Raw genomic sequence first — 57,671 nt, 5'->3', positions numbered from 1 at the left:
CCAGCTGGAGATTATCAACCTGGAACCCATCCTTCTGGATCTCCTCGGCGCAGTGGATTTGAGCTATTTCGTAATGGCCCGCCGGGAAAATGAGCCCGGACCCTATGATATTGGCCTGGTGGAGGGCGCCATCACCTGCGGTGAGGAGATTGAGAGGTTGAAAAAAGCCCGCCAGGAGTGTCACCTGCTGGTGGCCCTGGGTTCCTGCGCCTGCTACGGTGGCCTGCCCTCCATTAAAAACTGGCAGCCACAGCGGGTGGTAGAAAACCGGGTCTACGATAACCTGGCGGCCATTCACTCCACCACTGCCTACGGCATCGATTACTATGTACCGGTCGATGCCTACCTCAAAGGATGCCCGGTGAGCCGCGAGGAACTGCTGGATTTTATTAAAAGCACCCTGCTGGGCGTCCGGCCCTATTTAAGGCCCCACAGCGTGTGCGTTGAATGCAAGCTTCATGAAAACGTCTGCCTCTTTGTCACCGAGAAGGCAATCTGCCTGGGACCCGTCACTACCGCCGGTTGTGGCGCCCTTTGCCCTTCCCGGGGTAAGCCTTGCGACGGCTGCCGCGGCCCGGCCAATGACGCCAACGCCGTTTCCCTGGCGCGGACCATGGCTGCTTACGGCCTGCATTCCCAGGATATCGTCCGTTACTTCCGCAAGTTCGCCGGCATGACCTCAGAATTCAGTAAAGGGGCGGAAGCTGTATGACGGAAAAAGCCATTCAGGTCGACTACATTGCCCGGGTTGAGGGTGAAGGGGCTTTAAAGATTAAAGTCAAGGACGGCAATATCAGCGAATTGCAGCTCAGGATCTTCGAACCGCCCCGCTTTTTCCAGGGATTCCTGGTAGGGCGGCGTTACGATGAAGTGCCAGGCATCGTCTCGCGCATCTGCGGCATTTGTCCCGCTTCCCACCAGATAACGGCCATTCAGGCCCTGGAAGACGCCCTGGGGATTGAGGTCAGCCAGCAGACCAGGGATTTGCGCCTGCTGCTGGCCTTGAGCCAGTGGATCCAGAGCCATACCCTGCACATCTATTTCCTGGCACTGCCGGATTTTTTGGGTTATGAAAGTGCCATCGCCATGGCTAAAGACCACCTGGCAACTGTGCAAAGGGCATTAGAACTCAAGCGCCTGGGCAATGACCTGACCATGCTGGTCGGCGGCCGGGAAGTCCATCCCGTGACGCCTGCCGTCGGCGGCTTTACCTCCGTTCCCGGCCGGCAGGAGCTGCAGGCCATCGGCGAGCGCCTGGCAGTGGCCCGGGCCGACGCCCTGGCCACCATTGACCTGGTGGCCTCCCTCTCCGTACCCTCCCTGGAACGGGATACCGAACATGTTGCTTTATCCAGTACCGGCGATTATGCCGTTAACGGCGGCCGCCTGGTTTCTACTAAGGGTTTAAACATTCCGGCCTGGCAGTACCGCAGCCATATCAAAGAACGCCACCTGGAGCACTCCAACGCCCTCCATTCATACATTGAAGGCCGCAGCAGTTTCCTGGTGGGCCCCCTGGCCCGGGTCAACCTCAACCTGGATAAGCTGACCCCCGCTGCGCGCAAAATAGCCAGGGAGATAGGGGTTTTCCCCACCAGTAATCCATTCTACAGCGCCCTGGCCAGATCCATCGAGCTCCTCCACAGCATCGACGCCTGCCTGGCGTTAATCGACGGGCTGGACCCGCGGCCGGATAACGTACCTTATACCGTCCAGGCGGGACAGGGCTTTGCCATCACCGAAGCGCCCCGGGGCGTCCTCTACCACAGTTACCGCCTCAATAACCAGGGGCTGATTGAAGAAGCGGATATCGTTACGCCCACTGCTCATAATGTGGCCAGTATGGAGGAAGACCTGCGGGTTTTTGCTCCCGGTGTCCTGGACTTGCCCCTGGAAGAAGCTACCCTGAAGTGTGAAATGGTAATCCGCAATTACGACCCCTGTATTTCCTGTTCCATCCACTTCTTGCGCCTGGAGATCGAGAGGGAATAAGGCATGAGGAGGGTGGTTATCGGCTGCGGCAATCCCCTGGCCGGCGATGACGGCGTGGGCCTCAAAGTAATTGAGGAACTGGAACGCCGGGAACTGCCGCCGGGTGTGAAAACCATCCCGGCCGGCCTCCCCGGTCTGAGTCTACTCGATTACTTACGTGGGGCCGAGCAGGCCATCATCGTCGATGCCGTCCATGCCGGCCAGGAACCTGGTACTGTAATCTGCTGCCAGGAAAAAGAAGTGGCCCGGTTCTCCTGGCGGAGCCTCTCTTTGCATAGTTTGGGCATTGGTGAAACCCTGGCCCTGGGTCGGCTGGCAGACCCAGGCGGCTTCCCGTCACAATTAATCCTGGTAGGTATTCAGGCCGGTTCAATAGTTCCCGGGGAGACTAGTTTGAGCCCTCCCGTCACCGCCGCTTTACCCCTGGCGATGAAAACCATATACCGGCTGCTCGGCGGTGGTGAAGATGCATGAACTGGCCCTGGCCAGGGAGGCAGTACGCCTGGTAGCCCGCGATGCAGCCCGGCGGGGTTGCCGGCAGGTTACAAAGGTAAAGCTCCGCTTTGGGGAACTAACAGCCGTCCTGCCGGAAGCCATGTCCATGGCCTTTACCTGCGCCAGCCGGGGCACCTTACTGGAAGGGGCGCAACTGGATATTACTACAGTCCCGGCTCGGGCCCGGTGCTCATGTTGTGGCGTGGAATTCCAACCAGAAGAATGGCTTCTACTCTGTCCCCGCTGCCATACCCCCGGCGCCCGGCTTTTATCCGGCCGGGAAATGGAAGTAGTATCCTACGAAGGGAAGTGAAAATATGGCTGACTTCAAAGTTATCCTGGCCCAGGACCTGCGCCAGGCCAATCGTGACCAGGCGGCTGCCAACCGGGCCCTCTTTCAAGCCAGCGGCGTGACCGTAGTAAACCTCATCAGCAGCGCCGGTGCCGGTAAAACCAGCATCCTGGAAGCAACCCTGGCCAATTTAGCGGGGGAGATAAAAATCGGGGTCATAGAAGGCGATATTGCTACCAGCCGCGACGCCGCCCGCATAGCCGCCTGGAAAGTACCGGTGGTGCAGATCAACACGGCCGGTGCCTGTCACCTGGATGCCGCCCTCATCGCCGCCGCCCTCCCGGAACTGCCCCTGGGGGAGCTGGATTTGCTTTTCATTGAAAACGTCGGCAACCTGGTCTGCCCGGCCGAGTTTGACCTGGGCGAGGACGTCAAGGTTGGAATATTGAGCGTTACCGAAGGCAGCGACAAACCTTTAAAATACCCTCTCGTCTTCCAGGAAGCCCGGCTCCTGCTCTTAAATAAAATCGATCTCCTTCCTTATACCGATTTCGATCCGGTCACATTCAGCCAGGACCTGAGGGCTTTAAACCCGGCCCTTACAATCATAACCCTCTCGGCGCGTACGGGAGAAGGTCTTGAGGAATGGTTTTTATGGCTCAAACAGCTAATAACCTCAAAAAAGCAACAAGCCTCCCCCTGCGGCGCTACCGCCTGACCCTCCAGGGTATCGTCCAGGGCGTCGGCTTCCGCCCCTTTGTTTACCGCCTGGCCCAGACCTGGGGTATCCGCGGGGAGGTCTATAACGCCAGCAGCGGTGTGTGTATTGATGCCGAAGGTGAAGCAGAAAGGCTGGCAAGTTTTATCCGCGAGATCCTGACCCGTCCGCCCCGCCTAGCCAGGATCTCCACCTGGCAACAGGAAGAATTACCCCCTAAAGGCTGGCAGGATTTTACTATTAAAACCAGTATAGCCGGGTTAGAACAAAAGGTAGTTGCATCGCCTGATATAGCCCTGTGCCCTGATTGCCGGCAGGAAGTGCTGGATCCGGCCGACCGCCATTATCGTTATCCTTTTACCAACTGCACCTCCTGCGGCCCCCGTTTTACCATTATTTATTCCCTGCCCTATGACCGCGACCGGACGGCCATGGCTTCTTTCCCGCTCTGTCCCAACTGTACGGCTGAATATAATAACCCTACCGACAGGCGTTTCCATGCCCAGCCCGTAGCCTGCCCGGCCTGCGGTCCCCGGGTGATCCTGTTGGATAATAAAGGGCAACCGGTAGACGGTGACTGGGTTGAGCAGGCAGCCTCCTTCCTGCACCGTGGCTGCATTCTGGCCATTAAAGGCCTGGGAGGATTCCACCTGGCCGTTGATGCCACCAGCAACGAAGCCGTGGCCGCCTTGCGCCACCGCAAAGGACGTCCTTTCAAGCCACTTGCCGTTATGGCCCGGGATGTGGCCACGGTCCAGAAATACTGTTACGTCAACCGGGAGGAAATCAACCTCCTTACTTCCACAGCGGCTCCAATCGTCCTCCTGCGGCGACGGCCGGGTACCGACCTGGCCCGGGAGGTAGCCCCGGGATTAAGTTCTCTAGGAGTTATGCTTCCCTATACCCCCCTGCACCTGCTCCTCCTCCAGGAAGGCCCGCCGCTCCTCGTCATGACCAGTGCCAATACCAGCGACCTGCCTCTTATCAAAGAAAATAGCAGGGCTTTGCAGGAACTGGCGGGAATAGCCGACTATTTCCTGATCCATGACCGGGAAATAGTTAACCGTTGTGACGATTCCGTAATAGCCTGGCGGCTGGGTGATACCCACTTCTACCGCCGTTCCCGCGGTTTCGTGCCCTCTGCCATACAGCTCGACTTACCGGATGGCCCCGATGTCCTGGGTGTGGGTAGCGACCTGAAAAATACTTTTTGCCTGCTCAAAGGAAGAGAGGCATTTTTAAGCCAGCATATCGGCGATATGGCCGCAGTGGAGACCCAGGCTGCCTGGCAGGAAGCCCTGGAGCGCCTGCAAATTTTATGTGCCTGCCGCCCGGGAATTGTTGCCTGCGACCTGCACCCATCCTATTTCTCCACTCGCCTTGCCCGCCGGCTGGACGCTAAAAGCATAAGTATCCAGCACCACCATGCCCACCTGGCCAGTTGCCTGGCTGAAAACGGCGTTACCGCTCCGGCTTTAGGGTTGATATGTGACGGTACCGGCTACGGCCCGGATGGTGCCATCTGGGGCGGAGAAATTTTGCTTGGGTCCTATGAAGGTTTTCAGCGCCTCTATCACCTGCGCTACACCCCCCTGCCCGGCGGCGACCAGGGTGCGCGCCATCCCTGGTATATGGCCGTAAGCTACCTGTACACCTATCTGGAACCCGGCGTAGGAGCGGCCGCGGCCCGGGAACTTTTTAGCCGGCAGGGACCGGCCCTGGATATGGTCCTTAAAATGCTTAGCAATAATTTCCATATCGTTCCCACTTCCAGCCTGGGCCGTCTATTTGATGCTGTCGCCGCCTTATGCGGCATCTGCATGGAAAACACCTACGACGGCCAGGCTGCCTGCGCCCTGGAGGAAGCTGCCCTGGCCGCCGGCGGAGAACAGGACGGCTGGCCACTCTATCCTTTTAACCTGACCGGTGCAGAAATGGACCCGGGAGCAATGATCAAAGCCATCTGGCATGACCTGCAAAAAGGCGTTGAAGTACCTGTTATTGCCGCCCGTTTTCACCATACCCTGGCAGAAATGCTTCTCCAGGCCATCCTGCGGGTTGCCGGCTTGACCGGCGTACGGGAGGTAGCCTTGAGCGGCGGGGTCTGGCATAATAGCCTTTTACTTGAAACAATGGTCCGCAATCTGGCCAAAAGAGGATTTACCGTCTATCGCCACCGGCTCGTGCCACCTAATGACGGCGGTTTAAGTCTTGGCCAGGCGGCAATTGCCAGGGCTACCTGGAAGGAGGCGAAAACAGGGTGTGTTTAGGGGTACCGGCACGCATCATCAGTATTGATGCTGATGGCGTACAGGCTACTGCGGAAACGCAGGGGGTCCAGTTAAAAGTCAACCTGGCCCTGGTGGACGGGTGCCGTCCCGGGGGTTATGTCCTGGTCCATGCCGGCCATGCCATCAGCGTTATTGATACTGAGGAAGCCAGGGCGCGCTTGGATCTATGGAAGGAGTTAATTGCATTCAAGAAGACGTCTGCCGTGAGTGCTAATACCTGTTCCGGTGAAGTATAAATGGGTGGTTATATAGGGGGAGCAACTTGAGGATGGAAACATGGAGCACTTATCAGCAGAAGGAGCTGGCAAACAGGCTTCTGTTAAGGGTAAAATCACTGGCGGCTGCCATAGCAGGCAAATATGGCCGCCGGCCGGTAATTATGGAGGTATGCGGGACACACACGGTAGCCCTGTCCCGTACAGGATTACGCAGCCTACTGGCGGGATGCATCGATCTGCGCAGCGGACCAGGTTGCCCCGTTTGCGTTACCGCCCCTGAAGAAATAGACTACATGCTTTTCCTGGCAAGACAACCGGGTGTCATTATTGCAACCTTTGGCGACATGGTGCGCGTCCCGGGCAGCATGGGTTCGCTGGAAAAGGCTAAAATAGAAGGTTACCAGATCCAGGTTTGCTACAGCCCCCGGGAAGCCGTAACCCTGGCGCGTTCAAATCCCGATCGGGAAATTATTTTCTTAGGAATAGGCTTTGAAACTACGGCCCCTGCCGTGGGGCTGGCAGTGAAAGAGGCCGCGGTCCTGAGACTCAAAAATTTTACCATTTACAGCGCTCACAAACTGGTGCCACCAGCCCTGGCTTCACTCGCCGGCGACCCGGAGTTAAAGCTGGATGGACTGCTTCTACCAGGGCACGTCAGCGCTATTGTGGGGCGATGGGCCTTTACCTTCCTGGCTAAAGAATACAACCTGCCAGCTGCTATTGCCGGTTTTGAAGCTCTTGACATCCTGGGAGCTTTATTGGAGCTTCTGGTCCAAATCCAAGAAGGAGAAGCACAAGTCATTAACGCCTACCCGCGGGTAGTCAGCGAAAAGGGTAATCCCAAAGCACAAGAAATTTTAAGGGAAGTTTTCTCCCTGGCTCCCTCTAACTGGCGCGGGCTAGGGTTGATCCCCCTCAGCGGCCTGAAATTGAATAATGCCTATCAGGCCTTTGATGCCACCCGTCGCTGGCCCCTGGCAATAAGGCCATCACCTCCGCCGGAGGGTTGTCGTTGCGGTAGCGTATTGAAAGGCCTATCCTTGCCAACACAGTGTCCCCTTTTTGGCCGGCACTGCACCCCTCTCCGTCCTGTAGGCCCCTGCATGGTATCTTCAGAGGGTTCTTGTGCCGCCTACTACCGTTATTCCAGGAAAGCAGGATAAAAAAGGTAAACCCTAATTAAGCCACCGGCTGTACCTTCTCCCTTCCCTCCCTGCTTCTACTCCGTTTTTGGGAGGCGAAATTACGCTATGACCAAATATAACAGTATGATAGAGACTATTTCCTTAGCTCACGGCGACGGTGGCGAGTTGACCCACCAGTTGATCAGCGATCTGTTTTTAAGATACTTCCATGATGAAGCCCTGCAGCCTTTAAACGACGCCGCCCTGCTCCCGTTCCCGGCCGGTCGCCTGGCCCTGACCACCGATTCCTTTGTCGTTAAGCCCCTCTTTTTTCCCGGCGGCAATATCGGTACCCTGGCCGTCAACGGTACGGTGAATGATCTGGCCGTCAGCGGCGCCCGCCCCCTTTACCTCACCGTAGGGCTGATTCTCGAAGAGGGGCTGCCCATATCGGTTCTGGAAGAGGTAATTGTCAATATTGCTACAGCCGCCCGGGAAGCCGGGATAGCAATAGTGACCGGTGATACCAAGGTGGTAGAACACGGCCACGGTGACCTTATCTATATCAATACCACAGGGATAGGCGTGGTGGATGACTGTATTAACCTGGACTACCGCCGCATCCGGCCAGGTGATGTAATTATCTGCAGCGGGTCGGTAGGCGACCACGGCCTGGCCGTCATTGCGGCCCGGGAGAATTTCGGCCTGGAAGGATTAAAGAGCGATTGCGCCGCCCTGCATACCTTAATCCTGCCCCTGCTTGAGAATTTCTCAAGTACCGTTAAATGGCTGCGCGACCCTACCCGGGGTGGGCTGGCCACGACGATGAAAGAACTAGCCCAGAGTGCTCAAGTTAATATTATCCTCAGTGAAGAAGCCATCCCCGTCCATGATAATGTCCGCGGGGGAGCGGAAATCCTGGGTTTGGATTACCTCTACCTTGCCAATGAAGGTAAATTCTGCGCCGTGGTCGATAAAATTGCCGTTGAAGATGTCCTGGCCTTTCTCCGCCGGCATTCCCTGGGCCGGGAGGCCGCCGTCATCGGGGAAATAAAAAAAGGAAGCGGCCGCGTCTTCCTACGCACCGCCCTGGGGGCTACCCGGGAACTTTATCTTCTTAGTGGCCTGCAGCTACCACGCATTTGTTGAACTACCTACAACTGAAGGACATACAATAACCATTAAGCTAATAGATGGGCAAAACGCATCTGGGGAGCTAGATATTCGCGCAAAGGCCGGGGATTGGCGATTTCCTTCACCGTCAACCGCCCGTTTTCGTACTCGGCCAGGGTCCACTGGCCGGTTTGGACGGCCAGGCGGGCGAGTTTCACCGTCAGGTCGCTACGGTAGCCCCAGCCCGGCGGGCAGGGAGAAAGGACCTGGATGTAGGCTGGGCCTTCCACCTGCATAGCCTTCTGCACCTTGCTCAGGTAGTCCTGGGGATAGCCGATGCTGGCCGTAGCCGCATAGGGGATATTATGGGCGGCGACAATACCCAGCATATCCTTTTTAGGCCGTTCTTCTCCCCGGCCCAAGCTACCGACGGGAGTTGTCGTGGTCCGCGCCCCTAAAGGAGTAGCCCCGCTACGCTGCACACCGGTATTCATGTAAGCTTCGTTGTCATAGCAGATGAAGAGAAAATTATCGCCCCGCTCCACGGCGCCGGATAAAGCCTGGAGCCCGATATCGACGGTGCCGCCGTCGCCGGCCAAGCCCACGACTTTGACCCCTTTTTTCCCCCGGCGCCTTAAACCGGCCACCACCCCAGAGACGGCCGCCGCCGTGCTGGGGAAGGTGACATTGACGCAGGGAACTTTGAAGGCCAGCTGGGGGTAAAAAGTGGTTACCCCCAGCAGGCAGCTGGGCGTGGTGACGATGACCGTTTCCGGTCCCAGGACCTTTAAGGCCAGGCGGACGGCAAGTATTCCCCCGCATCCGGCACAGGCGTAGGAACCCTGTACAAATTCGGCGTCTGGCAAATCTTTTATCTTGACCATATCCATTTACCCCCGCTCTTCGTTTTTATGGCAACCATTTCATTTCTGCCAGTAGCCGTTTAAAACCGCCCCCGTACCTTCATCCTGGCAACGCACCACCTCAAGGCACCGGTGGAAAATTCCTGCCAGTTCCTCCCGGCGGATATCACGTCCGCCCAGGCCGCCGGTAAAGCCGGTCACCAGGGGTTTCTCCCGCAGGTCGTAGAGAGCCGCTTTAATCTCCGTGGCCAGCACCCCTTCATAACCGAAAGAGCAATCGCGGTCGAGAACGGCCACCACCCCGGCACCGGAGAGGGCCGCCCGCAGGTCTTCTACTGGGAAGGGCCGGAAACTGCGCAGGCGCAGGAGGCCCACCGCTTCGCCCTGCCGGCGTAACTCGTCCACCACTTCCCGGGCCGTTCCCGCAGTAGCCCCCATGACAACAAGCACCACAGCAGCATCATGGCAATAATAAGGATCAACAAGGCCGCCGTAACTGCGCTGGAAGTGGGCCTGAAAATCCCGTTCCACTTCTTTAATTACTTCTTTGGCTTTCAGCATGGCCTGCTGCTGGTTATACTTAAAAGCAGGATACAGGTCCGGACCTGTACCGACACCAAAGACATAGGGACGCCGGGTATCCACGCTATACTCTGGCCGGTAGGGAGGCAGGAAACGATCAACGGTCTCCTGGTCCGGCACCTCCACAATCTCTTCCGTATGGGACAGGACATAGCCGTCCAAACAGACCATGACCGGCGCCAGCACCTCCGGGTGGGCGGCTATTTTATAGGCCTGCAGGCAGGTGTCCAGGGCTTCCTGGGCCGTTTCCACATATAGCTGGATCCAGCCCGTATCGCGGCAGGCAACAGCGTCCTGGTGATCGGCCCAGATGGTCCAGGGAGCCGCCAGGCCGCGGTTAGCCACGGCCATAACCAGGGGTACGCGGCAACCGCTCACGTAATGGAGCATTTCAAACATGTATGCCAGTCCCTGGGAAGAGGTTGCCGTAAAGACCCGTGTTCCCGTCACTGCCGCCCCGTAGCAGGCCGCCAGGGCGGCATGTTCGGATTCTACCCTTATATAGTCCGCTTCCATAGAACCATCGGCTATGTATTCTGCTATTTTTTCGACAATAGTTGATTGGGGCGTAATGGGGTAGGCGGCCACCACCTCCGTCCGGGCGAGTTTCACCGCCGCCGCCACCGCCTCGTTACCGTTCAGATAGGCGCGCATCGCTGATACCTTCTTCCACCAGGGCCAGGGCCTCCCGCGGGCACTCCGCCACACAGATGCCGCAACCCTTGCAAAAATCTAGATCCAGGCTCACTACCCTTTCGCCCCTGGTAAAACATCCCTCCGGGCAAAAAAGCCAGCATATAAGGCAGTTATTACAGCGTTCGGTATTCAAAACCGGCCGCACCAGGCGCCAGGATCCAGTAGTCGTACTCAATAAAGGTGTTGCCAGGTTGGGCCCCTTCCTTAAATCACTTTCAGCCAGCAATTAATACCGCCTCCCTCTTAACCGGTTACCAGATTCCTTCGGGGTTTGTCCCTTAACCGTCACAGGCTATTGCCTCCTTACTGCCCAGAACCTTTGCCAGGTCATACGCCCGCCGGGCCAGGGCAATATTTCTGGTAGCCAGATCCCGGGATAGAACGGCAGCAATAGCTTTTTCCACCGCTTCCAGGGAAAGGATGCCGGTCGTCCCAGCCAGGGCCGCCACCATGGCTGTATTAACTATGGGAGTATCCAGCACCTCAAGGGCCAGGCGGGTGGCGTCCAGGATATAGACCCTGGTTTCCGGCGACCGGGCCATTACCGGCTCCCGGCCGGTATTAATGAGGACAATCCCTCCTGGTTTCAGGCCGGTAAAGATATCCGTGCTTTCAAGCAAGGTAGCGTCCAGGACCACCACATAATCAGGGCTATAAATCTGGCTGCGGTCGCGAATGGGACGGTCATCAAGGCGCGTGAAGGCCGTTACCGGCGCTCCCCGCCGTTCCGTGCCGAAGGATGGGAAAGACTGGGCATACCATCCTCCATAAACTGCTGCTGCCAGGCCAAAGATACGCGCCGCCGTCACGGCACCCTGGCCGCCGCGACCATGCCAGCGAATCTGCAACATTTTTCTACCCCCCTACCCACTTATTTTACCACCAGGTATTATTAGTAGCAAGTAATATTTGTCGATAAAAAAGGACCACCTGAATAGATGGTCCTTACCTGCTCCAATTCCAATCTCTGGCAATTAGTTCCTTTAAACGCTGCTCATAAAAGCCGGCCAGTTCTTCGGCCACCTCCTGGGAAAAAGCTTCGCTGTAAACCCTGTAGTGGGGAGTTTCTCCATCGGGATATACCAGGGACCAGCCGTCTTTATGGCGTATCTGGACGCCGTCTAGTAACTCCACCCTCTCAGGCGGCTCTTCACCAATCAGGCTTCGCATAACCCGGCCTTTAGCTTCCCACGGACAGGGGACGACCCGGGTAACGGTATGGACGGGCGGCAAGCCGGACACCGCTTCCGCCAGGCTTTCATCCTGGCGGGCCAGCCAGTCCAGGATATAAAGAAGGGCTGCCAGGGCATCCAGCTGCAGGTGCTGCTGCGCCGGGACCCCTTCGCCGTCCACCCGGGCCATGGCCTCCTGGTAGATACCGGGATGGCTTTTCACCCGCTCTACCGTTCCTCCCATGCGCCCGGCGACCAGTTCCGCAGCCCGGGATACCGTCACCGGCAGGATGAGGCGTTTCTCCCGGTTGGCTTCCAGGTAAACCCGCGCCAGGAGGGCCTGCTGCTGGGATGGCGTTAAGCGACGCCCTTCGCCGGTAAAAAGGATTAACTCCTCGCCATTTTGATCGATTGCCGCTCCAAGTCCCGCCCCGTAGCCCTTGATTTCCGCCGCAAAAAAAGGCATATCTTCCTGGATGGCACCCCAGCCCTTGGCGGGGTCGAAATCCAGCCGGACCACATCGGCCCCGGCCCGCTGTAAAACCTCAGCGGCCAGGGCGGCTATTTCTCCCTGGCACCCCAGGGCCAGCCGTACCGGCCTTCTTTTTATCCCCCCCTCATCCAGGGTAGACAGCAGCCATTCGCTGTAAGCTTCCCGGAGGGCCGGGAAATATATGGTGGCTTCTATCTCTTTTACCTGGCGACCGTCTTCCCGCCAGTAGAGGTTTTCAATTTTCCGTACCGCTCCCGGGGCCAAATCGTGAGCGCGCTCATTGACAAGGTGCAACCAAACTTTATCCCGGTTGGCAGCATCCTGTTTAATATGGCAACCGCCGGCCAGCCTTAAACTGCGGACGGCAAAACGATGAACCGGGGTTGGTAACCGTCCCAGGTCGGCGACCCTGACCCCGGCAGCCATCATCCCTGCCGCCATGGCCTTGAAGAGCATTTCCCCGGCCCCGCCGGCAAAGGTGCTCAGGCCCACCATGGCGCCCGGTTTAAAACTAGCGCCGTAGGCCAGCCCCAGGCGGGTGACCTGGAAAGGAGTCAAATCTCCCTGCAGGTAACCCGGCGCCTGGCTGCCGACAAAGAGGGGCCGTCCCATCCCCTGTCCCCAGATAAGGCTTTCATGTACCACCGTTTCCTGGCTTAAAATCTTCTCAGGCCAGATCTTTACCTCCGGCCGTAATTCGGCCCCGGCGTCTACCCGGCTGCCGTCGCCGATAACCGCTCCTTCATAAACCCGCACCTGCCGCTGCAGGCTGGCCCGGCTGCAGACAACCGCCCCCCGCAGGCCGGCCCCCTTACCGATATAGACATTATCCCAGAGGATGGAGCGTTTGACGCTGGCTCCTTCATCAACCCGGGTGTACGGCCCCAGGACGGTATAGGGTCCCACGGTGGTCCCGGCGCCAATTCGGCAATAGCTTCCGAGCAGGACCGGGCCTTCGATCCTGGCCGAGGGATCGATCTCCACTCCTTCGCCGGCCACCACGCCTTTACCCCGATCTTCGCCAATCAACCTCACTTTAACTTTGCCCCTTAAAATATCTTCCTGGGCCTGTCTATATTGTACTATATTACCAATATCACACCAGTAGCCGGACAGGGTTACTCCAAAAAGAGGTTTTTTATCTTTCAACAAGCGGGGAAAGAGATCTTTGCTGAAGTCAAAGGGCTCTCCATCCGGCACCATTTCCAGGACTTCCGGTTCCAGGATATAAATCCCCGTGTTGACCCGGTCGCTGAAAACTTCGCCCCAGCTGGGCTTTTCCAGGAAGGAACGAATACTGCCGTCGGTATTGGTAATCACAACCCCGTATTCCAGGGGGTTATCCACTGTAGTTAGCACAAGGGTTGCCATGGCACCGCTTTCTTTATGCCGAACAATGGCCGGCCGCAGGTCGAAATCCGTCAGGGCGTCGCCGCTTACCACCACAAAGGTATCATCTAAAAAAGAAGCCGCGTTTTTAACGCTGCCGGCGGTACCCAGGGGCTTGTCTTCCACAAAATAATGGAGGTGCAGGCCGAAATCGCTGCCGTCACCGAAGTATTCCTGGATCAACCCCGGCAGGTACTGCAGGGTCACCCCTACTTCTTTGATGCCAAGTTCACGCAATAAGTCAACGCAGTATTCCATTACCGGGCGGTTTGCCACCGGCACCAGGGGTTTGGGCCGCTTGCAGGTCAGGGGTCTCAGCCGCGACCCCTCCCCCCCGGCCATGATGATTGCCTTCATATTTTACCTCCCCTGCAATCCACCTTTAGCACTATTTAGCATTTTGCCCCTCCTTTCCCAAAATAATTCCCGGCAGGTCATTATCATAAAAAAATAATACCGGTGAGTAGCATCGGTATTGCTAATAACGTAAGCAAAAAACCTCTTATTATCTAAGGTGAGGGATAAGTAACAAAATGGTACGCATTTTTAACTCAGGATGTTCGTATGCCTGTTAGAAGGGGAAGGCCTTCGAGTAGCTATGCAGCTTCAGACAGGTTAGCGGTAATAAAGCAAGGACCGTTATACTCTAAATGGAAAATTTTATTTTGTCCTGCTGGTGTTTACAGAAAACGAAACGGCAGAAAGAGATGGGAGCCAGCTAAATAATCTAGAGTTTTGAACACCGGACCGTTACTGGCAAGAGCGCCATGCCCGGTGTTCAAAACGACTTTTTAGCTGGCTGTTTAATCGATTACTATAATCTCCTGGGGGAAAGTATGGAGTAAATGGGCGCCGTCTTCCTTTATTATATAGTTATCACAACAGAAAGCATAGGTGTTTTCATTCATGACAATGGGATGGATGGCTATGTTCATTCCTGTTTGCAGGAGCATTTTTTCTTCAGGCCGATAGGCCGGCCTCTCCACCAGATCGTATCCCTGGCCGTGGGCTAGGAGCCGATTTTCCGGGGGGAATCCCTTTTCCGCCAGAAATTCATTGTAGGTAGCTAAAATATCTGCCGGACGGGCTCCAGGCTTACTTAAACTGGCGATCAGTTTCTGGCCTTCTAAAGCTAACTGCCAAAAATCGAGGAGCTGGCGGGTGGGTTCCCCCAAGCACCAGATCCTGGCGATTTCCCCGTACATTCCGCCAGGACCGTTGACTTCGATCATGATAAAGATGTTATCGCCTCTTTCAATTCTTCTGTTTTGGAACTGCACCCAGGTATGGCCAGCAAAGGAACCGATGGGCGCCGATGACAAAGAGAATAATTGTTCCTCGCTACCCTGCTCTTCTAAAAAGTAAACCATCCTCTGCCTTACTTCGTATTCATACATACCGGGACGCATAAGGACAGGCATGGCGGCACAGAGGCGGTCTTGGAGTTCGACGGCCTTGCGAATAAAATACCATTCGTCTTCGCTTTTAACGGCTTTGATGCCGTCGATTTCGTCGGTAAAATCAACGAACTCCACGTGGGGCAGCCTCTCTTTTAAGCCCGCCAAAAAGGGATAGGGCATGTTACCGGGGCTGACGATACCTATCCTTTTATCATTTCTTGCCTTAATTATCGCGGCTATCGTTTCCGGCTCCATAGAATCGGTATAGTTCAGCGTCCGCATATAGGGCACAGGGATCCTTTCCCTAACCCCCCGCAAGGCATAGGCGGGAGGGGCAGGGGGTAGGGGCGGGCTACCATGGCTAATGATTGTCATCTCGTCGTTGGCAGGGAAGAGTATGGTCATGGGGTAGCCGTGCTGGGCTGAAACGTCGGTAAACCAGCGCACATACCCTCCCAGCCATTTGTTGTTGTTTTGGACGACGATTATATCGATATCCTTATCCTTCATGGCGGTCCTAACGGCCTGCCAGCGCCTTTCCAGCTCGCGCGTCGGGAGGGAAAACCTCACGCGCTCGTGTTTTATCCCGTTATTCATGGGAAGCCCTCCTTAAGACTACTTAACCTAAAGGGGAAAATGGCAGCAACCGTATATAAAATTAATATTCCGGTTGCTGCCGAAAACTCGCTTATTTTATTCCGAATTTGCCCAGGACATCTTGCCCGATGGTATCTTTAAACTTGGGCAAAATATTTTTGGTCGCCTCTTTCCACTGGTTGATGTCGGCATCGGTCAACTCGATAACTTCCAGCTCTTTCTTTAACTCTGCCAGGAATTTAGTATCCTCGTTATCGTTAGCCTTCCGCTCGAAGGCTACGGTTTCCAGGGCTGCTTCGGTGAGTACCTTTTGGATGTCAGCCGGCAAGGAATCGTAGAATTTCTTATTGGCCCCTATTATCAGCGGGTTATAGACGTGCCGGGTTAGGGTCAAATAATCCTGGGCCTCGTAGAGTTTGCGGCGGTAAATGGTGGTCAAGGGGTTTTCCTGGCCGTCGGCCGCTCCTTGCTGCAGGGCGGTATAGAGTTCGCCCATGGAGGTAACGAGCGGCAGCGCCCCTAACTCCTTCATCATTTCGATAAAGCTGGGGCTGTCCATAACGCGGATTTTCATACCTTTAATATCCGGGGGCAACCTCACCGGCTTTTTAGATGTAGTAAGGTGCCGCCATCCCTGTTCCCAAAGGGCCAGGCCGTGGATGCCTTTTTCTTCCAGCAAGCTCAGCATATACTTGCCGGCTTCGCCGTCACAGGAGGCGCGGGCTTCTTCTGTAGTTTTAAACAAGTAAGGCATACCGTATATCTGCCAGCGCCGGTCGAACTGTTCGTAGATGGAAGGCAACAGGGCAGCAATGTGTATCGAGCCGGTTTGGAGCATTTCCATCGTTACCCGCTGGTCGTTGTTGGATAATTGACCATCGGGGTAATATTGAAACTGGATCCTACCAGGCGCCTTTTGTTCTACCAGCCGCATGAATTCCTTGAAACCCTGGTCCCAGGGCCCGCCGGAAGTATTGTCGCAACCTACCTTGATTTTTATCGGCTGGGCCGGGGTGCTTTGGGTCTCCGCACCTTTAGTTTCCGTAGATGTGCCGGACTTCCCGCAGCCTAAAACTGTAAACACCAGCATTATGCTCAGCAATATTACACCCAGCTTCCTCATCATCTCTTCCCCCTTTAATTTTTAAGTATCGGCTTTAACCAGGCGCACCATTGCTCCTTGCTCTCTTTAGGTGATACCCCCCCCCCTTAAATTAAATGTCGATTACGATGATTTCTTGGGGTGTCTTATGGAGGCGTTCTATCCCGTCTGCGGTTAAAAGGTAATTATCGCAACAGAAGGCATAAGTCTTCCGATCAGGGGTTAAAGCTATGGGATGGATGGCAAGATTCATATTGGGCTTAAAAGTCATTTTTTCCTCGGGATTAAAGCCCGGCCGTTCTACCAGGTCATAGCCTTGGCCGTGGGCCACTAAGCGTTTATCGGGAAGATAACCTTTACTGACGGCGAAGTCGTTAATGGCGTCCAGCACCGTCTTGGGGAGGACGCCCGGCTTGATCATGCTGGCGGCGAGCTTCTGCGCTTCCTTGGCGAATTCAAAGGCGTCGACTAGCTCTTTCGGCGGCTCGCCCAAAGACCAGGTCCGGGCGATTTCCGCATAGAAACCGGCGGGCCCGTTGACTTCTAACATGATTAAGACCTGATCGCCCTCTTTTATTTGCCTGTTCTGATAGAACTGGTGGAATTGCCCGGTGGAGGAACCGGGGGGGGCCGAGCCGATCATGATTAATTGCTCTTCACTCCCCAGGTCAAAACACATTTTAATAAGATCAGCCCGGATCTGCCATTCGTATCTGCCTGGGCGAATAAAGGTCGGCGCAGCGGCAAAGATGGCATCCTGTAAGGCTACTGCCTTACGGATATAGGAGATTTCCTCTTCGCTTTTTACCGCTTTGATCTCGTCGATGCTGTCGGTGAAATCTATAAATTCCACGTCGGGCAAATTGCCTTTAAGATACTCGATGAAGAAGGCGTCCATCAGCCCTAATCCGACGAGGCCGACCCTTTTATCGTTCCGCTTTTTCACCAGATCGACGGCGACCTGAGCATCATAGGGATTGGTGTAGTTCAGGGTTCGAAAATAGGGGCGGGCAAATCTTTGTTTGATACCCCGGATGGCCCAATCGGGCGGCGAAGGGGGGAGGGGTTCCCCACCGCTGACAATTAAGACCATTTCCTCATCGGCAGGGAAAAAAACTGTTTTGGGATAAGCGTTTTCCCCTGGAATATCAATGAGATACCTTATATAGCCGCCGAGCCATTTATTATTGTTTTGGGCAAAGAAGGAATCGATATTGTTCGCCTTCATGGCCTCCCTGATCAATTTCCAGCGACGTTCCATCTCTTTGGTGGAAACCCGGAACCTTATCCTTTCGTGTTTTACCTCGCCCATGGAAATTAACCTCCTATTAAAGCATATTACAGTTTATCTCTTTTGCATAATTTATGCCAAAGCCAATAAAAGAAAGGGCGAGGGGAATAAAATGCCCCATTAAGCAGCTGGGCTTTTAAAAACTATTGGCAAATTGCTTGTATATTATAGAAATTAGAAGAGATTTTGTTAATAATTGTACAAAGCGGCAAATTTCAATGTATATCATCAGGGGAGGTATAAGGTAAGGGACAGGGGATTGATTTTAAAAATTAGAATAAATACTTGTAAATTATTTTTGACCTTGCTATAATGATCTCGACAGTATTATTTAAAAATTATGGTTTCTTAGGAAGAAATGTTTTAAGCACCCCTTCCTCATGTAATGGGGACTATATTGGAGGGTTTTTGAAGCAATGAATCTAGATAACAACTTTTTTAAAAAAGTACTCGATTCTATGAGCGACGGCGTATTGGTTGTCAATAGAGACTTAGATATCATTTATGCCAATGCGTCCTACGCCAGGATATCCAACCTTACCCTCAAGGAGGTGATCGGACAAAAGCTAACCACCTTTGTCGAGAATCCTTTGCTCCCAAAGGTAATGAAAACAGGAACGCCTATCAATAGCATCCGCAAAAAGGTTATAGGTAATACCAATGCCTATGTTTCCATGTCCCCTTTAATTATCAACGGCGAGGTTATTGGCGGCATCTCCGTCTTTAAAACTCTAGAGGATGTCAACCAGACCTTAGCCGAATATTCCCGCAAGATCAAACAGATGCGCAACAGGATAGTGCATACTGATTTTAAGGCTACTTTCACGTTTAGAGATATTATCGGACAAAGTCCAAAAATAACAAAAGTGATACAAATGGCCAAGAATGCTGCCTTAAAGGATATAAGCATCCTCCTATTAGGGGAAAGCGGTACGGGGAAAGAGATATTTGCCCAAGCCATCCATAACGCTAGCTTGAGGAACCAAAATGCCTTTGTAAGCCTGAATTGCGCCTGCCTTCCGCCCCATCTCGTGGAATCGGAGCTCTTTGGTTATGAAAGCGGCTCATTTTCAGGAGCCTTAAAAAACGGCAAGCTCGGTTTATACGAAATAGCCGACGGCGGCACTCTTTTTTTAGACGAAATTGGCGATCTGGATTTAAATCTACAAGCCAAACTCCTTCGGGTTTTGGAAACAGGCCAATTCTTAAGGGTAGGTGGTACCCAGCCGATAACGGTTGACGTGCGAATCATCGCGGCCACCAACAGGAATCTGGAAAGGCTAATTGCCGAAGGAAAGTTTAGGGAAGACTTATATTATCGCTTGTGTGTAATTCCCATGGAGATACCTCCCTTAAGGGAAAGGCTGGAAGATATACCTTTGCTGGCCAATTACTTTCTAGAGAAAATAAGCAATAAGAAGATAACCTTTGACCCGAAAACTATAAAATTCTTCCAGAATTATTCTTGGCCAGGAAACGTGCGCGAACTCCGCAACACCATCCTGGCTATGGTGAACTTTACAGAGAGCAGCGTCCTGCTTCCCGAGCATCTCCCGCCGAAGCTCGTAAAAGAAAGAGCAGTCTCTTTAAATACCGTTAACGATAGCAGCGTCTATAATTTGCATCAAATTGAAATCAATATTATTCGGGAAAAGTTGCGCTTATACGGGAAAAGCGTAACCGCCAAAAGGAAGATCGCCAGCGAGCTGGGTATTTCCTTGGCCACATTATATAATAAAATTCGGAAATACGGTATCTAGCTTTTTGTGATGGATTTTTATTTTTTAGAAATGATTTGTAAATGTTATAAATAATTAGCTTATAACATCTACCTTCTCACATTCTCCTTCCCCCGTTTTTGAAGCTTTCCAAGCCTTTCACCCATTTATACTCCCTGCCCTTGAAGTTGTAATTGACTGGCTTGAAATTTGCATTGGGAAAGAAGGAAGAATTAAATTTGGAGGAGGTATCCTTTCTTTGTTAAAGCTAGTTGATAAGATTGCCCAGTACCTCGAAGAGATAATTTTAGTAATTTGCTTTAGTCTCATGCCCCTCCTGTGCTTCTTCCAGGTCCTCTGTCGCTTTGTAATCCATTTTCCTGCTCCGTGGACAGAGGAAAGCATGCGGGCCCTTTTTGTCTGGTCGACGTTTATAGGGGCTAGTGTGGGAGTAAAATACGGCTCTCATCTGGGAGTAACGGCCATCGTGGGTTTATTTCCGCCCAAATTCCGCTCCTCTTTCATGATCGTAATTAATTTATTATGCTGTCTTTTTTGCATCTTTTTGGTATACAGTGGTTTGGGAATGGTCCGCCATCAAATAACCACCGGGCAAATTCTGCCGGTTACAAAAATCCCCGTTGCCTGGACGACATCCTGTATGCCTGTAGGCTTTTCCCTTATGGCCTTTCGCTTTTTATATAATGCTGTCCAGATCTTTTATAAGGAATTCCGGCATTCGCAGCAGGAGCAGGGGGTGGTAGCATGACTACAGGAGCTATAATCTTATTAACCGTATTTTTTTCTACGCTGTTTTTAAATGTACCCATTGCCATATGCTTGGGACTATCCAGCGTAGTTGCCCTTTTGCTTACCAGCGATATCCCCCATATGGTCATCATGCAGTCTATGTTCGGCAATACCAATAACTTTACATTAATGGCCGTGCCCTTTTTCATTTTAGCTGGTAATTTAATGCAAAATGGTGGCGTATCGAAAAGATTGATCAATTTTTGTAAAATAATCGTCGGGGGCTTTCCCGGCGGCCTCGGTCATGTGGCCATTTTGGCCAGCATGATCTTCGCCGCCATTTCCGGTTCGGGGCCGGCTACCGTCGCCGCTTTGGGCCTTATTACCATACCCAACATGGCGCAAGCCGGTTATGATAAGAGTTATGCTTGCGCCCTCCAGGCCGCGGCCGGCGGTATCGGCGTCATTATTCCCCCGAGCATTCCCATGGTAGTATACGCCGCCCTGGCTTCTACTTCAGTGGCTGCGATGTTCGCCGGCGGCATCATTCCGGGTATTATTATCGGCATTTTATTGATGACTGTGAATTATTACCTTTCGAAAAAAAGGGGTTACGGCGGCGAGGTCATTGAAAGAAGCCCGAAGATTATCTGGAATTCTTTTAAAGAGGCCTTTTGGGCCCTCCTCATGCCAGTTATCATCCTCGGCGGGATTTACTCCGGCGTCTTTACTCCTACAGAGGCGGCCGGAGTTGCGGTTATCTACGGCTTTATTGTCGGGGCTTTTATCTATAAAGAACTCGATTTGCGGGGCATCAAAAAGATGTTGATTGATTCAGCTATTATGACCTCTGTATGTATGATTATTATGGCAATGGCTGCTCCCTTCGCTTGGGTAATTACCTCCGAACAAGTTGCCGTAAAAATAGCAGACTTCTTCTCTACCTTTACTAGTAAATATATTTTTCTATTAACCGTAAACCTTATTTTCTTACTTATCGGCTGTTTTATGTCAAGTTTGGCCGCCCTTATTATAGTTACCCCTCTTTTCCTACCTATCCTTCAAACATTGGATATAAATCTTATCCATTTTGGCGTGATGATGGTTATTAACTTAGAGCTCGGCATGATGACCCCGCCCTTTGGTGTAAATCTTTTTGTAGCCTGCGGTATAGGTAGGATAACGATAGAACAGATAGCTTTAAAAGTCTTACCCTTTGTCATTGCCACAATCATAGGCTTATTTATGATCGCTTATATCCCCCAGCTAATAACCTTTTTACCTTCCTTGCTGGGCTTAATGTAAAAGATCTTCTATGTCAATAGGGTAATTTAAATTTTAGTAGTAGTACAGTGACCCTCCCCCGATTTGTAGGACACAGAGTTAAGAGTGTATAAACAAAACAAGGAGGCGTTGTGTCCATGGGGGAGACCAGACGAAAATATGACGAAGAGTTCAATCGTAATGCCGTCGAGCTATGCCGCATCAGCGGCAAAACTGCCAGCCAGATTGCCCGGGACCTGGGGATCAACGGCAGCACTACCCGGTCGTACTAAACTTGGAACAGCAGCACATACTGCATCTTGTACAGCAATAGCTTTTCTTATAAAGTTAATCTCATCTTCACTTTTAATAGCTTTAATTTCATCTACAAAATCAGTTGCATCGACAAACTCTGTTCCTGGCAAATTTTCTTTTAAATATACATAATATGCTGCATTTATATGGCCTAAATTAACAAATCCAACAACTTTATCATTTCTCTTCTTTAAAATTTCTACCGTCACTTCAGCATCTAATGTGTTAGTATAATGTAAAGAACGAAAATATGGTTTAGATATACGTTCTTTAACTCCCCTTACAGCCCATGATGGTGGAGAAGGAGGTAATGGAGGTCCTCCACTTGTAATAATAATCATTTCATCATCTACAGGGAAAATAACCGTACAAGGATATGCATTTTCTGCTGGAATGTCTGTAAAGTAACGTACATAACCCCCTAACCATTGATTATCATTTTGTATAACTAATGAATTTATCCCTTTATCTAACATAATTGATCGTATTGCTTTCCAGCGCCTTTCTAATTCACGAGTTGGAATAGGAAATCTAATTCTCTTAGTTTCATTAAATTGATTTACATTCAATTTCATTTCCCTCCTCTTAAGAGATTGTTAGTATCTTAATTTTTATATTAAACTAGTTTCAGCACTTTTGTCTGTAAAATATTTTACATTCTTAGTGAGAATATTTCGTGTAAAACTTAATAATTGGTTGTATGTGTTCTATCTGTATTTATTGGCAGTTTTATAAGAAAGCCATTTTTATACTTTATAACCTTTCCTTGTTTAATAAGATGAGCAAATGTTTGGGATACTCTTACTCTTGTAGAGCCAACAATATCAGCTATAACTTGATGAGAAAGAGGAAGTTTAAGATAAATGCCTTCGGGATGGCTTTCTCCAAATTTATTACTTAAAGCAAACAATAAATCATTCACCCGATCTTTTACTTCACCAAAACTCTGTTCTCCTAATTGCCATATTGCTGACCGCATTTTAAAACACATATTATTAATTATAGCTTTCATTATTGCTGGTTGCTCATTAATAAGTAATAAAAGATCAGAAACCCTAAAAATTCTTACTTTAACTGGTGTAAGACAAGTTGCTGTTGTTGTATAAGGCGATCCATCTAAAACTGTTTCTCCAATAAAACATTTTGGTTCGTGTACGGATACTATTCTTTTGCGACCCTCTTCACTTGTTAGACTTATTTCTATGCGACCATGTAATAGCAGATAGACATACGTACCTTCTTCTCCTTGACAATAAAGAGTCGTTCCTTTTTCAAAATCTTTTAATACGCTACTTTTGCTTATATAATCTTCTATTACATCTTCATTAACCAAATTTGGTGACCACGGAGGCCAGTTATGTATGTTTTGCAATTCTACCACCTACTTATTAGAACGTTTTAGTTCGTTTAGATACTAGAGTGGGGCTTAAGTAATTTTGTTTCTCCAATCACTCCTTTTTCTCTTTTGTCTCTTTTAATCTATAGAAATTGCCGATATAGATTTATGCGACAAGGGTCAATTATAGTGGACGTCATCACCGGGTCTTGAAAAATTTCACCCCTCGGCTCAAACGAGAGAAGTGAGATTGTATCTTTTAGCTTATACTGTACAATTGGTGTTGAGATATTTTTAGACAATCTTTATTTTTGTTCTTCTGATATCTTACGTTCCATTATGGTGCCTCCTTCTTTTAATCTAGCAAACTTAAGACTATTTGTCCAAATTAGTTATGAGGCTAAAAAAGGCGTTTAAATCAACTCTGCTTTTGATAGGCTTCATGAGTTTTGCTAATTTCTTTATTTATCAACTGAAATTTACTGCAGATTACCCTAAAAAACTTCACATTTAACGAGAAAGAACAAGCCACTTAGTTAATATTGAATTAATTTTTGTTTCTCCAATCACTCCTTTGTTTCCTTAAGACAAAGTAATTACCATTCATATTAAATATAGGCTAGAAATGCTGGTCAATACTGTTGGTAAAAGAAGTAACCAGCATTGCCCGACTAAAAAAGCCTTATTTACCCATGCTCTAGGTATATCCCTTTCTGTATTGTTTCCGATGAAACCCCCGTCGGGAAAGGACACGATTATATTTCCCTGTTTGTGGATTTAGATAAGAGCTCCTTACTATTTGCCACCGCTGGCAGGAAAGGGAACCATTGACGCTTTTGGAGAAGATTTTATCCAATATAACTGTAATCCATGGTAATAAAAAAGGCCGCCCTTTCAGGCGCCCAGGTTTACTACCGTTATTTGAAGTTTTTACAGCATTTCTATCTCATACACCATATCATCCAGCAGGTATATACGAACCTGCTGGCCTTTTTTCAGATTGCTTGTGGTCACAGGGCTCCCTGCTTTATGTATATATACATCCCCAGCAACATCATAGGTTTTCTGCAGCCAGGGAGTGCCGGTCGGCTGCAGGGTGAGGCCGTCTTCGTATAAAAGATAGACGTCGGCGTCGGCGGCCAGGGTGCCGGTCGCCTGCTGCATTACTTTGAAAGTATAGCCACCATTAAGGTTTTCCACCACTTGCACTCGATCCCCCGCGGTAAGAACAGCCGGGGTGTCATACTTTTTGCTGCCGGCAATAACCTCGCTTCCCGGGCGGAAATCTATAGTAGCAGCAGTGCCGCTGAAATATTTCAGGCTAACAGTACGGGTATTAGCATTAAGTGCCGTAACCTCCCCTTGCCGTGGTTGCAGGACCTCCACTTTTACCAGGTCCTCGCCCATGTAGGTCGCCCTTACCATATCGCCCTCGCGAACGTCTTCTACCTCCGGGTAATCAACACCCGGCACAACCAGTTCCGCTCCATCACGGATATAGAGCCTGTAAGTGATTCCGTCTTCATCTTCAGCATCAATACGATCCCAGGATTCCCTGATGTCTTCTACGCGCAAGATAAATGCTGCCTGCAGCTTTATGCCGGTAACGGTGGCGCCATCCAGGGTAAGCTTGACAAAATCACCGCGCTTGATTTCATCCACCTCGTCACGTCCATCCCTGCTCTCTATATCGACGTTTTTAGCAAGAACGTAAGTTTTCCGCTGGCCGGCCTCATCCTGGAGTATGAGATACAAACCCGTATCATCCAGGAAAACAACCGTACCGGATACAGAATTATCTACTTCTATATAAATTATTTCCTGATCGATTAGCTGGACGGTGACCTGCATATCCTTTTTGACAGCGCTTAAAGTCCCGCCTTCGCCGTCGATTACTATACGGGCATTGTCTTTTACTTTATAAGCCCGGAGGTTTTTCTTGGCATCCAGCAGGGTCAATACCCTGTTGCCGGTGTCAATGCCCACTACTGTACCGGTAAGCCTATCCTGGACAAGGTAACCTTTAATCTCCAGCAGGGTAATAATTCCCTTTTCCACCCGGGCCTGGACCTGGTCACCGTCGGCTACGTTCTCCAGGATGCCTCTGACGTCATCGGCGACCCAAAAGGCCCTTGGCTGGCCGTCTACCTCCAGGGTCAGGACACCGTTAGCCGGGGCTACGGTGATTACCGTCCCGGTAATATCCAGAAGCGAGTATGCCTCCAGGACTTCGATGGCAGTAACGACGAAATTTTCTACCGCCAGCCGCACCCGGTCACCCCTCTTGATGTCCTTTATCGTCGAGAAGCGCTGGCCTTCTATAATCACATTTACTTCATCCGCCAGGCGGTAGGAAACCAGGCTACCGCTATCACCCTGCAGGGTAATCAAGTAGTTATCCACATCCAGGTCGTAAACGATGCCTTCGTTAATATTGCGTTGCTGGCGGCTAATTACGGATATGCTCGTAACATAATTGGCCGCATCCAGAATAATTTCCACCTCATCCCCGGGCTGGAGAGCTGCCAATCCCCCGCCACCGGCCCCACTAACCGGAATATCACCGTCGGCAGGTAGATAAAAAGTACGGTATTCACCCCCGGTCACTTCTAACACCAGGACTCCCATTTCCTGGTAAATTTTTCGAATGCTTCCTTTCACTACAGCGGTGGCCGGTTCCGCCGCAAGTTTTTCCAGGTATTTTATCCTGTCACCGTCAATTACCAGGGATACCTTGTCCAGGCGCTCCAGAGCCAGGAGGGATATGGGCCCGTTTTCATCATAAGCCGGTAAATCATAGCTAACCCTGAAGGTGCGCGTCCCTCCGGCGGCAGTACTAACGGTCAACCGGTCCAAAGTTACTTCCAGTACTCTGCCCTGGGTAAGCCGCCCGGAATCCGGTAACATATCCAGCGCCCGTCCCAGCAATGCAGCCATTTCCGCCCTGGTGACGGCCGCATCAGGCCGGAAAGTGTTATCTGGATAACCACTTACCAGTTTATTGGCTTGTGCCACCTGCACATAACCGCTGGCCCATGATGGAATCGAGTAGCTATCTTTAAAAGCTGTAGTTGCATTATTATTTAAAGCTTCTTCTTCCTTACCGATCATACGCACCAGCAACCTGGTCACCCATGCCCTGGTGGCGGCGGCCTCGGGATAAAAGTCTTCGTAGCTTTTTACCAGGCCCAGGTCAAGGGCCCGGGCGACGTCCTGCCTGGCCCATTCCGGAACATTGAAGGGAACCGTCGTGGTAGAAGTGGCACTATCTCCCATACACCGGAGGGCCATTAGTACCGCCTCAACCTCGGTCACAGATTGATCAGGACGAAAAGTGCCGTCCGTATAACCCCCGGCTATACCCATGGCACTTATCTTACTTATATACCTTACCGCCCAGTGGTTATTGGTAACGTCAAGAAAACTACTTGCAGCCAGGGCCTGATTATTGAAGAAAATAATTATCAGGAATAAACTAAAAGCAACTAAAAAACGCCTGGCTTCGTGACGTTTTTGCATAGTAGCAGGCCCCTCTCCCTGGTAAATTCTGCTTTGGTATATTTCGACATTTCCATGCAATTTCCTCCCCTCCTGGTAGCCTGCCAGTGCTTTTTTATAATACCAGGTTATGAAAGAGGGCAGGACAGGATAATCTGGAAAGGACCGGCGCCCTTCGTAATAGCCGTCCTGCCCGTATCATCATAACTCTACCGGTCTACCTGCAGGGCTCGGACCAGGGCGGCGGCAGCTTCGGCGCGGGTGATGGTATGACCGGGTTCAAAACTGGAGCCGCTACCTTTAATAATCCCCAGACCCCAGACCAGGGCCACATAACCCAGGGAGCCCGGGCTTAAAGAAGCGGCATCGCTATATGGAACTTTATAGATTCCCTCCACCCGGGCGGCTCGCTCCAGGTTTAAGTAGCGGATCAGGAACCTGGCCAGGAGTTCGCGGCTGACGGTAGCTCCGGGCTGCACGTCTTCCTGGAGCCACTTCTCATCATGGCATCGCTTTAAGATTTCCTCATCCTTCAGGTCTTTATAACCCCAGACACCATACCTGGCCATAAGCATGGCTCGCATCAAGGACACAACGGTAATATCTTCCCCGGGGTGAAAGGCATCGCCGTACTCGCCGAAAATCCCGGCCTGGCCCAGGAGGTTAATTTCCTTTTCGGCAAAATTGCCGGCAATATCGTTAAAATGGTAGGGCCGGGGCTGCGCGGCGAGGGGTTTCCCTTCCCAATCAAGAAACTGGCCGTTCCTGGCATCTATCATGTCCGAAGTGGCAATGCCGGGGTTACCCATGGGCTGGTAGACCAGACGCACCTGACCCTGCCCCGGGCTATCCGGGCTGTAAATGCGCGTATAGCTCAAAGTGAGGGGGCGATTTTTCAGGAAGGTTTCTACGGCCTGCTGATAATCAAGGATTTGTGTGGCCGCCGGGAAATCAAAATTGCCCCAGTTAAGGTTGTAGCCGGTGATGCGCCCGGCCACCGCATCAACCGTGACGTAAATGCCGTTACCGGGGAAGGGGATATTGTTGACCAAACGGCGGTAATAAAAGTACTGGACGGCCGGGTTCTTGCCCTCCGCCACGACTACCGGCTCCCAACTTTGCCGGTTGTTTTCATCAAGCTCTACTTCCCGGAAGCGTTGTGGTTGTATCTTTTGCAGGAAATTCTCTGCCAGGCGCTGCGCTGCTTTACGGTCTATTTTGCCGTCCTTCTCGGGGGAGGTAAAGGGCAGGTCGAATCCGAGCAGTTCGCCATTGCTGGCATTAACCCTGGCGCTCATGTAACCGGGCTTACCCGTTTCGGGATTATCGCTGCTCCAGGTTAAATTCCAGGTGCGGATTTCCGGGTCCTGCCAGTCGGCATAAAGGTTGGCGCTGCGTAAAGTGAGGCCGGACGGGATGTCCACCCACTTCTTAACGACGGCAATTGCTTCCTCCTGGCTGATTAATTGGGCCGTTTTTTCGATTTCCTTCAATTCCTCAGGGCTAAGGGGTTTGGACTGGGCACTACCCTGGGAAGCCGCAGCTTTACGGGCCATCTCCAAAGCCATATCACCCATACCCCCGGCGCCGCCTCGATCAAACCACCTGCCGTTTCCCAGATCCAGGGGTTTCCCGTTCAGGGCATCAATCAACCCCTGGGAGGGATGGCTGAGCAGGTAAACAAGCAACACCGGGCGTTTCTCCCCGGCGGCCAGGGGCCTGACAGGAGGCTGGATATAATACTGGAGTTCCAGCATGCCGGCGCTGGTAAATACCTGCCGGGCCCGATCCGTGGAGATAGTTCCTGTAGCCGCGGGAAAATCGGTTTCCGTCCAGTCCAAGTAATAATTTGTCACCTGGCCGTCATCGCCGCGGACGGTTATGTTCACGCCATTGGCCGGGAAGGGAATGCCGTTAACAACCCGTTGCCAGCGGAAGGTATAAGTAACCGGTCCATAAGGGGTTAAGGGAATGAGCCCGTTATCATCGGGCAACGGTTGCAGTTCCTGAACATGCCCGGCAGCCAGGCGATTTAACAGCTCAGCTGCCACCTGGCGGGCCTCGGCAACGGAAATAGCCGGCAGCCGCAGGCCCGGTTCGGGTTGTTTTTCCGGCTTCCAGGTATTCATATTTAATATTTCACCTGTCCTGGCATCTACCACGGCGTTAAAACTGCCGCCCGGCTCGCCGGGAGCATACCAGCGCAGGGACCAGGTCTGGCGGTTATCATAACTGTCGTAACTGGAGTTAAAAATGTTATACTCTTTAGGAATATTAAAGTTGTCTTTAACCGTACGGATAGCCTGCTCTAGGGAAACGGCCGGTTTATCCCCCGCTACCGCTATGCCGGGAAAAAAGGAAACCAGTAATAAAGCCGTCAGACCCCAGGCCAACCAGCGGCGCCATTTACCTTTCATCTTGCCCTTCCTCCTTTAGCCCTTTTCCGGAATAATTCTTTAGCCAGGCGCTGCCATGTTAAACTTATCCACCCCTCCAGAACATGGGCGCATCCTCCTCTCCCGGTCCCCCTGACTTGCGTCCTTATTTAATATATATAGACGCCGGGCACGGGAAAAAGTTCCCATCTACAGGACTTTATTCTTCTCCCCTGCCGCGGTGCCGGTTTACCAGGGCCGCCCGGCGCAGGGGCAGGTCATAACGACCTGCCAGGGGCAAAGGTTGCTCCTGCCGCGCTTCTTCCCCCGCAGCAGGCGTAAAGCGCCACAGGCGGGCGACTACGGAAGGCCGCTCCGGCCAGGAGGTGCGCCGGTACTGGCTGTAAACCTCCTCGTAGACGCCGGCCGTCCGCCGGGCAATATTTTCCCAGTCGTAAACTTCCGTTACCAGGCGGAGGCCATTAGCCCGTAACCTTCCCGCCAGGGCTTCATCTTTTAATACTGCCAGGATATTATCGGCCAGGGAACCGGCATTACCCGGAAATGCGCGCATACCGTCAACACCGTGGGTGATAATCTCCGCCAGCCCCCCCGTTTCGCTGGCCACCACCGGTGTCCCGGCCGCCATGGCCTCCAAGGCCACAATACCGAAGGGCTCATACAGGCTGGGGAACACCGCCACCCTGGCGGCACGGTAGAGCTGGTTGCGAGTATGATCATCAATGTAGCCGGCAAAATAGACCCTGTCGCTGATGCCGAGTTCCCGGGCCCGGTTCTGGAGCTGGCCTTCCATGGGCCCCTGGCCGGCCACCACCAGCTTGGCCTCCGGGCAGGATGATAAAACCCGCGGCATGGCTTCCAGGAGGACCTGGACCCCCTTTTCAATTACCAAACGGCCGACAAAGAAAATGATCTTTTCGTGGGAGGCGGCGTAACGCTGCCGCACAGCCGGGTCAACGGCCACAAAACGGAATTTCTGGCCGTAAACCCCGTTGGGTATTATGGCAATTTTATCGGCCGGCAGCTGGAACAACCCCTGGACTTCCTGGCGCATATGCTGGCTGCATACTATTACCCGCCAGGCCTCATAGGTTAGCCACCATTCAACGCTGTTAATATAGCGCTGCATGTCATTATATAAGCCGCGATTGCGGCCGGCCTCCGTAGCATGAATGGTGGCAATGAGGGGCAGGCGGTGGGCATGTTTCAACGCCCGGCCGGTAAAAGCCACCAGCCAGTCATGGGCGTGGATAATTTGGCAGGGACCGTATTTACGCATGATGATCATGGCTTCTTCCAGGAACCGGGCATTAAGTTGTAACACCCAGGTAAGAAAATCAGGGGCATGAACGGGATAGGCTTCCACCCGGTGGACGGTTAAGCCGTTCTCCCGGCTTTCAGTAGCCTGTCCCGGGCGGCCGATGGTTAGTACATGGACATCGTGGCGCAGGCGGGCCAGGGAAATGGCCAGGTCTTCCACATGCCGGGCCAGGCCGCCGACACTCTGGGGAGGATATTCCCAGGAGAGCATCAGGATACGCATTATCTATCACCTTCGTTTAATTTCTACCTTTTTATTTTGGCAGCCGCGACCAATCTTATACCGCATAATTTGGCCCCGATAGATAAAACCTAGTAGCAAGTTACTTATGTTGGAGGTTCCAGCATGCCCGAATTACGCCAGGATCCAGTTAGCGAGCGCTGGGTGATCATTGCTACCGAACGCGCTAAAAGACCCTCGGATTTCAAGCCTCCTCATAATGAAAAAAAGGGCAATGCCGGCTGCCCATTCTGTCCCGGCCATGAAAAGGAAACACCCCCGGAGGTGATGGCCTTTCGCGATGCCGGCACCGAACCCGATACCCCGGGCTGGCAGGTACGGGTCGTGCCCAACAAATTTGCCGCCCTGACGGCAGGCGGGGAAATAGCCAGGGAAAGCAAAGGTATATACCGGGCCATGACCGGTACAGGCGTGCATGAGGTGATCATCGAAGGCCCCGATCATGATACCGTCTTTGCCGACCTGGCTCCCGATCATGCCGTCCAGGTTCTTAAAGCCTGGCGGCAGCGTTGCCTGCAGCTGGAGCAGGATAAAAGGCTGCAATACATCCAGCTTTTTAAAAACCATGGCCCTACCGCCGGCGCTTCCCTGGAACATCCCCACAGCCAGCTTATTGCCACCCCCCTGGTGCCTGCGGCCGTTAACGCGGAGCTGGCCAGGCTCAAAGCTTACCGGCAGGAAAAGAAAAGCTGCCTCTTCTGCGACCTTATAGAAGCGGAACTGGCAACAGGCACCCGGGTTGTGGCCTTTAATGAAGAATTCCTGGCCTTCTGCCCCTTTGCTTCACGTTTTCCCATGGAAATGTGGATCATACCCCGGCGTCACCAGGCAAACTTCGGTGACTGCGAAGAAGGACAGTTAAAACAACTGGCCGCCATCCTGCAGGAAACCCTGAGCCGGTTGCAAAAAGCAGCTAACGACCCCCCCTTTAACCTGGTCCTGCATACCGCGCCCCTGCGCCAGGAGGACGGTATCTACCACTGGCACTTTGAACTTCTACCCAGGCTGACAATTGTCGCCGGCTTTGAGTGGGGGACGGATATGTACATCAATCCCACGCCGCCGGAAATCGCGGCCCAATCACTGAATGAAGTAAACATAAGCCCCAAGGAGGATGGTTTATGCCTGCACCCCTGAAAATCCTGTTTGTCTCCCCTGAAGTAGCTCCCCTGGCCAAGACCGGAGGCCTGGCCGACGTGGCCGGCAGCCTCCCTAAAGCCCTGTCAGCCCGGGGGCACGAAGTGCGGGTGGCTATGCCCCGTTATCGCCAGGTTAAAAATGTTGACTACCTGACCGACCTGCCGGTGGAAATGGACGGCAGCCTGGAAACGGCCATTATCCGCCAGGCCCGGCTGCCGGGAGAGCCTCCTGTACAGGTCTACCTCATCGATAATTACAAGTTTTTCTGGCGGGACGGCATGTACTGCTATGCCGACGACGCTGCCCGTTATAATTTTTTCTGCAAGGCCATTTTATCAATGCTGCCCTGGCTGGAGTTCCAGCCAGATATTATCCATTGCAATGACTGGCAAACGGGGCCCATCCCCCTTTTCCTCAAGGTCAAACACGAGGATAACCCCTTTTACCGCGAAACGGCAACCATCTTTACCATCCATAACCTCCAGTACCAGGGGACCTTCCCCCGCAATATCTTGAAAATTATGGCCCTGGGCGAGGAATTTTTTACCCCCGAGCGCCTGGAGTTTTACGGCCAGGTCAGTTTTATGAAAGCCGGTATCCTGTACGCCGATTTGATCAACACCGTCAGCAAGAAATACGCCCTGGAAATCCAGACCCCCGAATACGGGGAGCGCCTGGACGGCCTGCTGCGGAAGCGTGCCGCGGATTTGCGGGGAATTCTAAACGGCATCGACTACCAGGAGTTTAATCCCGAAACCGATCGACATATCGCCGTCCATTATGACGCCGCCCACCTGGATAAGAAAAAGGAAAACAAGATAGCCCTGCAAAGGGAAATGGAACTGCCGGTCAAGGATGTACCCCTCCTGGGACTTATCTCCCGCCTGGTGAATCAGAAGGGGCTTGATCTGCTGGCCGCCATCCTTGACCCCCTGCTACAGCAGGACCTGCAGTTCGTCCTCCTGGGCAGCGGCGAGGATTATTACCAGCAGCTTTTCTCCCGTTACAAGGTCAAATACCGGGATAAAATGGCCATCAAAATCGGTTTTGACCCGGCCCTCGCCCAGCGGATTTATGCCGGCTGCGATATCTTCCTCATGCCCTCCCGCTTTGAACCCTGCGGCCTGGGCCAGATGATCAGCCTGCGCTACGGCACCGTACCGGTAGTCCGGGCCACGGGCGGCCTGGAGGATACCATCAAGGACTTCCACCAGTACCCGGGGAGCGGCAACGGCTTTTCCTTCCGCGATTACCAGCCCCAGGCCCTCCTGGATACGCTGAATCGCGCCCTCCATGTTTACCGGAACGAGCCGGAGGAGTGGCGTAATCTTGTCCGGCGGGGCATGGCCGCCGACTTTTCCTGGCATGCCTCGGCCGGTCAATACGAAGATATGTACCGGGAAGCCCTCCAGAAACGGGCGGCGGGACAGGTTAAAGCAGGGTAAGAAAATGGCAGCCGGGTTTTTCCGGCATGGAAATCCTTATGGTACAGCGTCAGCAAAAAAGCCAGAAACCCCGGGATGACGCCGGGGTTTCTGGCTGCTGCGATTGCTAAAAATAATTTCCAGATTCCTTTGCCGTTTCTATCAGGGCACGCATGTTCTCCGGTCTAATATTATCAATAGCGACACCGGAACTCAAAATAAACCCGCCATCTTTACCGGCAGTTTTTAACAGTCGCCTGCAGTATTCCTTTACTTCATCTGCAGTTCCCAGGGTCAACAGGGTAATGGGCACGTTGCCTGCTATGCAAGCTATATCCCCCAGGATCTCTTTGGCTTCAGCCATATCGGTCTGATCGAAAAGCCATACGGTCCTACCCCGGGGTAAATTACGAATAATTTCTAAGCGAGAGTTATAGCTTCCCTCGGCAAATAAGAAAGGAACCATACCTTCTTCAATTAAACCTATAATAACCTTCCTTAGTGTAGGCCAGTAGAAAGTTGCAAACTGCTTGCCCGACAGGAAACCGTCGGCTCCCTTGTGCAGGGGCATAAATACCAGGGGGTGGCCGGCGGCCCCGGCAGAGGATACACCCATCCTGATGGCCAGGGGAACAACGGCTTCCAGGGCTTGCAGCAGCTTTTCCGGCCGCCTGTACATATCAGTAATAATCCCGCGGGTGCCCCTCAAGGTATCGCCGATGATATCAAAGGGGGCCTTGCTTATGCCGCCGACAAGGGCGGGAAAGCCCCTCCCCTGAAGGGCCCGGTCCACGGCGCGACCCGTAGCAGCCCAGCGGCAGGCCTCTTCCCCAGCCGCAAAAAGGGCTTTAAAGGCGGCCTGTACTTCGGGTAAGCCAAAAGGGATAAAACTCCCGCAGGTCATTACCATTTCCAGGACTTCAGTAAAGGGAGCCAGTTTGGCGAAGGGTTTAAGTACACCGAATATGCGGGGGAAATAGGACCTTAACCAGAAATCAGAAGGGTCCTGGATCAACGTATCGTACTCATCAGCCTTCATATATTCGGCCTCAAGGAACTGGTATGAGATATCCGGCGGGACGCCGTGGCCCGGCCACCTGTATATTTTATAGTCAAGAACTTCAAAAAATCTTCCCGGTGGAACAAAAACAGTACCTACATAGGCATCCGGTTTAAAATCCAGGACATATTTCTTCCACGCATCCGCAGCTTTATCATAGTCGTACATAGCCTCTTCGACGGTGATGCCTGAGTAATAGACGGGAAAAAGCCCGGTTAGGGGACAAACAGGGACCCGGTCCGGCGGTCCTTTCAATTGGATGGCTTCTTTCAAGCGCATTACCCGCTCTTTATAATCTTTTTCTGCTTGCGGGTTTGCGAATTCAATACCTTTACCAGAAAGCCAGGAAAGAAACATCTGCTCTTGCCTTTCTTCCGGCTTCATTTGCTTCTCCTCTTTGTCATTTCTTCGATACCAAAACCTTCATCCCCAGCCAGCGCCGGCAAATGGCCACACCCTCCATAGCCTCCCGTACCCAGGCGTCGGCACCGACATACTGGCAGACGCGCTCGTTCACCAGGCCGCCTATAAGGACCTTGACTCCATGTACGGGAGGCAGCATGCGGATCAGTTGGACGGTCCGGCGCATGGATTCAAAAGAAGAAGTCAGTAATGCAGACAACCCTAAAACCCGGGCGCCTGTCTCCTGGACGATATTTAAAAAAATATCCGGCGGGATATCAACCCCTGCATCGTAGACACGGAATCCTTCACATCGCAGCAGGGAAATAGTTATATTCTTGCCGATGTCGTGAATGTCACCCTCAACCGTACCAAAAACTATATCGGCTTCACCCGGGTTCTCCGGGAAAACTGCTGCTACAGATAAAAAAGGTTCCAGAACTTTCAGCGCCTCTTGAAAGATTTCTGCCGACATCACCAGGTCACTTAAGAAATATTCTCCGGTAGCATAACGCTCCCCGACAATTTTTAGTCCTTGCCGGCATTCTTCTACAATTTCCAGGGGTGACTTATCCTCGCCGATAGCCTTCCTGACTAATTCAAGAACCTTCTTTTCTTCTAATTCTGCCATCGCCAGGGTTAAAGGTCCCATAATAAAGCACCTTCTTCTCATCCTTATTTTGGGATGCTTGCGGGCCTGCACCTCAGGGTCTAAATTGCCGTGGAAACCGAAGTCAATTGATACCGATCCCCACGGTATAAACACCATCCCCAGCCTACCGGCCGGCCATCCCCGGCCAGGAGTACCTGCTCCAGCAAGAAGGCCGGCGAACCCGGCGCCACCCGTAAAGCCCGGGCCTCTTCGTCATTAAGAACCGTCGCTTGCAAAACCATTTTACTGCTTATCGGGAGGGCTTCAGCATGTTTCTCCACCATCTCCGGGAGTGCCTGGTACTGAAGCTCGTTCTCAAGGATGGGCCGTCCCCGGTCGTAGCAGAGGTATTTACGGTCATATGCCAGGGGCTCCCCGCCAGCCAGAAGGGAGCGGCGGATATAGAGCACCTTCGTCCCTGCCGGAACTTGTAATTTACCGGCTGCCTTTTCCGGCGCGGGAACCAGCCTGGCTTCCAGCAGCCGGACACTGGAGGTTAAGCCCCGCGCAGCCGCCTCCTTGTGGAATTCTTCCATGATAAAAACAGCGCGGTCCAGCTCGGGCCGGGAGACAAAAGTTCCTTTCCCTCGTTCAGTGCGAATGAGACCGGCCCTGGCCAGCTGGCTCAGGCTGCGGCGGACGGTCATGCGGCTTAACCCGTATTTTTCGCTCAGTTCCGCTTCGGAGGGTAAAGCCTCGCCCGGGCGGTAGTCACCCGCCCTGATCTGGCGTTCCAGGATCTGTGCCAGCTGATAGTAAGGAGGTACAAAAGAGCTTTTGTCTATAGCCATATGTTAACCACCTCACTCAGGTAGAAGTAACCAGCTTAACAACCCTGGGTTCCAAGGAAGCTTTGTCGTTTATACAACTATTCTCCTTATTATTTGATAATTCCTGCTTAAGGCAAACTATTAGCAGCATTAATTTAGCTCAAGCAGAGCACTCGCTGTTGCTACGTTTTTTTCTCTTGTGTTTTATATATGTTGCTGTATAATGTATATGTATATTACAGAAGGAGGTATTAATGCCATGGCTGTACGCACCCAGATTTACTTGCCAGAAGAACTTTACGAGCGCTTGCGTAGACGCGCGGTCATTACTGGTAAGTCCATGGCCGAACAAATCAGAGAATCGCTGGAACGCTACTTTACCGAAATAGAAGCCAACACCCCCAAACTTGAAGATCCCATCTGGCAATTAGGCGGCCGTATCCAGAGCCAGGATCACGATCTTTCCACCCGCCATGATGCTTATCTCTATCCCCGGAAAGGCTGGTAAACATGAAGCCCTTTTTTGTTGATACTTCCGGCTGGTGTGCTGTATATGACCGCTCGGATGATAACCACGGGAAAGCCTTCTCCTTCTGGCAAAAGATAGCTTCCACTGCGGGCACGCTATATACCAGCGATTATGTAATGGATGAAACCCTTACTTTACTCCGAGTTAGGATCGGCCATACATCAGCAGTAGAATTCGGTCGCCTCATCCTCGCCAGTAAAGTGGTAAAAATTATTCCAGTTTCCGCATCCAGGTGGAAAAAGGCATGGGAGCTTTTCATAAAGTTTGGGGATAAGGATTTTTCTTTTACTGACTGCACCAGTTTAATAATTATGCAGGAATTACACTTGAGGGAAGTACTGGGTTTTGACCATCATTTTCGCCAAATGGGTTTTATTCTTTTACCAGATTAAGTTAAGTATTAAAAGCATCTTATCTTGAGCTAACCCTTTTATAAAATAAAAGGCCCCCGCTAGCTCCAGGGGGCCGCTATATTATACGCTTTTACCTGCGTCCCGGCAGGTTGCCGTTGTGGATTTCAAAGCTCCAGTTAAGGCCGTTATTGTTGTCCCAGTTGTTGGCGCTGTCCTTGAAGCAGATGTTCAGGCGGCTGCCGTCTTCCACCCGGATGTTTTTCACCCAGCCGTAGCCGGTACGCTCCATGCGGTAATCATAGATATTCTGCCAGTTATTGGCGTCCCCGTAACCAGTATGCATCCATACCTGGTCGGCGCCGCAGGCATCCAGGAGGCCGTGGTAAAGGATGGTCACTTCATCACCAGCGGTAATGGGTACCGGGTCCACCACCACCCCGCCGGGATATTCGGCCGCCCGCATCTGCTGCAGGCGCGTCCGCTCATCACTTACAAAGCGGCTGCGGTTTTTATCGCCCAACTTTATTACCTCCCCAGGAAAGGTTGTTAAAACTAGTTTCCCTGGAGACGGGCCGGGCTATGCAAAAACTGCTACCTTGTCGCTGGTCCGGTAATAACGCTGCTCTCAGATACCAGGCGCGAAAAATGAGTTTAGAGATACAGGTCAGTTCTTTAGGAACTTACCGTCTTTCCAACCAGTCTTTACTGGCATATTTCGCCCTTAACTCCTCCAGGCGCCCCTTTTCACCGTCTGTCAATTCTCCCGGGATAAACTCTAGCCCGTAGAGACTGGTAAAGGCCCGGGCTATACCGGCCTTTATTTCCCCTCCTTCGACCCTTCGGCCTAAAATTTCCTCCAGGCCGCAGGCCTGGTGGTAAAATTTATCCTTGAGGCGCTGGCGTACGGCTTCCGAAGGCATTTTTAGGACGGCAAAGAGGTCGTCAACATTTAAGGCGATAACTATCGACCCGTGCTGTAGAACCACGCCCCCCTTACGTGTCTGGGCGCTGCCTACCAGCTTGCGGCCGCCACAGGTTATCTCATACCAGGAGGGGGCATCAAAACAGGCAGCCGAAGTATGCTCATCCTGGCCTCCTTTGCGGCCGGTGGCAATCTCCACCGGCGCTCCCAGCTCCCTTAACCCCAGGGCCAGGGCCTCCGCCAGGCGCAGGTAGGAAGGGTGAATCCCACCGGTCATCAAAGGGTGATCCTCCCGGGCTACCACGCTGTAGGTGACCTCATTATCATGAAGGACAGCCCGGCCGCCCGTCAGGCGGCGCACCAATCCCAGGCGCCGTTCTTTCACAGCCTCCAGATCGATCTCTTTTTCTAATTGCTGGAAATACCCCAGGGACAGGGTTGGCGGCGACCAGGCGTAAAAACGTAAAGTCGGCGGCGTTTTACCTTCCCGGTGCTCCAGGAGAATGGCCTCGTCCACGGCCATGTTGGTGTAAGGGTCGGCCACACCGGTATCTAACAGCCGCCAGGTTTCAACTGGCATCTATATCCACCCCCATTAGCAAAGCCGGCGCTTCTAGACGTGCCGGCTTTGCTCTTCTTTCGCCGGGAACGGCTATTTTCCCTGCCAGCGTAAAACCGGATTTCTAGCCGCCGCGACTTCGTCCAGGCGCCGCACCGGGGTGTTATGGGGCGCGCCGTGGAGGAGACCCGGATTCTCAACGGCTTCTTTACAGATATTGATCAGGGCGTCGCAGAAGGCATCCAGGGTTTCCATGGACTCGGTTTCCGTCGGTTCAATCATCATGGCCTCCTGGACAATGAGGGGGAAATAGATGGTCGGCGCATGGAAACCGTAGTCCAGGAGGCGCTTGGCGATATCCAGGGTATGCACCCCGGCTTCGTTTACCGCCTTAGGCGGGGCGATGACAAACTCATGCTTGCACAACCGGTCGAAGGGCACCTTGAAGTAGGGCCGGAGGCGCGCCAGCATGTAGTTGGCGTTCAAAACGGCCTGTTCGCTGGCCTCCTTCAATCCGCAGGCGCCCAGGGTACGGATATAGGCATAGGCTTTAACCATGACGCCGAAATTGCCGTAAAAGGAACGGACCCGGCCGATGGTCCGGGGCCGGTCGTAATCCAGGTAATAGCGGCCGGCATCGTCCCGGGCCACCACCGGTACCGGCAGGAAGGGTTCCAGGTGCTTCTTTACCCCCACCGGCCCGCTGCCAGGCCCGCCGCCGCCGTGGGGGGTGGCGAAGGTCTTGTGGAGGTTCAGGTGCACCACATCAAAGCCCATATCCCCTGGCCGGGTTATGCCCATAATGGCGTTCAGGTTGGCGCCGTCGTAATAGAGCAGGCCGCCGGACCCATGGACCAGGTCGGCCATGGCTTCGATATCGCTTTCAAAAAGGCCCAAAGTGTTGGGATTGGTCAGCATGAGGGCCGCCGTCCGGGGACCGACGGCTGCTTTAAGGGCTTGCAGATCTACCAGGCCCCGCTCGTCGGAAGGTATCTGGATTACTTCCAGGCCGGCCATGGCGGCACTGGCGGGATTGGTGCCATGGGCAGAATCCGGCACCAGCACCTGGCGGCGCTCATAATCGCCGCGGCTCTGGTGATAGGCGGCGATGACGGCCAGGCCGGTATACTCGCCGTGGGCCCCGGCGGCCGGCTGCAGGGTAAAGGCGTCCATACCGCTGATTTCCGCCAGGTACTCCTGCAGGTTGTACATGAGCTCCAGGGCGCCCTGGGCCGCCTCAGCCGGCACCAGGGGGTGCAGGTTGGTAAAGCCGGGCAAAGCGGCTACCGCTTCATTTACCTTGGGATTGTATTTCATAGTGCAGGAACCCAGGGGGTAAAAGCCGGTATCCACCCCGTAATTCATACTCGCCAGGTGGGTAAAATGGCGAACGACTTCCACTTCCCCCAGCTCCGGCAGGGCGGCATCCTCCCGGCGACGGACCGCCGCCGGCAGGTAGTCCTCGACCTTTCCCGGCACGTCGCACTCCGGCAGGGTATAACCCCGCCGTCCCGGCGCCCCCAGTTCAAAAAGCAGCGGTTCCGTCCTCATGCCAGCATCCCTCCCATGGCCGCTACCAAAGCGTCAATTTCTTCCCTGGTGCGCACTTCCGTGACCGCAAAGAGCATGGCGCCGGCAATTTCCGGGTAATAGGGGCTCAAGTCGTAACCGGCGGCAAAACCCTGCTCCAGCAGGCCCCGGGCCACTTCCCCGGGCTTTAGTTTCGTCTTCAGGGCAAATTCGCAGAAGAAGGGCCCGTTAAAGAGGGGCGTCACCCCGGGCAGGGCGGCCAGTTTATCAAAAGCATAGTGGGCCTTCAACAGGCACTGGCGCGCCACTTCCTTCAGGCCCTCCTTGCCCAGGGCGGCGAGGTATATGGTGGCCGCCAGGGCGCAGAGGGCTTCGTTGGAGCAGATATTGGAAGTGGCCTTTTCCCGGCGGATATGCTGCTCCCGCGCCTGGAGGGTCAGGACAAAGGCCCGCTTGCCCTCGATATCAGTGGTCTGGCCGACGATGCGGCCCGGCAACCGCCGCACCAGTTTCTCCCGGGCGACAATAAAACCGAGGTAAGGCCCGCCGTAGTTCAGGGGATTGCCCAGGCCCTGGCCCTCGCCCACGGCCAAATCGGCCCCGTATTCCCCCGGTGCCGCCAGTAATCCCAGGGAAATGGGCTCCACGACGGCTATGCTTAAAGCCCCGGCCTTATGGGCCAGTTCCGTCGCCGCGGCCATGGGCTCAATCTGACCAAAGAAATTAGGATTCTGCAGGATGACCCCGGCCACGTCCTTCCCGGCCATCCTTTCCAGGGCGGCCAGGTCCGTACAGCCATCGACCAGGGGTATCTCCATCAGTTCTACGCCCTGGCCTTTAACGTAGGTAGCCAGGACGGCCCGGTACTGGGGATTGACGGCCCGGGAAACTAAAACCTTCCGGCGGCGGGTGGCGTTGCAGGCCACCAGGGCCGCCTCGGCCGTGGCCGTAGCCCCGTCATAATGGGAGGCCGTCGCAACATCCAGTCCCGTAAGTAAACACATTAATGACTGAAATTCAAAAATGGCCTGTAAAGTCCCCTGGCTTATCTCCGGCTGGTAGGGGGTATAGGCGGTATAAAACTCCGGCCGGGCCAGGAGGTGGCCAACAACACTGGGAATGTAATGCTCATAGGCGCCGGCGCCCAGGAAGGAAACCAGTCTTTTATTCTTCCCGGCCAGTTCCTCCATGTGGCGCAGGACCTCGCCTTCCGCCATGGGCCGGGGCAGAACAAAGTCCCGGCCCAGGCGAACAGACGCTGGTATGTCGTTAAAAAGCTCTTCCATCCGGCTGGCACCGCAGGCCGCCAGCATCCGCTGCCGTTCGGCTGCCGTGGTGGGAATGTACGTCACCCCTTACTCCCCCTTCTCCTCCTTTACCAGCTGCTGGTAAGCGCCGGCATCCATCAGGTCTTCTACTTCGGCCGGGTCACTCATTTCCAGTTCGATCATCCAGCCCTTGCCGTAAGGGTCGGCGTTGATGTCCTGGGGTGAATCCAGGAGGGCTTCATTGACGGCAATGACTTTGCCGCCTATAGGGGCATAGACATCGGAGGCCGACTTTACGGACTCGACGACGCCAAAGCTGTCACCGGCAGCCAGCTCGTCGCCTACCTGGGGCAACTCGACAAAGACGATGTCCCCCAGGGATTCCTGGGCATAGTCGGTAATGCCGATGCGGGCGCGGTTGCCTTCAACCTCCACCCATTCATGATCCTTGCTGTAATACAGGTTGGCGGGGAATTCCACGTTCCCATTCCTCCTTTTTTACTTTCTGGGCCGGCGGTAAAAGGGGAGATTCACCACCACGGCACGCTGTAAACGTTCGCGGATGCTCACCTCTACTTCGGCGCCGGCACCGATAGTTCCTGCTGCCACCAGGGCCAGGGCAATATTTTTCCCTAAAGTGGGGGCATAGGAACCGGAAGTAATATAACCGATTTCCCGGCCGCCCGCCAGCACGGGGTACCCCGGCCGGGGAATGCCCCGGTCAACCATGGCCAGGCCTACCAGCCGGCGCTTGACGCCGGCTTCTTTCTGCGCCGCCAGGGCCACCCGGCCGTTGAATTCACCCTTGTCCAAGCAAACAAAGCGGTCCAGGCCCGCTTCCAGGGGGCTGATGTCCGGTCCCAGCTCATGGCCGTAAAGGGGCAGGGCTGCTTCGAGGCGCAGGGTATCCCGGGCCCCCAGCCCGGCCGCTACCAGGCCCATTTCTTTCCCGGCCGCCAAAAGGTGGCGCCACAGGGCGGGGGCTTCGGCCGACGCAAAATAAATCTCAAAACCGTCTTCCCCGGTATAACCGGTACGGGAAATCAGGCAATCAACCCCCAGGACCCGGCCCCTGGTCCAGTGGTAGTATCCCAGGGAGGAAAGTCCCGCCTCCGCCAGGGGTTGAAGGATTTCCAGGGCCCGGGGACCCTGGAGGGCCAGCTGCGCCGTAGCCGGGGATATATCCCTTACTTCTACTGCCAGGCCGGCGGCGTTATCCCGGAGCCAGGCCACGTCTTTCTCGATATTGCCGGCATTGACTACCAGCAGGTACTCTCCTTCACCCTGGGGATAGACCAGGAGGTCGTCGACGACGCCGCCGTCCGGGTAACACATGGGACTGTAAATCACCCTGTCGCCCCGGGCCCGGGCGGCATCGTTGGTAATTAGTTTTTGCACCAGCTTAAAAGCATCCGGTCCTTTAATGACAATCTCGCCCATGTGGGATACATCGAAGAGCCCGGTACAGTTGCGCACCTGCCGGTGTTCTTCGATGATGCCGGTGTACTGGAGGGGCATCAGCCAGCCGCCGAATTCCACCATCCTGGCCCCGGCGGCTATATGTTCCTCATACAAAGGTGTCTTTTTCAGTTCCGCCACTTATTCCACCTCGCTTTAGTTAGTATGTCCACAAAAAAAGCCATCGCCGCACTATGCGGTGATGGCCTCTGTCCTTATACCTGAGAGATTAGGCAGTTGCCTGCCTTCCCCTTTGGTGTCCCTTAAAACCGGTGCTTCCCTGGCGCTGTCAAGGTACGCAACCAGCCCCGGCCGTTTAAACCGGTTTTAAGGGAACTCTCCAGAGCTGGGTCCGGGAGTAGTACTTTTGCCTGAGAGGTTCCTTCCCCTGTCACCAACCGGGGGAAATTGCTCCTTCGGCGCCCCGAAAAAGGGTCTCTTCCACTCCCTTCATCCGCCCGGTATGCAGTTTTATTTTACATTAATGTATTCGTCCTGCAGGGATAAATTCCTGCCGCCTAAAAAAATTTCAGGTAATCTTTCCTTGACACCGGCTGATGTAAGGCATAAATTTAATGTAAGGATGTGCCTTTATGTTTAGGGCCAAATTAACAAGTAAGGGACAGGTCACCATCCCTGTAGCTGTCCGCCGCAGGTTAAGCCTTCAACCTGGAGACGATCTATTGTTTGATATCAATACAGATGGTGAGGTTAAACTCCGGGCATTAAAGCGAAAACCCTTAACCGAGCTTTATGCGGCCTTACCTGCGTCAAGACCCTATCCCGGTACGGCTAAGGTTCGCGAAGAGGTCGCTGGGGAAATGGCCCGGCAAGTTCTGCACAAGGAGACATAGCTATTATGACCTATTTGTGGATTGATGCCAATGTTATTCTCCGTTTTATCACTGGCGATCCACCCGAAATGGCTGTCAAAACCCTGAAACTAATGGCCCGGGCTGAAAAAGGGGACATCGGTCTAAGGGTATCCCCCTGGTATTAGCCGAAACCGTCTGGGTGCTGTCCTCTTTTTATAAGTACCCGAAAAAGGTGATAGCTGAAAATTTGATCTCCTTTATCTGTGCCGACGGCATTTACCCGGAAAGCCGGGCTTTGCTTATCCTAGCCCTGAAAGATATGGCTGAAAAGAATGTCAATTTTGTGGATGCTTACCTTGCTGCCTTAGCTGGCAATCAGGAAGAAGCTATCTGTTCATTCGAAGTTGATTTTCAGAAACTTGGGGTTAAATGGGTCGCACCTCCAGGTTACATGTAATCCTACAAGGAACAGTTAATCCCAGGTGGGAATTAGCAATCATCAGGGTTTCCCCGGCAGAAGCCCTACTCCACCAGCCTCCGGGCTGTGGGGCAGGCAGCTATCCCGCCGGTACCGGTTTCCCGTAAGGATGCCGGCAGGGCACGGCCCACCTCGACCATGGCGGCTATTACCTCATCAAAGGGTATATAGCACCGGACCCCGGCCAAGGCGATGTCGGCTGCCGTCAGGGCATGGGCCGCGCCGGTGGCGTTGCGCATGACACAGGGGATCTCCACCAGGCCGCCTACCGGGTCGCAGACCAGTCCCATCAGGCCCTGGAGGGCCACCCCGGCGGCAGCGGCGGCCTGTTCCGGTTTTCCCCCGGCCATTTCTACGGCTGCAGCCGCCGCCATGGCCGTAGCCACCCCGCATTCTGCCTGGCAGCCCAGGGCTGCGCCGGAAAGGGAGGCCTGGCGGGCCGCAACTATACCGATGCCGGCGGCCGCAAATAAGCCGTCCACCAATTGGTCTTCTGCCAGGCCTTTCTCGGCTTCCAAGGCGAAAAGCACCCCCGGCAGTATCCCGCAGGAGCCGGCCGTAGGGGCCGCCACCACCCGGCCCATGGCGGCATTAACTTCAGCTACGGCCATCGCAATGGCTATAGCCCGGGCAGTAATGGTACCCGAAAGGCTCCTGCCGGCCCGGCGCCATTTCTCCAGGAACTTGCCGCCTCCACCTACCAGGCCGCTGGGAGAGCGAAAATCCCCTGTCAATCCCTCCTGCGCCGCCTCACGCATAACCCGGAGGCGACCTGCCATTATTCCCCGGACTTCCTCGCGGGGTTTACCTTCCAGCTCCTCCTGGTAACGGATAACAACCCCGGCCAGGGATAAATTTTCTTTCCCGGCCAGTTCCAGGAGCCCGGCCATGTTGTGAAAACTATACCGGGTCAATGGCTATCACCCGCTCAATAGCCGGTAAAGAACGCAGGGCCGCTACCAGTCCCGCCGGAACCGGCTGGTCTGTTTCCATGACCATCAGCGCCTGCCGGCCGGCGGCCCGGCGGGAAACCCGCATCCCGGCAATATTCACGCCGGCCCCGGCCAGCAGGGCCGTAACGGCGGCTATCACCCCCGGCCGGTCCGGGTATGTTGCTATCAAGGTCGGCAACTCACAGCTCATCTCTACAGGAAAGTCGTCAATTTTTTTTATTACGACCTGGCCTCCACCCGGGGAGGAGGCTAGCACGTGGACGTCACGTTCTCTCCCTTTTAAGTTAAGCTGCACGGAATTAGGATGGACATCCCCCAGGTTTGCTTCGCTAAAGGTTACTTCCAGTCCTTGCCGCAAAGCCAGCTCCAGGGCTTCCCGCACCCGTTCATCGTCGACGTTAAAACCAAGGAGACCGGCCACCAGGGCGCGATCGGTACCGTGACCGCGATACGCGCGAGCATAGGAGCCGTGGAGCAATATTTCCGCCCGGCAGGGTATTTCGCCCAGGATCGCCCGCGCCAGGCGCCCAATGCGCACGGCCCCGGCCGTATGGGAACTGGATGGCCCGATCATCACCGGGCCGATAATTTGAAAGGCATCCATGGACGCCACCCTTAATTTATTATAACCGGCCGGCCGCATGAGCACCGCAAAACAGGTGCCTGTACCCCCGGAAAACTGCCCAAACGAGGTCTAAAATACCTCTGTCTACACCCACATCAGCAGCCGTACCGCTGGCATCAAAGGCTACCCGGTAAATCCTGCCGTCAATCCGGAGCTTAAAAAGTGGTTTTTCACCGCCGCTTAACAGGAGGAAGCCGTCGTTACGGCTATTGTCAAAGTCGTCTTCCCTCCAGAAGAGGGTTAGTTTATCTTTATAAGGAGCGCCGTCGTAGGGGCAGAAGGTGGCGCAGTTGCCGCATTCATTGCACATGCCGTCGACATGGATAACCTGGTTTACCTGCCTTAAAGAGCTCCCGGCTGCCTCAACGGCGATATTGGCCCTGTTGGGGCACACTTCCGTGCAAATGTTGCAGGCAAAGCCGCACTCCAGGCATCGCTCATTTTCCTTTTCCGGATGAGACCCGGGCGCCCGGAGTATACCTTTCTTGAGGTTAATTTGCCGCAGCCTCTCTCGTTCTTCGAAGTAGTTACCAGGGTTACAGGTAGGGAGCCCAATACCTTCCCGCGCCAGGATGGCCCGGGCGACCCTGCCGCCATCGGCAATGGCCTCCACGATTGTCGCCGGGCCGCGCAGGGCATCACCGCCAAGGAAGACATTTTTGATATTTGTTTCATTGGTCGCAGGATCAATGGCAATTTGTCCCGGCGCGTTAATCTCTATACCGTTCTTCTGGAGGAAATGATAGTCCACTTCCTGGCCGATGGCTGAGATAACGGCATCAACCGGGATATTTTCAAATTCCCCTGCCAGGGGTACCACCCCGGGCCTCCCGGAGGCATCCGGTTCTCCGGGTCGCATCTTCTGGCACTGCAGTACCCCCCCCGACCAGGAATGCGGGGCCAGCAACTCCTTTAAGGTGATACCTTCCGCCAGGGCGGCCTTTAGTTCTTCCCTCCTCGCCGGCATATACTCCCGGGTTCTCCTGTAAATAATATAAACTTTTTCTACTCCTGCCACCCTGAGGGCCGCCCTGGCGGCGTCCATAGCCACGTCCCCGCCGCCGATAACGGCCACCCTCTTGCCCAGCTGTACGCTTACCCGGCCATCTTTAAACTGTTCCAGGAAATCGACAGCGTTAACTACTTTTTCCTCCCCGGCCTTTAAGGACAGGGCTTTAGCTTTACCGGCACCTATGGCCAGGTAAATATATTTATAGCCCTGCCGTTGGAGCCCCGCCACGGAAAAGCCCGGATCGGCGCCCAACTTAAAGGTCACGCCCGCTCCTTTTATTAACTCCAGGTCCCCGTTAATTGCCTCCCCGGAAATCCGGAAAGGGGGGATAATGTATTGAACAGTACCGCCCGGTTTTTCCCTCCGGTCAAAGACGGTAACATCCAGGCCGGCCCGGGCAAGAAAATAGCCTGCAGCCAGGCCTGACGGCCCGGCGCCGATAACGGCAACCCTGGCAAGATCCTTTCTTTCCCTTGCGCCCCTATTTTGCAGGCGATGGGCGCCACCTCTGGCAGCCGCAAGCTTCTTTACTTCGCGAATACAGACCGGCTCATCGTAGTCCAGGCGGGTACATTTTTCTGCGCAGAACTGGGGACAAAGGGAGCCGGTGATAAAAGGCAGCGGGTTTTTGGTGATGATAAGTTCGTACGCATCAAGGTATCTCTTCTCGCCCACCAGCCTGATGTACTCCGGTACGTCCTGGCCTACAGGGCAGCCCGCAGTACAGGGTGCTATAAAACAATTCGTCAAGGGCAGCTTCTTGCCCACCTTACGGCTGCCGGTACCCCTCTTTTCCTTAAGATAATCAGGATGTTTAAGGGATGCGGCCGCAAGTCCGGCCAGTTTTTCCACATCCACTGCACTCGCTTCCCCGTCCTGCACCTGCGTTTCCAGGGTCCCGGCCAATTGCTTTAACCGCAGGTACCCTCCCGGCTTTAATAACGTCGTCGCCACGGTAAGGGGCCAGATCCCAGTGGCAAAAATCTGGGGAACGTTAAAGACATCGCCGCCGCCGGCATAGGATATTTTCAACTGGCCGGCAAATTCCGCCGCCAGCCTGGCGGCAAGATTGATGGTCAGGGGGTAAAGGGCCCTGCCTGAAAGATACATTTCCTCGCCGGGTAAGGCGCCGCGATTGTTTTTCACCGCCAGGGTATTGGAAAGCTTTACGCCGAATCCCCTGCCATGTTCCCTGGCAAACCCCTGCAGCCTCTTTAACAGGGCCAGGCCGTCGTCATACTGGAGGTCATGGCTGAAAGATTCTTCTTTCAGTTGAATGTAACCATACCCCATTCCGGCCAGGGCTTCCTTTACAAACTCATAGCCCAAAAGGGTCGGATTCAGCTTGACAAAGGTGTGCAGTTTTTTCTGGGCCAGGAGATGGCGGCAAATCGTTTCTATTTCCCCCGGAGGACATCCGTGCATTGTGGAAAGGGTGACGGATTGGCATATATTTGGCGAAATACTGTCAATAAAACCTTCATCCACCCGGGTAAACTTTTTAATTTCTTCTTTTAGAACCGCCTTGCATTCCTGGAATATAGAGGTCCGTGAGGCATCTTTAAGCCCCTCGATGAATTTATCAACTTTAGGCGACTTTATTCCTTGCAGGTCATAGCCAACGCTCATATTGAATATGAAGCCCCGCTGCTCTGCATCCCACAGTTCTTTTTGTATAACATGTAATAAAAACCATGCTTTAACATATTCGGCAAATGCTTCTTCAACGGTTAGCTCCGTAGACCACTCCACATTATAGCATTCATCCCCGGCATCGATACAGGGCTTGGGAATATCCAGCCGGTCCAGGACCTGCACCGTCTTGAGCTCGAAAAACCTGCCCCCGCACAAATAGGAAGCCACTATATTCTGGGCTAGCTGGGTATGGGGACCGGCAGCCGGCCCGATTGGAGTATCGAGGTATTCACCAAATAACTGCAGGGAGGTATTGGTTTTCTTCTGAAAAAATTTTGCCTGCGGGATGCCAAAAACGCTGTTGTGTTTATACCTCTCCTCAATTATCCAGGTTAAAAGATCCCTGAATGATATCGGACGCATCACACTACCCATTGGTCTTTCCTCCCCGTAAAAATGCAATCCAGGTCCTCATTACGCGGGTATTTATCCTTTACCTTTCCTCCCGGTCATAGGGAATGGCCAGGGCGCCGGGGGCTCCGATGTGCTTGACCACGGTCTGGCGGGTGGCAATAATCAGGACCACCAGGGTCAGGATGTAAGGCAACATTTTTAAGAAAAAGGAGGGAATGGCGATTTTAGTAGCTGCCTGGAGGGTATAGGTAAGGGCATCTACACCGCCAAAGAGATAGGAACCCAGGAGGGCTTTAACGGGATCCCAAACGGCAAAAATCACCAGGGCGACGGCGATCCAGCCCCGGCCGGCAGTCATATTCTCCAGCCAGCTGGGGGCGTAGGCCAGGGAAAGGAAGGCACCGCCGGCACCGGCCAGCATGCCGCCGATAATGACATAAATATACCGCAGGGCAAAGACATTAACCCCGAGGGCATCGGCAGCCGCCGGGTTTTCCCCGATGGCCCGCAAGTTCAGCCCCGGCCGGGTGCGGTAAAAATAGTACCAGAGCAAGGGCACCAGGATATAGGTCAGGTAAACCAAGGGATTATGGTTGAACAAAACCGGGCCGATAATAGGGATTTCCGCCAGGATGGGGATCGCCACCGGTTTGAAGCTCAAAGGTAAAGGAATACCTACATAGGGTTTGCCCAGAAAACCACTCAAACCGGTGCCAAAAATAGTCAGGGCCAGCCCGGTTACCACCTGGTTGGCGCGCAAAGTAATAGTTAAAAAAGCAAAGACGGCCGCCAACAACCCTGCCGCCAGCATGGCCACAAGGAAGCCCATCCAGGGATTACCCGTACGTACCGCTACCATGAAGCCGGTAACGGCTCCCACCAGCATCATCCCTTCCACTCCCAGGTTTAAAACCCCGGCCCGCTCGGCCAGGATTTCTCCCAGGGCGGCGTAAAGAATGGGTGTACCGGCAGTTATGGCCGCTGCCAGGGTAGCAATCCAAACAGAAGTTTCCATATTTATTTCCCCTCCTTGCGGCCAAAGTGGAGGCGGTAACGGGTTAAAATCTCGCCGCCGAGGACAAAGAAAAGGATAGCGCCCTGGAGCATGGAAACCGTCGCCGCCGGCACGCCGGACGTCTGGACGCTGTAACCGCCAACAATGAGGCCGCTAAAAAGAAAAGATACCAGGATAATGGTCGCAGGATGTAGTTTAGCCAGCCAGGCAATGATTATGGCCGTATAGCCGTACCCGGGGGAAATACCATGTTGCAGGCGGTGGGTAATACCTGCAACCTCGCTCATGCCTGCCAAACCGGCCAGGGCGCCGCTCAACAGCATTACCAGGATAATATTCCTTTCTATTTTAATCCCGGCGTACCGGGCAGCCCGGGGACTCTCGCCGATTACCCGGATTTCGTAGCCCCAGCGGGTACGCCAGAGAATAATGGCCAGTAGGACTGCAGCCAGCAAGGCAAAAACAAGGCCCAGGTGGATACGGGTACCGGCAAAGGTAGGCAGGGTGGCCGCCTTGCTGAAGGGAGCCGTCAGGGGGAAATTAAAGCCCTTCGGGTCCTTCCACGGGCCGTATACCAGGTAGTCAACCCATAAGATGGCCACATAGTTTAACATTAAAGTAGTAATAACTTCGTTGACCCCCCACCTGGCTCTGGGCAGGGCCGGCAGAACGGCCCATACGCCTCCCATCGCTATTCCGGCCAGAAACATGGCCGGCAACATTATATAGGCCGGCAAGTGGGGAAAGGTCAGGGCTACCCAGCTTGCCCCAAAGGCACCCATGTAGAATTGCCCCTCCGCCCCGATATTCCAGAGGAGCATCCGGAAAGCTACGGAAACACCCAGGCCCGCCAGCATCAGGGGAATGGCCTTGACGACGGTTTCCGAAAGACCGTATTTGGACCCGATCACGCCCTCCAGCATGTTTTGATAGACTTTTAAAGGATTAAAACCGGTTGCCGCTAAAAATATGGCACCCACGCCCAGGGCCAGGATGACGGCAGCTACGGGAATTATGACGGCCGTCAACCGGGAAGGTTCCAGCCGTTTTTCCCAGGTAATAACGGGTACCCGGCCCGGCAAAGATGTTCCTGCCATCAGGCACTAACCTCCATTCTTTTCGCCCCGGCCATCATCAGGCCTATGTCCTCGATCCTGGCTTCTTCAACACCCATCAAGCCCGTGATTTCTCCTTCATACATGACGGCAATCCGGTCGGCCAGGCGGAAAAGCTCTTCCAGGTCTTCGGAGATTAAAAGGATAGCCGTCCCGGCCGCCCTCTGTTCCAGGAGCAACCGGTGTACCGTCTCTGTTGCACCGACATCCAGGCCCCGGGCAGGGTAAACGGCCACCAGGAGACGCGGCCGGTTGGAGATTTCCCGGGCCAGGAGCAGTCGCTGCAGGTTGCCGCCGGACATCAGCTTCACCGGGGCATTCAGACCTGCCGTCTTAACCTGAAAACGTTCTATTAGCTCTTTTGCCCAGTCGCGCGCCGCCAGCCTGTTGAGAAAGACCCGTCCCCAGCGGGGATGACGGTATTCTTTCAGGAGCAGGTTATCGACGGCCCCCAGGTTGGGTACCAGGCCCATACCAAGGCGATCTTCGGGTATATAACCCACCCCGGCGTTAATTACCCGGCACGGGTCGCACTGGCCCAGCTCCTGCCCGGCAACTGTAATCATCCCGTCCTGGCAGGGTCTCAAACCGGCGATGGCCTCGGCCAGTTCCCGCTGGCCGTTGCCGGCCACACCCGCTATACCCAGGATTTCCCCGGTGTGAACGGTTAAGTTTATGCCCTTTAAGGCTGGAAGCCCCCTGTCGTTCAGAGCCTTTAAATTCTTTATCTCCAGGACTTTATCACCTTTCCGGGCCGCAGGCTTGCTTACCTGCCACAGGATCTCGCGGCCAACCATCATCCGGGCCAGATCCTTCTCGCTTGTTTCGTTCTTTTTGACTGTGGCTACCGTTTTCCCACCCCGTAAAATGGTGATGGTGTCGGCGGCATCCATTACCTCCTGGAGTTTATGGGTAATAAAGATTACGGCGCATCCCCGGGCGGCCATCTTTTTTAACGTCCGGTATAAATCCCGCGCTTCCTGGGGGGTCAGGACGGCCGTCGGCTCATCAAGAATTAGCACCCGGGCATGGCGGTACAAGAGCTTGATAATTTCCACCCGCTGCTGCTCGCCAACCGATAGCTGCCAGATACGCGCCTGGGGTTCTACCTGGAGACCGTATTCTTTAGAAAGGGCAGCAATCTCCCCGGCCAGCTTGTTCAGGTTGAGCCTGAGGCCCCCCTTAAGACCGAGGGCCACATTTTCCGTCACCGTAAAGGGGCCCACCAGGCGAAAATGCTGGTGGACCATACCTATTCCCGCTGCAATGGCGTCCCGGGGTGAACGGAAATTCACCTTCTGGCCATCAATGTAGATTTCCCCGCCATCCGGGCGGTAAAGCCCGGTAAGAACACTCATGAGGGTACTCTTGCCGGCACCGTTTTCCCCGAGCAGGGCGTGTATCTCCCCTGCCTGGATTGATAAATTAACCCCGTCGTTGGCCACCACACCGGGAAAAACCTTCGTTATTCCCCGCATCTCTACCAGGGGTACTGCCATAAAAAATGACCCCCTTCATCCGGCTATAAATATAAATTTCCCATAGAAAAAAGATTCGCTGCATCGAGATAAAATTCCTTCCCCCAAATATAATTTTTATTAAATTTTGACCTTCTAAATACTATACTATTTAACACCCATTTAACAGTTAAGGCCGTGGAAATAAATCCCACGGCCTCCTGTCAACTTTTTCTATAATCTTATTTGGGAATATCGCCTTCTACACCCTCGACAAACCAGTTAACACCTAGAACTTCTTCATGACTCATCTTCTGGCCTTCCTGCACCCGCACTTTACCGCTCTGGTCCTTGATGGGTCCCTGGAAGACGTAGAACTTGCCGTCAATAATTTCCTGTTTTTTCGCATCTACCAGGTCGCGGACTTCCTGGGGCACTTTGTCGTTATAGGGCCCGAGGTCGATAATACCATCTTTCATAGTCCCATAGTAGTCTTCCGATTTCCACGTGCCGTTCTTCACCGCTTCTACTACTTTAACATAATACGGACCCCAATTCCAGACAGGCGAGGTCAGGTTGGCTTCAGGAGCAAACTGGCGCATATCGCTGTTGTAACCGATACCGTATTTGCCCCGCTCCTGGGCTGCCTGCTGGGGACCGGGCGTATCCTGGTGCTGGGCAATAACATCGGCGCCGGCATCCAAGAGGCTTAACGCCGCCTGCTTTTCGGCCGCCGGGTCATACCAGGTATTGGTCCAGACTACCTTTACCTTGACATCGGGGTTAACCGAGCGTGCTCCCAGGGTAAAGGCATTGATGCCGCGGATTACTTCCGGGATGGGATGGGCGGCAACATAACCCAGGACATTGGATTTGGTCATTTTGCCGGCGACCATACCGGAGAGGTAGCGGGGTTCTTCCATGGCCGCAAAGTAGGTCCCGACGTTTTGGGCCGTCTTATAGCCCGAGCAGTGCATAAAGACAACGTTAGGATATTTTTCGGCCACTTTAATGACGTAATCCATATAACCGAAGCTGGTAGCAAAGATGACCTTATTACCCTTTTCTGCCAGTTCCGTTAATACCCGTTCCACATCGGCCCCTTCGGGGACGTTTTCTACATAAGAGGCTTCTACCCAGGGCAATTTTTCTGCCAGGTACTGGCGTCCCTGCTCATGGGCCCAGGTCCAGCCGGCATCACCAATCGGTCCCACATAAATAAAGGCGACCTTCATTTTCTCTTCTGCAGCCTGTCCTCCTGCAGGCTGGTTTTGCCCGCTCTGGTTGTTCCCGGCCTCTTTCTTGCCGCCGCAGCCGGCAGCAAACAAGGTTACCGCCAGGACCAGGAGCAAAATTAATATTAAACGCCATCCTTTGCGCATTATGGCTCCACAGCTTACCTTAAAGCTGTGGATTTACACCTCCTCGCTTCAATTTTCCTTCGCTGTTGCTCAAAAGCTGATATGCCTTAACCCGGGCAACACCCCTCCCCGTTTTAATGTCTTTCAGGGCAATTCATTCCCGGTAATATTTTCCGGGGCCCACAGCAACATTAATAAATATCAAACACGGCAACGAAAAACCAGGTGCCTACCGCGCTGCCAAAGGTTAGCCCCCTTCGTAGCCAAGGTGATTCCGGTCACCTGGTAGATACTCCCGAACCCATTTCCGGGATTATACGAAGACTTCAATTGAAGACTTCCGCTTTATACAATAAAGAATTATTCGCCGTCCAGGCAAAAAATCCTGCCGGACAACAATCTCTTCTTTAAAGTTAATTTACCAAGGAAAATTATTTAAAGGAAAATAACTTCCTGCGTAGAATATTATATCCCTAAAAATTTTAGGGAGAAAGTCCATGTTTGCCGACTTATTAGCAGCCAGAATGGCTAATCTGGGTACAGAAACGGCCTTCCTCGTTCTGGCAAAGGCCAGATCCCTGGAAACCCAGGGGAAGGAGATCATTCACCTGGAGATCGGTGAGCCTGATTTCGATACCCCGCGCCATATAATTGAAGCCGCTATCCGGGCTTTAAATGCCGGTTACACCCACTATACACCTGCTCCCGGCCTGCCGGAAGTCCGGGAGGCCATCGCCGATTACGCCACCAAGCAAAAAGGCGTTCCCTATAATGCCGGGGAAGTTGTCATCACCCCGGGCGGGAAGCCTGTAATCTTTTTTACCATCCTGGCCCTTGTTAACCCCGGCGATGAAGTCATCTATCCCAACCCGGGGTTTCCCATATACGAATCGGTGATTAACTTTGCCGGGGGCAAAGCCGTCCCCATCCCCTTGAGGGAAGAAAAAGATTTCCGCCTGGATCTCGACGAGCTGTCACATTTAATTACTCCCAGGACAAAACTTCTGATCCTCAATTCCCCGGCCAACCCCACCGGCGGCGTCCTAACTCCAGAAGACGTTGCCCGTATTGCCGATCTGGTAAGGGGCAGGAACATCTTTGTCCTCTCCGACGAGATCTACGACCGCATCGTCTACGAAGGCGCCCGGCCCGTTTCCATTGCCGCCCAACCCGGCATGAAGGACTGGACTATTATTTTAGACGGTTTCTCGAAGACCTATGCCATGACCGGCTGGCGGCTGGGCTTTGGCCTCATGCACCGGGAACTGGCAGAATATGTTGCCCAGTTGATGGTCAACTCCAACTCCTGCACGGCAGCCTTCATCCAGAAAGCCGGCCAGGAAGCCCTGACGGGACCCCAGGATGTCGCCGTTGCCATGGTAGCCGAATTTAAAAAGCGGCGCGACATTATTGTTGAAGGTCTCAACAGCATCCCCGGCATTACCTGCAAGCGACCCCTGGGCTCTTTCTACGTCTTTCCAAGCATAAAAAACCTCGGACGTTCCAGCCAGGAAATGGAGACCATCCTCATGGAAAAGGCTGGTGTGGCCGTTTTAAGCGGTACGGCCTTCGGCAAATACGGCGAAGGCTACCTGCGCCTTTCCTATGCCAACTCGGTAGAGAACATCGAAAAGGCCCTGGAAAAGATTGCCGCTGTTGTGAAGGAGCTATGAGTAAACCTTTCCAGTAGCCCCGGCCTGCAGGCCGGGGCCTCCAATTTTCTGCCCCGTCGCCCTGGTAAAGGCTTCCGCCAGCGTCTGCCTGACCAGGACGGACGTCATGTCCTTGCGGTAGGCGCCGGAACCCCTGAGGAGGCTGTCCCGGGGCCGGGCGGCTTCTCTGGCCGCCGCCGCGGCCCGTGCGATCACTTCTGGGCATGGCTCCGCGCCGATAAGTACTGCGGCCGCTTCCGCGCACAGGAACGGGCGGGGGGCCACCGGGGCGATACAGATGCGCGCCCGGGTGCACTTGCCCCCTGCCACCTGGACCCGGACGGCGGTATTAAGCATAGGCAGGGAAAGGGCCCGCCGGGGCGACAGGCGGGCAAAGGCCGAGCCTTCCCCTTCCCCCCACAGGGGGACGGTAAAGTGGGTTAATATTTCCCGGCCGGCATCTACCCTGGAGCGGCCCACGCCTTCGTAGAGGTCCTCTACCGCCACCCGGCGCGCACCTTGCGGTCCCAGAATGGTGGCCACGGCCCCCAGGGCCACCAGGGCCACCGCCGTATCGGCCGCCGGCTGGGCGTTTACTACATTGCCCCCCAGGGTGCCGACATTGCGGATCTGGGGCGAGCCGACGGCTGCCGCGGCTGCCGCCAGGGCCGGCAGCTTATCCTGGATAAACTGCGACGCGGCAACTTCAGCGTGGGTGGCCGCCCCGCCAAGTATTACCTCGCCGTTTGCTTCTTTAATTACCTTTAATTCCGGGATGCGGGAAATGTCGACCAGGGTATTAACCTGTCGTTTCCCTTCTTTAAGGTCGATTACCAGGTCGGTGCCCCCGGCGATGAGGCGCGCCCCCGGGCGGGCGGCCAGCATGGCCAGGGCCTCGGCTGCCGAGGTGGCAATAAGGTACTCCCGGGGCATGCTATCTCTCCTTAGCTTTAAAGCCTCTCCCAAACCTTGACCGCCAGTTCCCTGGCCCTGGCGGCAATGGCCGCCTCATCCAGGTGCAGGAGCCGCCGTTCCCGCATAAGGATTTTGCCGCCGATAACGGTTGTGTCTACCAGACCGTCGTTGAAGCCGAAAAGGAGGTGGCCAAACCAGTTGTCTGCCGTGATGGGGGTCGGCGCATGGTAATTCACCAGGATAACGTCAGCATAGGCGCCCGCCTGCAAACGTCCTACGGGATGGGCGAAGAACTGCTCCGCTATGCGGCAGTTGTTGGCGAAAACCATGGCCGGGACTTCCGCCCAGCCAGCGTTGGGATCGCCGGAAACAAGCCGGCGCAAAACATTGGCCGTCTTCAGGGATTCAAACATATCGCTGGTATAGCCGTCCGTCCCCAGGCCGACGACCACCCCCGCCGCCAGCATCTCCCCCACCGGGGCGCAGCCGACGGCATTGCCCATGTTGGATTCCGGGTTATGGACCACCAGGGTGCCGGTTTCCTTGAGGATGGCTATTTCCCTTTCAGTCACATGGACGCAGTGGGCGGCGATGGTATTGGGACCCAGGATGCTGTGATCCGCCAGGCGCTCCACCACCCGCTTGCCCTCGCGTTCCAGGGCGTCTTCTACGTCCTGGATGCCTTCCGCCACGTGGATGTGGAAACCGCTCCCCACCTCCGCCGCGGCCTCCCGGCAGGCGGCCAAAGTGGCTTCGGAAAGGGTAAAGGAGGCGTGAAGGCCGAAGGTGGCGCTGACCAGGCCTTCTCGGCCGCGGTATTTTTTAATGGCCTCTATATTCTCTTCAATCCCCTGCAGCATAACGTCCTCGCCGTCGCGGTCGGAAACCTCATAGGCCAGGCAGGTGCGCACCCCGGTTGCAACTGCCGCCCGGGCGATCATCTCCAGGCTGCCGCGGACGGCGCGGGGGCTGGCGTGGTGGTCAAGGATGGTGGTGGTGCCGCTTTTAATGCAGTCGATGAGGGGGATCAGGGCGCTGTAATAGACGTCCTCCAGGGTAAGGGCCTTGTCCAGGCGCCACCATAGGCGTTGTAAAATCTCCAGGAAATTGGTAGGCGGCGCGTCCTTCAAGGCCATGCCCCGGGCGAAGGTGCTGTAAAGGTGCATGTGGGTGTTAATCAAGCCCGGCATGATCACCATGCCCCGGGCGTCGAGCCATTCCGCCCAGGGATAGCGCTGCCTTAGTTCAGCCGTAGGTCCTGTGGCGACTATCAGGTCGCCGTCGATGGCCACTGCCCCATTTTCTAGCAAGGGATTTTCCGGCACCAGGGACAACAGGCGGCCGTTACCAATGAGGAGCATAGCTATACCTCCAAATTTTTTACAGGCTGGTTTAGTTTGGTCTCATTTGTCTAATCTGCCAGGGCCTTTTCTACGGCCTTGATGATGTTTTGGTAGCCCGTGCAGCGACAGAGATGCCCGGACAATTCCCG

General features: G+C 54.0%; 51 protein-coding genes, 2 pseudogenes and 3 riboswitches (1 of these 56 running past the window's edge). Of the genes and pseudogenes, 21 read left to right on the top strand and 32 right to left on the bottom strand.

The genetic code is table 11. The annotated features are described in order from the left end of the window. The 9 genes from NWF31_RS12105 to hypE form a co-directional block, all read left to right on the top strand. A protein-coding gene (locus tag NWF31_RS12105) for an NADH-quinone oxidoreductase subunit B family protein (RefSeq protein ID WP_258360763.1) crosses the window boundary here: on the top strand, positions 1-712 show its 3' portion. The gene continues 50 nt to the left of window position 1, outside the view; 712 of the gene's 762 nt are visible here — the last part of the coding sequence; the start codon falls outside the window, past its left edge; it ends in the stop codon at positions 710-712. Continuing rightward, positions 709-1,992, top strand: a complete 1,284-nt coding sequence (locus NWF31_RS12100; protein WP_258360762.1) for a Ni/Fe hydrogenase subunit alpha — start codon at positions 709-711, stop codon at positions 1,990-1,992. Before NWF31_RS12105 ends, NWF31_RS12100 begins: the two co-directional genes overlap by 4 nt. 3 nt (positions 1,993-1,995) lie before the next feature. Further along, complete coding sequence (locus NWF31_RS12095) at positions 1,996-2,466, top strand: hydrogenase maturation protease (protein ID WP_258360761.1); 471 nt, start codon at positions 1,996-1,998, stop codon at positions 2,464-2,466. Then, positions 2,459-2,800 carry a hydrogenase maturation nickel metallochaperone HypA gene (hypA, locus tag NWF31_RS12090; protein ID WP_258360760.1) on the top strand — a complete coding sequence of 114 codons (342 nt, stop codon included), beginning with the start codon at positions 2,459-2,461 and terminating at the stop codon, positions 2,798-2,800. The genes NWF31_RS12095 and hypA overlap by 8 nt, the downstream gene beginning before the upstream one ends. A gap of 4 nt (positions 2,801-2,804) precedes the next feature. Further along, complete coding sequence (hypB, locus tag NWF31_RS12085) at positions 2,805-3,497, top strand: hydrogenase nickel incorporation protein HypB (protein ID WP_258360759.1); 693 nt, start codon at positions 2,805-2,807, stop codon at positions 3,495-3,497. Further along, positions 3,434-5,767 (top strand): carbamoyltransferase HypF, encoded by a 2,334-nt coding sequence (gene hypF, locus NWF31_RS12080; protein WP_258360758.1) that lies wholly within the window; start codon positions 3,434-3,436, stop codon positions 5,765-5,767. Before hypB ends, hypF begins: the two co-directional genes overlap by 64 nt. Further along, entirely contained in the window at positions 5,758-6,024 is a 267-nt protein-coding gene (locus NWF31_RS12075; RefSeq protein WP_258360757.1) for a HypC/HybG/HupF family hydrogenase formation chaperone, read from the top strand. Before hypF ends, NWF31_RS12075 begins: the two co-directional genes overlap by 10 nt. Before the next feature lie 32 nt (positions 6,025-6,056). Continuing rightward, positions 6,057-7,169 (top strand): hydrogenase formation protein HypD, encoded by a 1,113-nt coding sequence (hypD, locus tag NWF31_RS12070; protein ID WP_258360756.1) that lies wholly within the window; start codon positions 6,057-6,059, stop codon positions 7,167-7,169. An 87-nt stretch (positions 7,170-7,256) separates the two neighbouring features. Further along, positions 7,257-8,279: a hydrogenase expression/formation protein HypE gene (hypE, locus tag NWF31_RS12065; protein WP_258360755.1), complete on the top strand. Its 1,023-nt coding sequence runs from the start codon at positions 7,257-7,259 to the stop codon at positions 8,277-8,279. Positions 8,280-8,311: 32 nt separating this feature from the next. Here the strand turns inward: hypE and NWF31_RS12060 are convergent, their stop codons facing one another. The 8 genes from NWF31_RS12060 to NWF31_RS12025 form a co-directional block, all read right to left on the bottom strand. Then, the gene (locus NWF31_RS12060) at positions 8,312-9,127 is read right to left on the bottom strand and encodes a thiamine pyrophosphate-dependent enzyme (protein WP_258360754.1); all 816 of its coding nucleotides are present in this window, start codon (positions 9,125-9,127) and stop codon (positions 8,312-8,314) included. Between the two features lie 39 nt (positions 9,128-9,166). After that, complete coding sequence (gene porA / locus NWF31_RS12055) at positions 9,167-10,342, bottom strand: pyruvate ferredoxin oxidoreductase (RefSeq protein WP_258360753.1); 1,176 nt, start codon at positions 10,340-10,342, stop codon at positions 9,167-9,169. After that, positions 10,320-10,610: a 4Fe-4S binding protein gene (locus tag NWF31_RS12050; protein ID WP_258360752.1), complete on the bottom strand. Its 291-nt coding sequence runs from the start codon at positions 10,608-10,610 to the stop codon at positions 10,320-10,322. The genes porA and NWF31_RS12050 overlap by 23 nt, the downstream gene beginning before the upstream one ends. 52 nt (positions 10,611-10,662) lie before the next feature. Continuing rightward, positions 10,663-11,235, bottom strand: coding sequence for a 2-oxoacid:acceptor oxidoreductase family protein (locus NWF31_RS12045; protein ID WP_258360751.1), 573 nt, complete (start codon positions 11,233-11,235; stop codon positions 10,663-10,665). Positions 11,236-11,329: 94 nt separating this feature from the next. Next, entirely contained in the window at positions 11,330-13,795 is a 2,466-nt protein-coding gene (locus tag NWF31_RS12040) for a sugar phosphate nucleotidyltransferase (RefSeq protein WP_258360750.1), read from the bottom strand. A gap of 446 nt (positions 13,796-14,241) precedes the next feature. Further along, a complete protein-coding gene (locus tag NWF31_RS12035; protein WP_258360749.1) occupies positions 14,242-15,435 on the bottom strand; it encodes a M24 family metallopeptidase in 1,194 nt (397 codons plus the stop codon). 91 nt (positions 15,436-15,526) lie between these two features. After that, positions 15,527-16,558: a TRAP transporter substrate-binding protein gene (locus NWF31_RS12030; RefSeq protein WP_258360748.1), complete on the bottom strand. Its 1,032-nt coding sequence runs from the start codon at positions 16,556-16,558 to the stop codon at positions 15,527-15,529. A 91-nt stretch (positions 16,559-16,649) separates the two neighbouring features. Then, positions 16,650-17,849, bottom strand: a complete 1,200-nt coding sequence (locus tag NWF31_RS12025; RefSeq protein ID WP_258360747.1) for a M24 family metallopeptidase — start codon at positions 17,847-17,849, stop codon at positions 16,650-16,652. Positions 17,850-18,244: 395 nt separating this feature from the next. Here NWF31_RS12025 and NWF31_RS12020 point away from each other — a divergent pair, with 395 nt between their 5' ends. The 4 genes and pseudogenes from NWF31_RS12020 to NWF31_RS15030 form a co-directional block, all read left to right on the top strand. After that, complete coding sequence (locus NWF31_RS12020) at positions 18,245-19,588, top strand: sigma-54 interaction domain-containing protein (protein ID WP_258360746.1); 1,344 nt, start codon at positions 18,245-18,247, stop codon at positions 19,586-19,588. A 217-nt stretch (positions 19,589-19,805) separates the two neighbouring features. Continuing rightward, the gene (locus NWF31_RS12015) at positions 19,806-20,315 is read left to right on the top strand and encodes a TRAP transporter small permease (RefSeq protein WP_258360745.1); all 510 of its coding nucleotides are present in this window, start codon (positions 19,806-19,808) and stop codon (positions 20,313-20,315) included. Further along, on the top strand, positions 20,312-21,601 hold the full coding sequence (locus NWF31_RS12010) for a TRAP transporter large permease (protein WP_258360744.1): 1,290 nt from the start codon (positions 20,312-20,314) through the stop codon (positions 21,599-21,601). The genes NWF31_RS12015 and NWF31_RS12010 overlap by 4 nt, the downstream gene beginning before the upstream one ends. Before the next feature lie 116 nt (positions 21,602-21,717). After that, positions 21,718-21,834 (top strand): annotated as a pseudogene (locus NWF31_RS15030) (transposase); the annotation flags it as partial. Positions 21,835-21,948: 114 nt separating this feature from the next. On the opposite strand, the pseudogene NWF31_RS12005 reads toward NWF31_RS15030, so the two are convergent. From NWF31_RS12005 to NWF31_RS11980, 5 genes and pseudogenes are all read right to left on the bottom strand, one after another. Further along, positions 21,949-22,449, bottom strand: a pseudogene (locus NWF31_RS12005) (M24 family metallopeptidase); the annotation flags it as partial. 110 nt (positions 22,450-22,559) lie between these two features. After that, complete coding sequence (locus NWF31_RS12000) at positions 22,560-23,246, bottom strand: Crp/Fnr family transcriptional regulator (protein ID WP_258360742.1); 687 nt, start codon at positions 23,244-23,246, stop codon at positions 22,560-22,562. A gap of 894 nt (positions 23,247-24,140) precedes the next feature. Further along, complete coding sequence (locus NWF31_RS11990) at positions 24,141-26,729, bottom strand: S-layer homology domain-containing protein (RefSeq protein WP_258360741.1); 2,589 nt, start codon at positions 26,727-26,729, stop codon at positions 24,141-24,143. Between the two features lie 188 nt (positions 26,730-26,917). Next, positions 26,918-29,125: a YcdB/YcdC domain-containing protein gene (locus NWF31_RS11985; RefSeq protein ID WP_258360740.1), complete on the bottom strand. Its 2,208-nt coding sequence runs from the start codon at positions 29,123-29,125 to the stop codon at positions 26,918-26,920. Between the two features lie 178 nt (positions 29,126-29,303). Continuing rightward, the gene (locus NWF31_RS11980) at positions 29,304-30,647 is read right to left on the bottom strand and encodes a glycosyltransferase family 4 protein (protein WP_258360739.1); all 1,344 of its coding nucleotides are present in this window, start codon (positions 30,645-30,647) and stop codon (positions 29,304-29,306) included. A 123-nt stretch (positions 30,648-30,770) separates the two neighbouring features. On the opposite strand from NWF31_RS11980, the gene galT reads away from it, so the two are divergent. Next, positions 30,771-31,802, top strand: a complete 1,032-nt coding sequence (gene galT / locus NWF31_RS11975; RefSeq protein WP_258360738.1) for a galactose-1-phosphate uridylyltransferase — start codon at positions 30,771-30,773, stop codon at positions 31,800-31,802. Continuing rightward, a complete protein-coding gene (gene glgA, locus NWF31_RS11970; protein ID WP_258360737.1) occupies positions 31,787-33,250 on the top strand; it encodes a glycogen synthase GlgA in 1,464 nt (487 codons plus the stop codon). The genes galT and glgA overlap by 16 nt, the downstream gene beginning before the upstream one ends. 106 nt (positions 33,251-33,356) lie before the next feature. Here the strand turns inward: glgA and NWF31_RS11965 are convergent, their stop codons facing one another. The 3 genes from NWF31_RS11965 to NWF31_RS11955 are packed head-to-tail and all read right to left on the bottom strand — an operon-like array spanning position 33,357 to position 36,134. After that, complete coding sequence (locus NWF31_RS11965; protein ID WP_258360736.1) at positions 33,357-34,673, bottom strand: uroporphyrinogen decarboxylase family protein; 1,317 nt, start codon at positions 34,671-34,673, stop codon at positions 33,357-33,359. A gap of 16 nt (positions 34,674-34,689) precedes the next feature. Beyond that, positions 34,690-35,343 carry a cobalamin B12-binding domain-containing protein gene (locus NWF31_RS11960; protein ID WP_258360735.1) on the bottom strand — a complete coding sequence of 218 codons (654 nt, stop codon included), beginning with the start codon at positions 35,341-35,343 and terminating at the stop codon, positions 34,690-34,692. Between the two features lie 59 nt (positions 35,344-35,402). Beyond that, on the bottom strand, positions 35,403-36,134 hold the full coding sequence (locus NWF31_RS11955; RefSeq protein ID WP_258360734.1) for a GntR family transcriptional regulator: 732 nt from the start codon (positions 36,132-36,134) through the stop codon (positions 35,403-35,405). A gap of 238 nt (positions 36,135-36,372) precedes the next feature. On the opposite strand from NWF31_RS11955, the gene NWF31_RS11950 reads away from it, so the two are divergent. Then, positions 36,373-36,621 (top strand): ribbon-helix-helix domain-containing protein, encoded by a 249-nt coding sequence (locus tag NWF31_RS11950; RefSeq protein WP_258360733.1) that lies wholly within the window; start codon positions 36,373-36,375, stop codon positions 36,619-36,621. Between the two features lie 2 nt (positions 36,622-36,623). Beyond that, positions 36,624-37,034 (top strand): type II toxin-antitoxin system VapC family toxin, encoded by a 411-nt coding sequence (locus NWF31_RS11945; RefSeq protein WP_258360732.1) that lies wholly within the window; start codon positions 36,624-36,626, stop codon positions 37,032-37,034. Positions 37,035-37,125: 91 nt separating this feature from the next. On the opposite strand, the gene NWF31_RS11940 is transcribed toward NWF31_RS11945, so the two are convergent. From NWF31_RS11940 to gcvT, 6 genes are all read right to left on the bottom strand, one after another. Beyond that, positions 37,126-37,515 carry a carbohydrate-binding protein gene (locus tag NWF31_RS11940; protein ID WP_153018330.1) on the bottom strand — a complete coding sequence of 130 codons (390 nt, stop codon included), beginning with the start codon at positions 37,513-37,515 and terminating at the stop codon, positions 37,126-37,128. A 160-nt stretch (positions 37,516-37,675) separates the two neighbouring features. Beyond that, positions 37,676-38,497 carry a lipoate--protein ligase family protein gene (locus NWF31_RS11935; protein ID WP_258360731.1) on the bottom strand — a complete coding sequence of 274 codons (822 nt, stop codon included), beginning with the start codon at positions 38,495-38,497 and terminating at the stop codon, positions 37,676-37,678. Positions 38,498-38,569: 72 nt separating this feature from the next. Then, positions 38,570-40,027: an aminomethyl-transferring glycine dehydrogenase subunit GcvPB gene (gene gcvPB / locus NWF31_RS11930; protein ID WP_258360730.1), complete on the bottom strand. Its 1,458-nt coding sequence runs from the start codon at positions 40,025-40,027 to the stop codon at positions 38,570-38,572. Beyond that, a complete protein-coding gene (gene gcvPA, locus NWF31_RS11925; protein WP_258360729.1) occupies positions 40,024-41,358 on the bottom strand; it encodes an aminomethyl-transferring glycine dehydrogenase subunit GcvPA in 1,335 nt (444 codons plus the stop codon). The genes gcvPB and gcvPA overlap by 4 nt, the downstream gene beginning before the upstream one ends. Positions 41,359-41,361: 3 nt before the next feature. Continuing rightward, positions 41,362-41,754: a glycine cleavage system protein GcvH gene (gcvH, locus tag NWF31_RS11920; protein ID WP_258360728.1), complete on the bottom strand. Its 393-nt coding sequence runs from the start codon at positions 41,752-41,754 to the stop codon at positions 41,362-41,364. 18 nt (positions 41,755-41,772) lie between these two features. Continuing rightward, positions 41,773-42,873 carry a glycine cleavage system aminomethyltransferase GcvT gene (gcvT, locus tag NWF31_RS11915; RefSeq protein WP_258360727.1) on the bottom strand — a complete coding sequence of 367 codons (1,101 nt, stop codon included), beginning with the start codon at positions 42,871-42,873 and terminating at the stop codon, positions 41,773-41,775. Positions 42,874-42,939: 66 nt separating this feature from the next. After that, a riboswitch (glycine riboswitch) is annotated at positions 42,940-43,078 on the bottom strand. A gap of 3 nt (positions 43,079-43,081) precedes the next feature. Further along, positions 43,082-43,186: riboswitch (glycine riboswitch) on the bottom strand. 139 nt (positions 43,187-43,325) lie between these two features. Here gcvT and NWF31_RS11910 point away from each other — a divergent pair. The 3 genes from NWF31_RS11910 (at position 43,326) to NWF31_RS11900 (ending at position 44,004) form a co-directional block, all read left to right on the top strand. After that, positions 43,326-43,586 (top strand): AbrB/MazE/SpoVT family DNA-binding domain-containing protein, encoded by a 261-nt coding sequence (locus NWF31_RS11910; protein WP_258360726.1) that lies wholly within the window; start codon positions 43,326-43,328, stop codon positions 43,584-43,586. A 5-nt stretch (positions 43,587-43,591) separates the two neighbouring features. Continuing rightward, positions 43,592-43,732 (top strand): PIN domain-containing protein, encoded by a 141-nt coding sequence (locus NWF31_RS11905; protein WP_258360725.1) that lies wholly within the window; start codon positions 43,592-43,594, stop codon positions 43,730-43,732. A gap of 62 nt (positions 43,733-43,794) precedes the next feature. Next, a complete protein-coding gene (locus NWF31_RS11900) occupies positions 43,795-44,004 on the top strand; it encodes a PIN domain-containing protein (protein WP_258360724.1) in 210 nt (69 codons plus the stop codon). Positions 44,005-44,069: 65 nt separating this feature from the next. Here NWF31_RS11900 and sdaAA read toward each other — a convergent pair whose 3' ends face one another. From sdaAA to NWF31_RS11865, 7 genes are all read right to left on the bottom strand, one after another. After that, on the bottom strand, positions 44,070-44,915 hold the full coding sequence (gene sdaAA / locus NWF31_RS11895) for an L-serine ammonia-lyase, iron-sulfur-dependent, subunit alpha (RefSeq protein WP_422880283.1): 846 nt from the start codon (positions 44,913-44,915) through the stop codon (positions 44,070-44,072). A gap of 10 nt (positions 44,916-44,925) precedes the next feature. Further along, positions 44,926-45,582, bottom strand: a complete 657-nt coding sequence (sdaAB, locus tag NWF31_RS11890) for an L-serine ammonia-lyase, iron-sulfur-dependent subunit beta (protein ID WP_258360722.1) — start codon at positions 45,580-45,582, stop codon at positions 44,926-44,928. A gap of 19 nt (positions 45,583-45,601) precedes the next feature. Further along, positions 45,602-48,685, bottom strand: a complete 3,084-nt coding sequence (ygfK, locus tag NWF31_RS11885) for a putative selenate reductase subunit YgfK (protein ID WP_258360721.1) — start codon at positions 48,683-48,685, stop codon at positions 45,602-45,604. Positions 48,686-48,743: 58 nt separating this feature from the next. Further along, positions 48,744-49,679 carry an ABC transporter permease gene (locus NWF31_RS11880; RefSeq protein WP_258360720.1) on the bottom strand — a complete coding sequence of 312 codons (936 nt, stop codon included), beginning with the start codon at positions 49,677-49,679 and terminating at the stop codon, positions 48,744-48,746. Between the two features lie 2 nt (positions 49,680-49,681). Beyond that, the gene (locus NWF31_RS11875) at positions 49,682-50,776 is read right to left on the bottom strand and encodes an ABC transporter permease (protein ID WP_258360719.1); all 1,095 of its coding nucleotides are present in this window, start codon (positions 50,774-50,776) and stop codon (positions 49,682-49,684) included. Further along, positions 50,776-52,293: an ABC transporter ATP-binding protein gene (locus NWF31_RS11870; RefSeq protein WP_258360718.1), complete on the bottom strand. Its 1,518-nt coding sequence runs from the start codon at positions 52,291-52,293 to the stop codon at positions 50,776-50,778. The genes NWF31_RS11875 and NWF31_RS11870 overlap by 1 nt, the downstream gene beginning before the upstream one ends. 200 nt (positions 52,294-52,493) lie before the next feature. Next, a complete protein-coding gene (locus NWF31_RS11865) occupies positions 52,494-53,633 on the bottom strand; it encodes a BMP family ABC transporter substrate-binding protein (protein WP_258360717.1) in 1,140 nt (379 codons plus the stop codon). 219 nt (positions 53,634-53,852) lie between these two features. Further along, a riboswitch (purine riboswitch) is annotated at positions 53,853-53,953 on the bottom strand. 156 nt (positions 53,954-54,109) lie between these two features. Here NWF31_RS11865 and NWF31_RS11860 point away from each other — a divergent pair. Next, positions 54,110-55,285, top strand: coding sequence for a pyridoxal phosphate-dependent aminotransferase (locus NWF31_RS11860; protein WP_258360716.1), 1,176 nt, complete (start codon positions 54,110-54,112; stop codon positions 55,283-55,285). Here NWF31_RS11860 and NWF31_RS11855 read toward each other — a convergent pair. From NWF31_RS11855 to NWF31_RS11845, 3 genes are all read right to left on the bottom strand, one after another. Continuing rightward, on the bottom strand, positions 55,280-56,197 hold the full coding sequence (locus NWF31_RS11855) for an FAD binding domain-containing protein (RefSeq protein WP_258360715.1): 918 nt from the start codon (positions 56,195-56,197) through the stop codon (positions 55,280-55,282). The two genes, NWF31_RS11860 and NWF31_RS11855, sit on opposite strands and share 6 nt — an antisense overlap. 17 nt (positions 56,198-56,214) lie before the next feature. After that, a complete protein-coding gene (gene ssnA / locus NWF31_RS11850) occupies positions 56,215-57,540 on the bottom strand; it encodes a putative aminohydrolase SsnA (protein WP_258360714.1) in 1,326 nt (441 codons plus the stop codon). Between the two features lie 50 nt (positions 57,541-57,590). Continuing rightward, on the bottom strand, positions 57,591-57,671 hold an 81-nt coding region (locus NWF31_RS11845), incomplete at its 5' end, for a 2Fe-2S iron-sulfur cluster-binding protein (protein WP_258360782.1).

It is taken from the genome of Neomoorella sulfitireducens (genome assembly GCF_024733845.1).
GTDB classification, from domain to species: Bacteria; Bacillota; DSM-521; order Neomoorellales; family Neomoorellaceae; genus Neomoorella; species Neomoorella sulfitireducens.
The sequence above is the reverse complement of the archived record's forward strand: the minus strand, read 5'-3'. Positions and strand labels throughout refer to the sequence as shown.

Excerpts from the sequence above, each read along its gene's own strand:
- sdaAB (WP_258360722.1), bottom strand. The coding sequence starts at position 45,582 with ATGGATGCCTTTCAAATTATCGGCCCGGTGATGATCGGGCCATCCAGT.
- NWF31_RS11910 (WP_258360726.1), top strand. The coding sequence starts at position 43,326 with ATGTTTAGGGCCAAATTAACAAGTAAGGGACAGGTCACCATCCCTGTA.
- NWF31_RS12040 (WP_258360750.1), bottom strand. The coding sequence starts at position 13,795 with ATGAAGGCAATCATCATGGCCGGGGGGGAGGGGTCGCGGCTGAGACCC.
- NWF31_RS11945 (WP_258360732.1), top strand. The coding sequence starts at position 36,624 with ATGAAGCCCTTTTTTGTTGATACTTCCGGCTGGTGTGCTGTATATGAC.
- NWF31_RS11860 (WP_258360716.1), top strand. The coding sequence starts at position 54,110 with ATGTTTGCCGACTTATTAGCAGCCAGAATGGCTAATCTGGGTACAGAA.
- porA (WP_258360753.1), bottom strand. The coding sequence starts at position 10,342 with ATGCGCGCCTATCTGAACGGTAACGAGGCGGTGGCGGCGGCGGTGAAA.
- NWF31_RS11990 (WP_258360741.1), bottom strand. The coding sequence starts at position 26,729 with ATGCAAAAACGTCACGAAGCCAGGCGTTTTTTAGTTGCTTTTAGTTTA.
- NWF31_RS12030 (WP_258360748.1), bottom strand. The coding sequence starts at position 16,558 with ATGAGGAAGCTGGGTGTAATATTGCTGAGCATAATGCTGGTGTTTACA.
- NWF31_RS11865 (WP_258360717.1), bottom strand. The coding sequence starts at position 53,633 with ATGCGCAAAGGATGGCGTTTAATATTAATTTTGCTCCTGGTCCTGGCG.
- hypE (WP_258360755.1), top strand. The coding sequence starts at position 7,257 with ATGACCAAATATAACAGTATGATAGAGACTATTTCCTTAGCTCACGGC.
- NWF31_RS12060 (WP_258360754.1), bottom strand. The coding sequence starts at position 9,127 with ATGGTCAAGATAAAAGATTTGCCAGACGCCGAATTTGTACAGGGTTCC.
- NWF31_RS12010 (WP_258360744.1), top strand. The coding sequence starts at position 20,312 with ATGACTACAGGAGCTATAATCTTATTAACCGTATTTTTTTCTACGCTG.
- NWF31_RS12025 (WP_258360747.1), bottom strand. The coding sequence starts at position 17,849 with ATGGGCGAGGTAAAACACGAAAGGATAAGGTTCCGGGTTTCCACCAAA.
- NWF31_RS11980 (WP_258360739.1), bottom strand. The coding sequence starts at position 30,647 with ATGCGTATCCTGATGCTCTCCTGGGAATATCCTCCCCAGAGTGTCGGC.
- NWF31_RS12020 (WP_258360746.1), top strand. The coding sequence starts at position 18,245 with ATGAATCTAGATAACAACTTTTTTAAAAAAGTACTCGATTCTATGAGC.
- NWF31_RS11950 (WP_258360733.1), top strand. The coding sequence starts at position 36,373 with ATGGCTGTACGCACCCAGATTTACTTGCCAGAAGAACTTTACGAGCGC.
- glgA (WP_258360737.1), top strand. The coding sequence starts at position 31,787 with ATGCCTGCACCCCTGAAAATCCTGTTTGTCTCCCCTGAAGTAGCTCCC.
- NWF31_RS12100 (WP_258360762.1), top strand. The coding sequence starts at position 709 with ATGACGGAAAAAGCCATTCAGGTCGACTACATTGCCCGGGTTGAGGGT.
- NWF31_RS11855 (WP_258360715.1), bottom strand. The coding sequence starts at position 56,197 with ATGCCCCGGGAGTACCTTATTGCCACCTCGGCAGCCGAGGCCCTGGCC.
- NWF31_RS11985 (WP_258360740.1), bottom strand. The coding sequence starts at position 29,125 with ATGAAAGGTAAATGGCGCCGCTGGTTGGCCTGGGGTCTGACGGCTTTA.
- NWF31_RS12095 (WP_258360761.1), top strand. The coding sequence starts at position 1,996 with ATGAGGAGGGTGGTTATCGGCTGCGGCAATCCCCTGGCCGGCGATGAC.
- NWF31_RS12045 (WP_258360751.1), bottom strand. The coding sequence starts at position 11,235 with ATGTTGCAGATTCGCTGGCATGGTCGCGGCGGCCAGGGTGCCGTGACG.
- gcvPB (WP_258360730.1), bottom strand. The coding sequence starts at position 40,027 with ATGAGGACGGAACCGCTGCTTTTTGAACTGGGGGCGCCGGGACGGCGG.
- NWF31_RS11935 (WP_258360731.1), bottom strand. The coding sequence starts at position 38,497 with ATGCCAGTTGAAACCTGGCGGCTGTTAGATACCGGTGTGGCCGACCCT.
- sdaAA (WP_422880283.1), bottom strand. The coding sequence starts at position 44,915 with ATGGCCGGGCTCCTGGAACTGGCCGGGAAAGAAAATTTATCCCTGGCC.
- hypA (WP_258360760.1), top strand. The coding sequence starts at position 2,459 with ATGCATGAACTGGCCCTGGCCAGGGAGGCAGTACGCCTGGTAGCCCGC.
- NWF31_RS11870 (WP_258360718.1), bottom strand. The coding sequence starts at position 52,293 with ATGGCAGTACCCCTGGTAGAGATGCGGGGAATAACGAAGGTTTTTCCC.
- NWF31_RS11875 (WP_258360719.1), bottom strand. The coding sequence starts at position 50,776 with ATGGCAGGAACATCTTTGCCGGGCCGGGTACCCGTTATTACCTGGGAA.
- NWF31_RS11960 (WP_258360735.1), bottom strand. The coding sequence starts at position 35,343 with ATGGGACCTTTAACCCTGGCGATGGCAGAATTAGAAGAAAAGAAGGTT.
- NWF31_RS11905 (WP_258360725.1), top strand. The coding sequence starts at position 43,592 with ATGACCTATTTGTGGATTGATGCCAATGTTATTCTCCGTTTTATCACT.
- galT (WP_258360738.1), top strand. The coding sequence starts at position 30,771 with ATGCCCGAATTACGCCAGGATCCAGTTAGCGAGCGCTGGGTGATCATT.
- hypF (WP_258360758.1), top strand. The coding sequence starts at position 3,434 with ATGGCTCAAACAGCTAATAACCTCAAAAAAGCAACAAGCCTCCCCCTG.
- NWF31_RS11880 (WP_258360720.1), bottom strand. The coding sequence starts at position 49,679 with ATGGAAACTTCTGTTTGGATTGCTACCCTGGCAGCGGCCATAACTGCC.
- hypD (WP_258360756.1), top strand. The coding sequence starts at position 6,057 with ATGGAAACATGGAGCACTTATCAGCAGAAGGAGCTGGCAAACAGGCTT.
- ssnA (WP_258360714.1), bottom strand. The coding sequence starts at position 57,540 with ATGCTCCTCATTGGTAACGGCCGCCTGTTGTCCCTGGTGCCGGAAAAT.
- NWF31_RS12035 (WP_258360749.1), bottom strand. The coding sequence starts at position 15,435 with ATGAATAACGGGATAAAACACGAGCGCGTGAGGTTTTCCCTCCCGACG.
- hypB (WP_258360759.1), top strand. The coding sequence starts at position 2,805 with ATGGCTGACTTCAAAGTTATCCTGGCCCAGGACCTGCGCCAGGCCAAT.
- NWF31_RS11955 (WP_258360734.1), bottom strand. The coding sequence starts at position 36,134 with ATGGCTATAGACAAAAGCTCTTTTGTACCTCCTTACTATCAGCTGGCA.
- ygfK (WP_258360721.1), bottom strand. The coding sequence starts at position 48,685 with ATGGGTAGTGTGATGCGTCCGATATCATTCAGGGATCTTTTAACCTGG.
- NWF31_RS11965 (WP_258360736.1), bottom strand. The coding sequence starts at position 34,673 with ATGAAGCCGGAAGAAAGGCAAGAGCAGATGTTTCTTTCCTGGCTTTCT.